Origin of the sequence: Nocardia sp. NPDC056952 (genome assembly GCF_042674185.1) — a bacterium.
Lineage (GTDB): Bacteria > Actinomycetota > Actinomycetes > Mycobacteriales > Mycobacteriaceae > Nocardia.
In genome coordinates this window covers 230,686-287,509 of record NZ_JBHURA010000003.1, presented here as the reverse complement: position 1 = coordinate 287,509, position 56,824 = coordinate 230,686, and the positions used below count along the sequence as shown (strand labels likewise).

Genomic DNA, 56,824 nt, shown 5'->3' with positions numbered 1-56,824 from the left:
AGCTCTCGAAATACCTGCCCACCATTCCCCACGCGGACCGGGTGAATCTGCGCCAACTGGCCCAGATGACCTCGGGCTATCACGATTTCGTGCTCGGTAATGCGAAATTCGCGGAGATCGCTTACGCGGATCCGTACAAGGCGTGGACCACCCAGGAACAACTCGCTCTCGCGATCGACGACCCCCTGTGGTTCGAGCCCGGAACCAACTGGGCCTACGCGCACACCAACTATGTACTCCTCGGCCTGGCGCTGGAGAAGGTCACGGGTAAATCGCTCGCGGATGCCCTGCAGGAGAAGGTTCTCGGCCCGCTCGACCTGAAGAACACCGAGCCGAACCTCACCCCCTACATCCCCGAGCCGGTCCTGCACTCCTTCACCTCGGAACGCCGCGAGTTCTTCGAATTGGCACCCGACGTTCCGTTCTACGAGGAATCGACCTACTGGAATCCCTCGTGGACGCTCAGCCACGGCGCCATCCAGACGAGCGACATCTACGACCTGGAACGAAGTGCCGTCGCCATCGGCAGCGGCGAATTGCTGTCCGGGGAGTCGTACCGGGCGATGACGACAACGGACCTGCGAGGGAAGACGACAGCGGTCCCCGGCTGCGTCAACTGCCGGGCGCTCGACGATTTCCAGACCTATGGTCTGGGCCTGTGGCTCACCGGCGACTGGTCCTACCAGAACCCACTGTTCTACGGCTCTGCCGCGGTCAACGCCTACCTGCCGTCGAAGAAGATCGCGATCGCGGTTGCTGTCACCTACCAGCCCCAAGCGTTCAGCGCGTCGGGCGGCTACTCGAACGGCGGTGACGCTCTGTTCCGCAAGATCGGCGTGTACCTCGCCCCGGACGACGCCCCGCCGGTCAAGAAGGATATTCCGTCGCAGGGCGGGTCCTAGATGGCCGACTGGGACGGCGCAGGCTACGCCCACATCAGCGGACTCCAGCGCGCGATGGCGACGGACGCCGTGGAGTCCGTCACGCTCGCGGGGGCCGAGCACGTCCTCGACGTGGGTTGTGGCGACGGCTATGTGACACGCCTGATCGCGGCGCGGGTGCCCGCTGGTTCCGTGCTCGGCATCGACCCGTCACCGCGGATGATCGAGGCCGCCCGCACGGCCGACGACCAGCTCACGAACGTCGACTTCGCAGTCGGCGATGTCACGACGATGACCTTCCCCCGCGACTTCGACCTCGTTGTCTCGTTCAACGCACTGCACTGGGTGCTCGACCAGGAGACGGCCTACCGCCACATCGCCGCGGCACTCGAACCCAGCGGGCGGGTGCTCGTGCAGTATGTCTGCGGCGGGCCTCGCCCGAGCATCGAGGACGTCGCGATGGTGGTCACCGCCGATGCGCGCTGGTCGACAGCGTTCGCCGGATTCGCACGCCCCTACGTGCATATCGACCCCGGCGCGCTGCCCGCGATCGCGGCGAGCGCCGACCTCGAGGTCACCACGTACTCCGTGACCGACCGGGAATGGGACTTCGGCTCACGCGAGGCCTTCGCCCGGTGGTGCACGGTCGGGTTCGCGGACTGGACAGCCCGCATTCCCGCCGCCGACATCCCCGTCTTCGTGGACGAGGTCGTCGACCGCTACGAAGCCGTCGTCGGCCGGCCAGGACTATTCCGATTCCAGCAGTTACGGGCCGAGCTGTCGCGGCGGACGGCCTTCCTGGAACCCAGATAGAGGACTAACCGATCCCTGCGCCAATGCCGCAGCGGCGGTCAATCCTCCGAATCGGATCAATGAGACACGGGCTCCCCAGATGGTCTGGGGCAGCACGGCAGCCGACATACCCTTCGTACCTCGGGTCGATCGCGCCGCTACTGCTAGCGATCGGGCGAGCACTCCGACCGATCGCCCGATCAATGCGGGATGCCTCACCCAAGCTCGCAAGTAGGCCTTCGAGGGTGAGTCACTAAATGCAGAGACCGCGCTCGGAGAGGTTCCTCAAAGCAACAAGTCAAGTCTCCGAACACAAGAAACCCCTCCGAACGAGGTCAGTGGGGTTTCACTGTCGGGCTGACAGGATTTGAACCTGCGACCAGTCGCACACGGTCGGCGCGGGACTTCGAATGCGCCCATTGGCATTGCGGGAATAGCGTTTGGTCTCCAGATAGTCCCCGGGGGGCACCACCCAACTCAGCCATCGAGGGGCGCACCTGGCTTTAAGTGCTCGCGCATGGCGGTCCTGATTGGCTTCCACTACGACCGGATGTCCCGGAGCAGGTCCGAGAGCGGCGCCGAATCCGGTCACGTCCTTCGAGCATCGAGACTCGCGCAAACTCTAGAACCGCATCTCCCAGCCGCCAACCCCCCGCCGTTGGCACGCAATCATGAACACCTATCCAGCTGTTAGGGATGTCGCTCGGGTTGCCGTGCTGAACCTTCCGAACCGCACTGCGTACCAACTGCGGACCCACCCCGGCCAATCTTAGCCATCGTCACCCCCGCTCTCTTCCTGCACCAAGTAGGAAGTTCCCTCCGCAATGCTGAGTAGGTCGCCGGCCAGAAAATAGGTTTGCGCGACGCATGTTCGCGCCTCGTCTATGGATGGTTCGGCATGCACCCCTTTGCTAGCCAGGCCATCGAGCGAGTTCAAGCGTGAACCAAGTTGGCTGATCACGGCTTGAAGCGCTGGCCCGTTCTTACGCTTGCCGACCTGCTCGCGGACGTACTGCGACAGTCGATTCTTGTAGGCGTCATCCGACATTTTCCGCTCGACACCATCCAGACCAACGACCGATTCATCAGTCGCCGGATAGAGGCTGTCAGCGAGAGACTTGATCATTCGTCGGCATGAAGTCAACGCGTGTGACACGTCCTCTGGCCCACCACCGACAATGCGTTCCTGAGCTCCTACGAAGTTCTGAGCCGCGTCTGGTGCGTATTTTGCCAACAGTGCGTTGATATGGCTCTGGACGTGATCGAAGAAGCCGGACTGTGTTCTTCCGGCCTCAAGTTCAGCTTCCGTTGTGGTCAGGTAGGTGTGGACTCCCTGTCGCACGCGGGAAAGGATCGCACGCTGCTGACCAATAAGTGGAATGAGTTTGGCTAGCGCGCTGTCGTTTCCCCGCGCTACGAAGTACGTGTCAATTTCGGTCATTCCAGCGGGGGGCAGCACTGTACTGCCCATACACCGCCTCGGTCTGCGCCAAGGCGTCTTCCAGCTGCTCGACGGAGTGGCCGTTGATGTTGTCAGCGTCATCCGCCCGCCTGGATGCGAAGTAGCGCCGCGTCTGGCGCACGTACTCCGCACTGCCAGCCTCCTCCCCCAAGAAAGCCTCCAACTTGCGGCGGATATCTACCAGCTCAGCGGTACTCGTCCCGACGACAATGTCGCTCAGTTGCATCAGTAGCCATGCCTGCGCAGCAAAGTCATGGCGGCGCACAGCGATTCGATGTGCCTGCCGAACTACGCTAGTCAAGCTCCTGCCTGGATGATCGAATGAATCGATTGCTCTGCGTGTCAAGTCCAGGATCTGGTCCGCCTCAGTCATCGGCGAATTATAGGTGGCCCAACTGGCACGAACCGCACAAAGCGACGATCGGCCGGCAGTAGCTCGATTGCCCCAAACTTGGTGGCCAAGCGCAGATCTGGACCGGGCGATGAGCGCGGCTATCGCCGCCGACATCACGCCAGGAGGCAAGTAAGCTCATTCGCTATGCAGCAGATGTCCGGCCTGGAGTACGTCGCCCTGTTCGTCGCCGCTGTGGCGGCGGTTGGCGGCGGTGTGGTCTTCCTCCTTCTGGTGAAGCAGGCTGACACGCTCACAAAAAGCTTACTTACGGCGGCCGCAGAGGATCGGGCTGAGCTTGTAGCCGAAGGCAAGGATCCCACTGAGGCTGCGGTTATTTCGAACGCCGCGCTCTTCGGGCAGTACCACGCGCGCAGTCTCGCGCAGTCACAGCTGAGCTTCTACTTTGCGCTCCTCTCGGCGGTTACAGGGTTCGGCGTCATCGTGGTCGCCCTCTGGACGGTCGGAAGCAAGGGCACCGACCAGGCAGGTGTGGCGGGGGTCCAACTAACCGGCGCCGTCATTATCGAAGTCGTCGCCGCGCTGTTCTTCCGACTCTCGAACCAGAGTCGGCAACTCCTCGTCGATTTTTTCGACAAACTGCGCCAGGATCGGCAGTTCGAGGAGGGGCTGGCGCTCGCTCGAGATATGCCAACGAATTCTCCAATGGCACACAGGCTGCACTCCGCGATCGCGCTGCACTTGATCGGTGCGACAACGGGACAGCTCGAATCCGTCCTGCATGGGCGCGACGACGCGGATGTGACGCTTGTCGCGCCGTCTCAAACTTCAGCCGAGCAGGGCATGAACGGCACAGGTCAGCCAGCCGCAGTACCTTCGACATGACTACCTTGGTGCCTCGGACTTGATGCTTGCGCGTCAACTCGGCCCGACCGCTTTGTTGTAGCCCCCTCTTAAGCGGTAGCCCACCGGACCACGTCCCACAGGCCGACCGGCAAACCGGGTCCCCGTCCCCAGCCGCCAACTTCATGCCACCTGGCACCCAAGCTCGTCGATACGCAACAAGGCGCTCCCCTTCGCAACCACCCACACAACCTGGCCCACCCCTTATGGTCTTCTCTTCTACTACCTACTCACACACTTACCTTCTTTTTACAAACCCAACCACCCACCACTGACTCACCCCCTCCCCGTTCCTGATTCTCTGTAATCAGCGAAGCGACAGAGAATCAGGAACGGGGAGGGGGGTAAGTCCTGCGCCAAAGGCACAGATCAGCAGGGGTTTTCACCAGGCCCGGACCGGGACCAACCTAGTTCGGCCACCTCGCACGGGATCTGAGCGGCCGGCCTCCGGCCAGTTCACATCTTCACGGGTGGCGAGGTCGGGCAGCTGGAACGCGCAGCTTCTACCGTCGCGAGCAATGCGCTCGGCCATCTGACGCACTCACGCGCGGTTGTCGCCGAATCGTCAGCCGAGATGTGGCGCGCTTCGCCCCTCGAGGTAGTGGGTCAGCCTGAGCCGCTGTGTGTGGTGCATGTCGAGGCTGTCCAGTTCGGAGGGGGCTACGAACCGCAGCTCTGTGGACTCATCGGAGATGGCGAGGTCGCCCCCTGTGATGCGAGCCAGGAAGCACACGTTGAACTGGCGCCGGACCTCACCGTCGCTGTAGGCGATCACGTGACGCGGATCGGTGTAAGTTCCGACGAGACCGGTGATTTCGATGTCGAGTCCGGTCTCTTCCTTGACCTCTCGCACCGCGCAGCCGGGCAGACTGTCGGTCATTTCCATCCCGCCGCCAGGTAATGCCCACAGACCGCTGTCGGTGCGGCGTTGCAGCAGGATGCGGCCGACGTCGTCGCACACCACTGCGGACGCCGCGACCACAAGGCTGTTCGGCTCCGGTGCGGCTGGGTCGTCATAGTATTCGGTACGCGCCATCGGCTCAGCCTTTCACCGGTCGGCCGGTTCGCCAGACCGCGGTGAAACTGTCGGTGTAGGTGTCGAACGGGCCACCGTCGACGGTACGGCGCAGCTGCCACACGAGTGCACCGTATGCGTTCACACCCCACACGTGGGCATTGACATACATTTCGTCGTCGGCGCGGAAGATGCTGTTATAGAGCGTCGTGTCGTGGGTCCGCAGGTCGATGCCCGGCGTTGATTCCAACGCCCGGTAATGCATCAAGGCCAGACGACAGCGTGATTCGATGCCTGTGCCCGAATCTTTCTTCCATGCCACGTTGTTGGACGTTAGCGCTGTCGGCGTCGCCCACCGCGATCCGCAACGCGCAACCCGCTTCGGCGCGTTCGGTCAACAGATCGTTGAGCCGCGGATACGCCTCATGGAGGAAGACCGCCGCATAGACCAGGATGTCGATGCGGTCTCGCGCCGGCGCGAGCAGGTTGACGAACATCGACGCCGACACATCTGCTCTCCGGTCGTAGAAAGCTCAGTCGCGAACCGAGGTGACCAGCATCGTCATCCCGGCCCCGGTGAACAGCACCGTGACCCCCGCCAGGACGAAGAACCCGAAATTCGGCTCCATCCCGTTGGCAAGCAGAGTCGGCACGAACACTCCGAGCGGCACGGCTCCGGCGAAAGCCCACGCACCCAGCCGGAAAGCCCCCATGAATACCCCCCCCGGCTCGAATATCCCTACCAACGCCAGCCCGACCCCCACGAACGCCAGCCACAGCCACCACCCCAGACGCCCGGTCTGACGCGGATTGTAGGAATCGGACTGCCCGTCGATGACGACGCCGACGACCTGTCCCTGCCACGTCCGCAGTGTCGCCTGCCCACCTTCCCGGGCCTTGGCGAAGAGTTCGCCGTTCACGTCGTGCGAGTGCTGCGTCCCGTCGCGCATCCACCCGATCGTGAGGTGATTCGTCGTGGTCGTGCTGGTGGTTCCATCGCTGTTGAAGTGGGTGGAAGTCGTAGTGGACGTATCTTTCTCGATGATAGTGACGGTCTCTTCGTCGAAGCAGCTGCCTGCACTCTTCTCACATGCCACCTGATGCCGATACTCCCGCGTCTGGTGAAACGGATCCACGGCATGCGCCAGCGCGAACACCACCAGTCCGGCCCCGACCAGGAACGCCAGCGCCCTACCAACCATCGCCTCTCCCACCAAGTTCCGATGACACACCTGCAGCGAGATTGGTCCGCGCTTCCCCGAAGAGCCTCCGACATTACCGCCGCAAGCCCTCCCACACACCGATTTTCCTTACGCTGGGCAATGATTTGGGTGAATGGTGACCTCTTCCCCTCCAGCGTGCCGACGGGCATCGTGCGCCCGGCTGCGGCCTGTGATCTGTGTCGGAGCTCAGGCGCTCGTCGGCGATCCATGCCGGCGATTCCCTACCATCGTCGATGGGGTATTCGAGGTGGCTCTCCGTGGTGCTGATCCCGAGCCGTCACGCCGAGGACCTGTTCGCCGGGTGGTGGACGTTGATCGAACGGTTGGGTGTGGTGCCGCGAGTGCTGGTGTGGGATGGTGAAGGCGCGATCGGGCGGTGGCGTGATGGGCGCAGCGAGCTCACCATCGAATGTCACGCATTCCGAGGCACTTTGGGAACGAAAGTTGTCATTTGCCGGCCCGCTGACCCCGAAGCGAAGCGGCATCATCGAGCGGGCCCACGACTACCCAAAACGTTCCTCCTTACCCGGCCGAACATTCACCGGCCCAACCGATTTCAACGCCCAAGTTGGTCAGTGGCTGGCGGTGGTGAACACCCGGCCTCGCCGCGCGTGGGTTGCGCGCCGTGTGATCGGATTTCGCCCGGCTGGCCATCATCACGTCCCGGAAGCCCCCCGGCTGACTCCCACAACACCGCCCAGCCAGCGGTCAACGGTCAGTCTCAAACCACCTACATAAGCTGGGATGCCACAACCGGCCGTCGCCGGTCCATTCGGTGAACGCCACCTCCCCGATCAGCGCGGGCCGGACCCACACCACTCCGTCCGGGGTGGGTCCGAGGCCCGGGATCGGCGGGTCCGACTGTTGCAGCGGTACCAGGCGTTCACGCAGATCGATGAGCATCGCGGCGGTGAACCCGGTCCCCACACTACCGGCGTACTCGAGACTGCCACGATCATCAGGCCCCGCGACCAGCAACGACCCGATCTGTCCGGCGCGCCGACCCGCCAACGTGCCATACTCCCCGCTGCACGATGGCCGCAGGTCACCTCACGATGTCACCTCCGGTTGACCTAATCACCCTTCGAAGTGGGCCGTCGCCAGGCATCACTCGACAACTAGGCGGGAACTGCCGCCAGAGCGCTTTACCCCGCGTCACCGTCGGCGCATGCACCCCGCCGATGATGTGTATATCCAACGACAGCCGACCGGGGAGAACATGGGCCGCGAGAGAGCCATCGAGGCCCTGCTGGACGAACGATCAGAATCGAAACCTGTGGGGTTTCTGTGAGAAATCGGCAAACCACGTCAAATCTCCAGGCACAGAAAAGCCCCTCCAACCCAGGTCAGAGAGGGTTTCTACTGTCGGGCTGACAGGATTTGAACCTGCGACCACCTGACCCCCAGTTCAGCCGGTGGGCGAAATTACCTGGTCAGAAGCATCTTTCGGCAGTGCACCGATCGGCGCTGACATGGGGGTTGTTCACCATCGTTCGTAGCGTGTGGTCCCGTTCTGGTCCCGCGGGTCTTCATGACTCGAACCTGAAACCTGCCGGTTGTTCCGTTGCTATGCGACTGCCTGCGGACGTACTCCCAAACTTGCTGCTACCTGCATGTTTTTCGATCGTCGGTCCGTGGCTATCTGCCGTCGTTTGCCCGAATCACCGGAGGTTTGTAGTGGGAAAGTAGTGGGTGAGTCATGTTCGGCGCTTCCGCGGGGTGGCGGCATCGATCTGCGCCAGCGTGGCCTGGAAGCTAGCGATCATCTTGTCTCTGGTCCGCATAGCTTCGGCGAAGCCTGAACTCTTATTTCCTGCTTTGAATTCTAGAGCGAGACGATTCAAGGACTTGCGGACTTCGTCCACATTATCGCTGCCGCCAAGTCCGAGCAGTTCAAGTTTTAGTTTGGCGTTGATTATTTTTGCTCGCGCAGTGTCCAATTCACTGTCCGTCGGGTCGGCGGTGCTCATCGCCTTTCCCATGATCTTGTTGTGCATGATGCCAACCAGAATCCACAAGTCCATAGTGGCGCTCAGAGCTTCAAGAAGCGCATCGATCGCCTCAGTTCTGTTCCGATCCCTGATGGCCGCAGAATCTTTGTCCCGGTGTTGGCGCTGACTGACCGCCGCGTTGATGAGTACGCCAATTAGTGCGATCGTGGCTGCACCAACAGCGATCCCGGCGGCCCAGATCGTGGCTTGCGGCTGTGTAAGTCCGCTGCTGCTCGGGGCTGATACTTGGGCGGCGAAACGTACTGTGTGATAAGCAACTTCGGCTTGCATCAGTGGATCATTGCATACGATTCAGGAACTCTCTCCCAGACTCGAATACCGGCTCTGATGGCCATGTTCTGGGTTGGGGTGCGCGCACCGGGCCTGGCTCACCGCCTGCCCGCTACGGCCTGCCGTTCACGCGCAGAGGCTCGCAGGTCACAGGTCGCTCAGTCCAGCGAAGCTGACGCCATCGGCGTTTCATTGGCGCGCCTAGCGAGACACAGGCGCCGACCTAAGTCGTCCGGGTCAAGCGCTATGCGATATCCTCGCCGCTTGCCATTCGCCCAATGAACTCAACTCCTATGTCGCTGACCCAATAGGTAAATGTCGTCTGAAATATCCGAGAAACGCCATTGCTACCCTCGATTTCCAATCCTATGCCCTCGACATGCTTATCTTCAAAAAGCCCATCTTTCACAGCGTTTGCTATCATCAAATCGCCGCCAGCGCCGAGTATGAATACTCGGTTGGCCGGGTCCGTGAGATCGACTTCCGAAAGTGTCGAAAAGATTTTCCGCTCTAGCTCGCCATATCTGTTGTTCAGAATACTGAGATTTTGTTTGTACATTCTGATCGATTTTCGATCTATTTCCTTCTTCTGGTCAAATCGAGTGTGACAGTTGGGGCATAGTGCGATCAGATTTTCAAAGGAATCGTCCTGCGTCTGTGCCCAGGGCACGATATGCGCAAACTCGGTAGTGGTCGTGCGGCACGTAGGGATTGCACACCGATGTCCAGCCTCGACAAGAACAGCGCGCGCAGCCTCCGCAGGAACAGCGTCACGCCGCTGCACCTTCGCGACTTCCTTCGGGTTCTTCATCGTTCGGACGTTACGCGCTCTGGCGGCAAAGCCCGCCGGTTTCACCGCAGCGAGGACCGCACGGCGTGTACAGACGCGAGCGGACTCTTCGCGGCGCCGGCCACCCGGCCGAGGCGATTGTCACCGTGTCAGGGGCACCGGGCCTACGTGGTTGCCCTCCTGCCTAGCCGCGGACTCGCCAATGACCGTACGGTGGAGGGCTCGGGCGATGTAGGGGTGCCCCTACGGCGTCGTGCTCAATCAGTTGATCTTCGTGTCGGTGTGCCCGGTTACTGTGGCGGCTATGTCCGACGCGGTGGCCTTCAAGGACCTGGCAACTTCTGATCTCACACTCAAAACAGTGTATTTGGGTGGCACACAAGGCAATACAGCAGACGACGCCCTGGCCAAACTGCTGCCGGTAGGCAATCAAGGCGGGTTCCGTTGGAAGCGGTCACCCACCGCGGGCCGGGCCGCCCTCGTCGATCTGTTCACCAGTGGAACAGACATCGACTGGCCCGACGAGCTCGATCCTCAGACCGGGATCTTCACCTACTTCGGTGACAATAAGAAACCCGGGAATCCGGACATGCACATCACTTCGCGGGGCGGTAATGCCTTGCTGCGTGAGGCTTTTGGCGATACGCACGCGACCACGGCCGAGCGTGAGCAGGTGCCTCCGTTCTTCTTGTTCGAGAAGGCCACTCCGGGTCGTGCCGTCCGCTTCCGCGGACTCCTGGCCCCAGGTGCGCAGACCGTGAGCACCGACGATGACCTCGTGGCCATCTGGCGAACCAAGGGTATGCGGTTCCAGAACTACCGGGCGAAGTTCAGTGTGCTCGACGTCGCCAAGGTAGAGCGCGCGTGGATCGACGATCTCCTCGCAGGCACAGCACCGGTAGCAAGTACACATTGCCCGCCGGCATGGCACGCGTGGGTGAAGAGCCGCACCTACGACACGCTGATCGCGCCTTCGACCACGATCGTCCGGAGCAAAGCCGATCAACTTCCCACAGATAAGGCCGGCCAGAAGATCCTCGCCACTATCCATGAGCACTTCGACGGGCGCCCACACGATTTCGAGAAGTGTGCGATCGCGATCTGGCGAATGATCGCCCCGGCCACCGCAACTTGCGATCTGACTCGCCCGAGCCGAGATGGAGGCCGCGATGCCATCGGCCAGTACCAACTCGGCCCCGCCGCGGACCCGGTCCTGATCGACTTCGCCCTCGAGGCCAAGTGCTATAAGGCATCGAACTCGGTCGGGGTTCGGGACATCGCCCGTCTGATTTCCCGGCTGCGCCACAGGAACTTCGGCGTGTTCGTCACGCTGTCGTACTTCAACCCCCAGGTCTACGACGAGGTCCGCAGTGATGGCCACCCCATCGCCTTGATCTGCGGCGCCGACGTCGTGAACACGCTCAAGAACAACGGGTATGGGGATCTAGCCGCGGTAAAGGGCTGGCTGCACACCCTGTTTCCTCCCGCGGCGTGAAGCACAGCAGGGCGTAACGAGTCGCTTCATGTGGGCCAGTCCTGAAGTTTTGGGCTGTTTCGGCCGCCTGACTGTCAGCTACGGCCCAAGATCGGCAACGCCGCGGGCTAACGCTCCTGTCCGCCGTGAATCATCGCATGCTGTGCGAGCGCTCTGACGAGTTGAATGTCAGCACCCAGATTTCCTGATTCGTCATCATTAGGCAACAATAGGTCGAACTCCGTTCCATCTGCGCCCTCTTTGGTATGTACGATCCGACAGCGAATGCTGTAGATCCTGGATGCCACCTGCTCGAAAATATCGTCTCCCTCGCCAAGCCTAAGCGCCGCGACCCCCTTGAGTTTCTGCTTCTTTGCACAGAGCTCATCCTTTACGGACTTCTGCTCGAGTATTTGGCGCAAGCTGCTTTCGCCGATGCAAGCATGTAGCGCGATGAGCAGCTGCGCCCTTTCGCCCCTAACGCCTCTATGAGCGTCTCTGGTCAAATCAATTAGCCTATTGATTTCAGCAGTATTATTGGCCGCAAAGCTAGGATTCTTCATATGGCGCCGTATATTCTGGATTACATTCTCTCGATTAAAAGAAGAGAAGTAGAACTCGAGTATTTGATAGTATGCGAGGAATTGAGATAGAGGGAAGCGTGTTGCTCCCATTGCATACCAGTAAAGTGCGTGCGCCTGTCGCGCATAGGAAATATTTGGGAACCTTGCCTCGGATACACTGGGCTCGACCTCGATATTTTCAGCCCTCGTCTGCTGTAGAGTCAGCAATCCTGCGCCTAGATTGTGTACTACGTCGAGGTCAAATAGAAAATCACGGGCGAGTCCGGACAGCAGTTGAACTGCATGTTCTCTCGCGAATTCCGCGTTGGGCTGGATTTTCAAAAAATACGGGTAATCTTGATAAAGGAACGTAACCCCATTTGTCAATAAGGGTGGCGCAACTTGAGTGATTTCAAGCGCCGCCTCAGTACCTTCGACGCGCAAGCGGTAGCTATCAACCTCTGCCGGATTCGGCATCAGACTATTGCTCCAGCTATTCGAAGTCGACAGTTTGATCTTTTCCACGCCTGGGATGCCAGCGAGGATCTCGGAATTCTCGAAGTTTCTACCATTAGCTACATCTGCAAGCGTAGCCCACACGGTTCCGTCGGTGGTATCCCAGAGCGCTTCGTACCCCTCAACGAATCTATACCCTTCCAATCTGGGAACTTTATCCCATTGCCCCAAGTTGAGCGGCACTGGTTTGAATTCTTTTCCCTTAGGCAAGTTGATTACCACAAACAGGGGAATTCCGGAGCCCTCTAGGTGTTGTTCGGAATGCTCGATCGAAATACCAGCCAGGCGACCTTGTTCTTCAAGAGCCTGCAATCGTTCCCTGAGGGCTGCAAACCTATTTTCCCGGTCTTCTTCAGATTCCGGACCTGTCCCGAGAGGGCCAGAGCTAAAAGGAACGGTTGGACCTGCATCAGCCACTGTCATGTACCCCTCGGTCAGAACATCTCTTCCAGATGTGCAAAGAGTAGCGACCACAGGCAGTGAACCCGTAGCATCTACGGCGGTTTGGCCGTGGGCGGTGGTGGCCTGTACATGAGGGGCCGGCGTCGTCTGCCTGCTGAGTTCGGCGTCCGAACATCCACTCGTGTCGATGAGCGAGTGCTCAAACCGCGTCGGAGGACCGAGTGCTGACGATTACACCCGGGGCTATCCACTGACCTAGCGACGGATTCGATCCGGCCTTGGCCACGCATGCGGGTCGCTACAGATGCTGGTTGAACGCGTCGAAGGGGCGATTGCAGTCCGAGAACTCAGCCACCCTGAACGTCATGACGACGGCTTACCAGTCGGTCGACGCCGAACTGTCACGCGGTGGGTGCAGCAGCTACGGCTTGACGACACGGCGGGCGACCAGCGTCCATGTGTAGATGATGAACACCGTTCCTGGCGTTTGTGCTGGTGGGCTGGTTACGGCTCGCCGAGCCTGACCGGCGGTTTCCCGGTTGCAACGTTGGCTGAAATGGACACCGATTGGCAGCACTGCGTACTCACTGCGTACCGAAGCGGCGGGATTCACACCCCGCCACCCCGGTGTGCGCGGCTTACTCGCCGGGCTCCGCGGGCTCGTCTTCCGGGTGCAGACGTGGAGCGCCTGGCGGGATGCCTTCGACGTGCTCTCGCTGCCAGGACATAAACCCGCCGCTCAGTCGCTGAAAGGTCGCGGCCAGATGGTACAGATCATCGGCTGTGAATTGGGACCTAACGTAGGTGCCATGGCGACGCTCCTTGTTCATAACCGTCTTCGTCGTGCCAGGATCGGAAAACCGAAGCCCATGCACATACTTGTTTCGCTCAGTGAAGGCTTGCCGTGCATCTACGACGAGGTCTTTCATGCGCTCCCCAGCCTGGTCGCTGAACCCGCCTGTGTCGACGATCCGCTTGACGGCATCAAGAACCGCTGATGCCTGCATCGCGGCGGTCACAGACCCCGCGTGCTTGCTGTCCAGAAGCGTACGAAGCAGCTGGTAGAGGAAGAACTCAGTCATCGCGGCGAAATGGACCATGCAGCCGAGAGCTAGGTCGAACTCACGTCCCTCCGGGTCGGATTGCAAAATCTGGCGCAGCCTCTTGACGCGGTCCTCGTTAGATACCATCGGCGTACCGTAGCTCAGCTACCCATCGAGCGATCCGGCAATTCTGCGCTGGGACGGTCGATCTGAGTGCGCTGGGCCCTGGTCTGAGTTGGCCTGCGCATGAGGGGGCTGGCTTCCGACCCGGCCGACGAATTCCGGTGTCTCCGCGCCGGCGATCGGGAACCCTGCCTGCCCCGTAGGGCCTGCCCTTCGTGCGCAGAGGCTCTCGGGTCAAGGGTTGGCGATAGCCATCACGTAGTGACGCCGACAGGCGCCCTTGACGCGTGAGTGGCGCACGAGCACAATGCAGGCCAACCCAGACCAGGGCCAAGTGGCCGCAGGCTGCTCCATCGTCCCCACCGCTATCGGATTCTTTCAGCAACTCATTCGCTCAGGTCAGCCGGTGGGGGACGTAGGAGAAGCTTTGCCTTGGAGCGGATTTCGGCAGCTTTCGCCTGTTTGTCCAAGTACCACGGGGTAGTCAGCCTGAGCACTTCGTCAGCGGTGGCGTTCAAGTCTTCCGCCAGACTTGGCAGGGCATCTGGCGTGGCTATTGTGATTATCGTGTGCGGCGGGTCCGTCGGAGTGAGTTGGTAGCGCCACTCGATCGTTCCTCGCTCGATCGGAGTCAATCGCTCGTTGCCGTCGCTGTCCAATTCGCATTGCAGGAGCGGAGCGTCCACGAGCAGGACAGGAAGGACAATGGAATTGATCGTGTCTTCCCCGCGGCGCGCTTGCTGGTGCCACCGTTGAATCCCCGCGGCGGCTTTGGCAGTCGATAGCATGGCCCCGAAGGCAGCATCCTGGTTGTCGCCTGCGAAGGCCCGCACGAGTGCGTACCCGTGGGGGCTGTACCCATCAAGGAGAGGGAGCTCAGCAGACTCAACCTGTAGTGTCCGAATCCATTTCCGATCGGGGGAAACGAACCGCTGGTTCCTCCGTGCCGTCGAGGACATCCGGGTAGGCCCGTCAGTGAAGAGGATCCACGGCTTGTCCTTCGACGATTTGCACTCGATAGCAAGGCTGATCTGGACTACCGCGTATTCGTCATCGGGGTATGAGCGCCGAGCGTACGCGTAGATGTCTGTTTCGCGTTGTTGGCCGGTCTCGATATCGGCGTAGTACCAGCCCAAGGTCGTGTCAATGTCGTTCGCCGCCAGCGCTCTGGCTGTGCGCATCTCAAGGGGATACCCCTGCTCACGGAGCCATTTGGCGATCTTGGCCGTGAACTGTCCGTTTTCGTCCATTGCGGTCAAGTACACCATCTTGGACGTGGCCATGTACTGGACCGCTCGATCGAAGGACGCATCCCCGAACAGAACTTCCAGCTCGGTCGGCTGCAACGATCACGGCTCGGTGTGCGGCAGGTGGTCTACGAGGCAAGCGAGCGAAGCTCGTGCGGCAGCACCGTATGGGAGTCGGCGCGCTGATGGCCGTCGCCTGGTGTAGATGTCGGCTGATTCGTGCTCGGAATTCCGTTCAGCAATTCGGCTCGGACCCTTGTCGCGTCCAGGTCTACTGCTGGGGTCGATGCTGTCTGAGCTGTCAGGAGCGGGGCCGCCTGCTGGTAGCGCGTGCACGCCGCCGACGTGCCGACGCGCCGGGGCGGTGAGGTACGAGCAAGACCCGCTGCGCGTCGCCGCAGGCGTCTTGACTCTATATAGCCGAATTCAGCAACAACTCCGTGAAGTGACGGGAGCTCAGCAACTCGGGAACGTTCGCCGACTGTGCTGCTCCGCGATCGAAGTGATGACGGGCTGAGACTCGTTGGCTCGGTGGCGATTGTGCTGGGTGGTGATTGTGCGGGAGCTGCGAACACCGGCCACGCGCTCGGTCGCGGTAGCTCGAAGAGTCGTTCGCCCGTCGAGAACATGCCTCGGATGCCGGAAGTGTCTGGGGTGCAAACGGTTCCGTCTCGTGACACCTTGAGTACGCTGGCATCACCTCCAGCTCAGGGGCGGTACGGGACCTGGTCTCCGTGCCGTGCCGGGAAAGGAGGTGGTGGGAGATGGCAAAACATCGCCGGGACATGAAAGAAGCCCCGGTCGACTACGGTCTGCTGCTTGCGACAGCTTCCGTGATCGCCGGGGCTCTGTTCCTGGTCAGCCGAGTTTGGCGGGCTAGCTGATCCCATCAGGGTGGGCCGTCGCTCCAACGGCGGTCCACCCGCTCGACATCACTCGCGTGATGCGTCTGATTGTACTTGACATAGAACACTTATCTACTTGACATAGAACGCCTATCTAGGTGGCTAGGAAACATCCATCTAGGTGAGCTAGCCGGTCAGCATCGATCGTCGGTGTCGCAGCGCGTGCAGCCAATCGTTCAGCAACATCACCGGTTCGCCGCGCGATGATACGAGTCTCAGCAGTGTTCCGATCGCACGCCAGCTGGACAACAGTCCATGCCAGGTCGGCTGTCGCGGATTGGACGGCATCGATCACCTGCGGCCCCTCGGCCCGCTCAAGTGGGCTGGTGCCCGTCCAGCTCAGGGGCTGTGACAGATGGGGCAGTCGTCTCAAGCGGCGACAAGGCGTGAGGTGTATCCGGCCTGGACGAGAGATTCGTACGCGGCGATCACATCAGACGGTATGTCCTGCTCGATGGCCCAATCGTTTGCCGGATACGTCCAAAGACGTTGCGTATCGCCGACGAGCCCGACCGCCCGACGCAGGTTGCTGGATGGCCGATGCCGGGGTGAGCCTGCACCTGCTCCAGAAGGTCGCGGGCCATGCCGACAGTCGAACAACTGAGCGATACCTCCACCCCGACCGGCGGGAGGTCACCGATGCCGGCGACAAGCTCTCGAACCACCTACGGTCCCGTTCTGGTCCCGCTCTCCGCATTGTTGGCTAACAGAAAAACCCTCTCCGACCAAGGTCAGAGAGGGTTTTCTACTGTCGGGCTGACAGGATTTGAACCTGCGACCACCTGGCGCGGGTTCCAGTTGTCCAGAACTTACCCATCAGTGCCCAATAGTACTCAGCACCAGGCTTGTTCACGAAACGACCGTTCTCAACGATTCCCATGGATTCGCGTTGATTCCGGTCAAAAGTGTGGAGTTTCTGTGGGGCGCCCCCATCTTGCTCCACCAGCACGCGGTAGAGCGATTCCTCGACGCAATGGGCGCCCCCACGGCCGCCGCTTCGGGTCGACGAACCGACCAGCCGCTCCCTTGAAGCTGCCGAATCGGCCGTGGCTAAACTTCCGCTGGTCGGCTTGCCTTTAAAACTTCCGCGAGGGGACCGAGCATGCAAGGATCAGTTGGGTCCCGTGCGAACGACCGCGAGCACAATGGCGGCGAGAGCTGCGAATACGATGCCGCCGAGCAGGACCATGGCGCCTGCGAGACTCAGGTCCTCCCAGGCCAACAAAAGTGCGGTCAGACCCGCGACAACGACGAACGAGTCGACACAGATCGAAATGATCGCGATGGAATCTCGAGCCGACTTCGCGAGGATCCAGCTGATTACACCGTGCACGACGAACGCGACACCCAAGACGACCAGGATCGCCGTCGCGGCTCCCGTGCCTGGCGAGAATCCGCCGATGAGAAAGATGAGGAGAACCAGACCCAGCAGAACCCTGAGACCAGCGATTCCCCGAATTATCCGCACAACGCCCGCGGAGCGTTCTGCACCGACTGGAGCGACGGATCCGGCCTCGAAGGTTTCGTCGTTCGCCATTGAAGACACTCCTCAATCCTGAATGTTGAGTTGTCGGCCTCGGGTCGGCGCCGAATCCGGACGGCGCCAAGAAGCGATATCCCGCGTGTCGTAGTGCGAAAAGCAGCATACCGCAACGGTCCGGCTACCACCTACCGTTGTGGCATATCGATAGCTGCCAGCCGTAACGTGACCCGATGGCTCCAGCCGAGTGACCGAGCGGGTCCACGCGCCTCAGTCCGCCTTGATGGCAGCCACGCCCTCTGCGTAGGTCGTGACGCGAAACTCCGGAAATGCCCGCTTGAATTTGTCCGAGACGAAAATATTGTCCACTTCGTATCGCGGCAGCAGCTCCCACAGTTCACGCACGCCTTTGTTGAACAGCCGAGCGACGAAGAATACGGGCCGTTTCATGACCGAGTAGTCGATTTTGCGACCCCAGGACGCAGAGGCAAGCTCGATCAGACCCCGGTACGTCACGCGGTTGTCATCGCACGGCAGATGCCAGGTCTGCCCGTAGGCCGACGGCGTGTTGCCGATCAAGGCCATGGCACGGCTGGCGTCCGGCGTCCAGATCAAGGTCCGCAGGGTGTCGTCGCGCAATGGAACGCGCGACTTCTTGCCAACCGGGATCGGATCGAACACCAACGCGTTGGTGAAGCTCTGCGTCTTGCCCGGCCCATAGAACTCCGGCGCGCGACAGATGACCGCCTCGACCCGACCCGCGGCCATGGCTTCGAGCAGAATCGTTGTCATTTTCGCCCGGGTGTGTGCCTTGCTCCCGGCCGGGGCGAATCGCGTCTGCTCGGTCTGCGACTCCCCGGTCATCGGATACATGTATGTGTTGTCGAAGAAGACGAGCTTGGCACCGTGCTTCTCGCACGCCGCGATCGTGTTCTCCATCATCACCGGGAGCTGATCCGCCCACAGCTTCGCGTCGGGCGGTAGACCTACGGTCAGGTAGGCGATCTCGCTGCCCGCGACAGCATCAGCGGTCTGCTCGGCGTCCATGAGGTCTGCCGCGACCAGCTCATCGGTGTCGTGCAGCCGTTCGGGGCTGCGACTCACCAGCCTGATGTCCTTGGTGAACCGCCGATGGAGCTCGTGAGCGAGCTCAGTCCCGATCTGTCCGTTTGCTCCGAGGATCGTCTGCACGGGAGGGAAACCTTTCGATTGCTGACAATTGCCAAGACGCCACAGTAACACCAATGTAAGCGCCATCAACATTACGTGGGCAGCGACACAATTCTGATCCCTGAAGCACACCGCGCCGCCGACAAAGCCGACTGCTGATCGCCGCTCGGTGACCTACTGGGCCCGGACAGCCTCTTCAACCCGTTTGCCGAGGTCGGCGTCGACGTTCTTCCAGTACTCGAACGCCCGGGTCAGCACCGGTTCACGGACCCCAGCAGCGATGTGGCCCGCGATGTTGTCCACCAGTCGGGCCCGCGCCGCGTCGTCGAGGACTTCACGCACGAGGGTGCCGGCCTGGGTGAAGTCGCCGTCCTCGGAGTGCTGGATGTAGCCGGCGCGCACCATCTCCGGATCGAAGTTCCAGTCGCCGCCGTCGCCTGCCCGAGCGGGGTCCGCGTGCGGGCCACCGTAGGAGTTCGGCGCGTAGACCGGAGTGGCTGCGTCGTTGTGGAAATAGCGCATCGCTCCCTCCTTGGAGTAGGTGCTCACCTCCGCGGCGCGCGCCTGGTTGGGTGGCAGCTGGGCGAAGTTTGTACCGATCCGGTAGCGGTGGGCATCGGCGTAGGCGAAGACACGGCCCAGCAGCATCTTGTCCGGCGAGTAGCCGATACCGGGTACCAGATTCGACGGTTCGAACGCGGCCTGTTCGATGTCGACGAAGAAGTTGGCCGGGTTGCGGTCGAGGGTGTATTTGCCGACCTCGATCAATGGATAGTCCTGCTGCGACCACACTTTCGTCAGATCGAACGGGTTGAATCGGTAGCCCTCGGCCGCCGAGAGCGGCATGATCTGCACTTTCAGCGTCCAGCTCGGGAATTCGCCGCGTTCGATGGCCTCCCACAGATCCTGCCGGTGATAGTCGGGGTCACTGCCGGCGAGCCGGTCGGCTTCTGCCTGGGTGAGGAACTCGATCCCCTGATCGGTCTTGAAGTGGTATTTCACCCAGAACCGTTGGCCTTCGGCGTTGACCCACTGGTAGGTGTGCGAGCCGAACCCGTCCATGTGCCGATAGCTACGGGGAATACCGCGATCTCCCATCAGCCAGGTGACCTGGTGCGCCGATTCCGGGCGCAGGGTCCAGAAGTCCCACTGCATGTTGTGGTCACGCAAACCGTTGCCCGGCAACCGCTTCTGCGACCGGATGAAGTCGGGGAACTTACTCGGGTCGCTGATGAAGAAGATCGGGGTGTTGTTGCCCACCAGGTCGTAGTTGCCCTCACTGGTGTAGAACTTCAGCGCGAATCCGCGCGGGTCACGCCAAGTATCGGGACTACCCTGCTCCCCGGCGACGGTGGAAAACCGGGCCAGCGATTCGGTGACCGAGCCGGGCTGAAACAGCGTGGCTTTGGTATAGGCGCTGACATCGCCGGTGATCGTCAGCTTGCCGAACGCGCCGGCGCCTTTGGCATGCACTACCCGCTCCGGCACCCGCTCGCGGTTGAACTGGGCGAGTTTCTCGATCAGGTAGTGGTCGTGCAACAGCAGCGGACCCTGGATTCCCGCCGACAACGACGCGTCGTCGCTCTCGACCGGCACCCCGGTATTCGTGGTTGTCGGCTTGTCCATCTCGAACCTCCTGCTGGTAGGTCGATCGGGTACATCTCTGCGAGACGTTGCTCCATGATGCCGCGAAATCGTGAACGGACCCGGCGCCGACGGAAAAACCTCGCGGGGTGTCTCTCGTCGGCGCCGGGCTTTCCGGTCCCTCGGCTCCCCGGCTCAATGAGGATTCGAGGGCGCGACGAGCCGCTCGGGCGAAGCGGCCCGCGGAAATCTCCCCACTTTCGTGGTGTTTTCTAGTGGTCGATTCAGTTCAGCGCGTCGCGCAGCGCATCTATCGCCAGCTTGCGAGCAACATTGGTAGCGGGTGCGTCGCGGAGACTGTCCAGCAACAAGAAGTCGTGAACGGTGCCGCTGACTCGGACCGCGGTGACATCGACACCCGCCTCACGCAGCTTGTTCGCGAAGAGCTCGCCGCCGTCTCGGAGGACGTCGGCCTCAGCGGTGATGACCAGGGTAGGAGGCAGACCGCGCAACTGATCGACACTTGCCTCCAACGGTGACGCGTACGGCTCGCGGCGAGCATCCGGGTCCGTGGTGTAGGCGTCCCAGAACCATTTCATTCCGTCGCGGGTGAGGTAGTAGTGCTCGGCGAACTGGTGGTAGGAAGGCGTGTCGAAGTCGGCGGCGGTGACAGGGTAGAGCAGCACCTGCGCTTTCAGCTCGATCCCGCCTCGGTCCTTGTTCATCTGGGAGAAGACCGCCGACATACATCCGCCCACGGATTCGCCGGTGACGGCGATGCGAGAGGTATCGAGCCCGTACTCACCACCGTGCTCGAGCAGCCATTGCCCGACGGCATAGTTCTGTTCGACCTGGGTCGGATACTGCTTTTCCGGTGCCCGGTCGTAGACCGGGAACACCCCAGCGGCCCCCGCGCCGACCGCTAACTCACGGAACAACCGATCGTGCGTGTTCTCATCACCGAAAACCCATCCGGCACCGTGAATATAGAAGACGACCGGCAGGTCTCCCTGGGCATTCTTCGGTCGGATGATGCGAGTTCGCACAGTCCCCCACTGGCCCGCGTCGACCTCCACCCACTGCTCGTCGACCTCGGGCCGGGGAACGCTCGGATTGTTCTGCAGATCGGCCAGGATCTGTCGCCCCTCCGCAGGGGGAAGTTCGTAGATCCGTGGATGCGGATCCGTCGCTTCGGTCAGTTCGCGAGCCGCGTTCTCGAGGTAAGGGGTGATCTGCGAAATGGTGTTCGACATCGCTTTCCTCTCCAGTGGGTCAAGGCGTCGTCGGTCCGATGCCGCCTGCGGGTTCGGTGCCCGTTACTTCACGCTAGGCGGCTCGCTAGCATGGCGGCTATGGGCGCACGCGACACATTGTGGGGCAATCACGACATCACCGCCGCCGACTCCGAGATCGCGCTCGTGGCGTATCCCGACTGCCAGATGGCGGCTGTCTTCGGGCTGACAGATGTCTTTCGGGTCGCCGGCGAGCAGGCGCAGACCTGCGGGAATCCGCATGGGAACATTCGGGTCAGTCATTGGAAAGCCGACGAGCACGGCGTCACATGTACCTATGACTCGAGACCGGGTGCCCACCATCGGCCTACACACGTGATCTTTCCGCCCAGTCTGATCGCGCCGGAGCACATGCAGGCTGTCGACCCGCTGCGCCGCTGGGCCCTCGCGCTCCGAGCGGACGGGGCGGTGCTCGGGGCGCTGTGCGCAGGGGTGTTCGTTCTCGCCGAGACCGGAGTGCTCGACCATCGACCCGCGACCACCCACTGGGCGTTTGCGGACGAATTCGCGCGTCGCTTTCCGGCAGTGAAACTCGACGCGACACAGATGGTTATCGACGAGGGCGACATCATCACTGCCGCGGGAATCATGGCCTGGGTGGATCTCGGATTATCGTTGGTCGAGTCGCTGTTGGGGTCGAGCGTTATGCTGCGGACTTCACGATTCATGATCGCCGATGCACCTCGTCAACAGCAGACCCCCTACATGGAACTTCTCCCTGCACCGTCCAGTAAACATGCTGATGTACAGGTGCAACTTGTCCAGGAGAACATCCACAGTGAGCTGAGCCGGCCGCTGTCGGTCGAGGCCCTCGCTCGTACCGTCAGCATGCATCCGCGAACCCTGCAGCGAAGATTCACGAAGGCCACCGGAATGCCCATCACGGAATACATTCAAGCGGCGCGACTCGAGCAAGTAACGCACGACCTGGCCGTCACCGACCATACATTCGAGCACATTGCGCAGTCCGTCGGCTACGTCGATACCTCCACGCTCAGAAAGCTCATCCGACGTACGACCGGCCTGACTCCAGCCGAGTATCGGCAGAAATTTCGTGCGCCGAGCACTCGAACTCTCTAGGACACACTCGAAAACGGCGGGTCACGGAATTCGTCGGTGGAATTCGAGAATCGCGTCCAATGTGGACTTCGGGTCCTCGACCTGCGGGTAGTGTCCGATGGCAGGCAGCTCGACGATATCCGGATTCGGCACCAGGTCCCGATACCGTTCGACCATGTGCGCACCCGAGATCGGGTCGGCCAACCCATCGATGAGCCGAATCGGTACACGCGCCGTGGCGAGCGCGCCGACCCAGCGTTCCCGGTGCTGGCGGCGTTCGCTCATATATCGAATGAGCCTGTGCCCATTGCGGTGACCGTTCTGGTTGCTGTACAGCAACCAGAACTGATGAAGGTCTTCTTCAGCGGGAATGGTGTCCGGCGCGAACACCGCGGACAAGCTGCGGGCGAAGGCGCGTTCGTTACTCACCGCGCTCACCAACGGCCCCAGCGGGCTGATCAGCAGCTTCTGCAGTAGCCGGGGACGGTGGGTCTCAGGGAACAGTCCACCGTTGAGCAGACATACCGATTCGACCACCAGCGATGCGTCACCGGCCTCGCGTCGCTCGGCGTCACGTGCCAGCAGTTCCTGAGCTACGGTGTCGCCGTAGTCGTGCGCCAGGATGTGGTATCGGTCGATTCCCTGTGCGCGAAGGAGATCCTCGTGCATATCGGCTTGGTCGAAGATCGAGTACGGATGGTCACGAGGTTTGGCCGAATATCCGAAGCCGACCATGTCGGGGGCGATCACACGGCCGAAATGGGTGCACAACCCCGGCCACACCCCGTGCCAATCCCATGACGCTGTGGGGAATCCGTGAATGCAGAGCAACGCCCTGCCTGCACCGGCACCGCCTTCGACCACGAAGATCCGTCGTCCGCGATGAACAATGTATTGGCCGCTCGTACGCCAGGATTCGAACTCGTCGGTAGTCATCAATCTCTCGATACCGACCCGGTCACCCGGGTCGAGCCATCACAGCAGGGAGGCGACTTTCTTCGCCGTTTCCTTGGCTGATCCGGGGTTCTGTCCGGTCACGAGGTTGCCATCGATCACAGCGTAGGAAGTGAACGGCAGCATACCCTTCTCGTAGAGGGCACCACGCTTCTTGATCTCTTCCTCGGCGTTGTAAGGAACCAGTTTGTCCACCCGGGCCAGGACCTCCTCGTTCCAGGCGAAGCCGGTGAGCTTGCGGCCGGCGACGAGGTACGTCCCATCGGACAGCTTGGTGTTGAGCAGTCCGCAGTAGCCATGGCACACCGAGGAAACGATGTTGCCACGCTCGAAGATTTCCCGGGTGATGCGCTGCAGTCCCTCGCTGTCGGGGAAGTCGTACATCACCGCGTGCCCACCGGTGAAGTAGATGGCGTCGAAGTCGGCCGAGTCGATCTGGTCGGGACTTGCGGTGTTCGCCAGCAACGCCATTCGTTCCGGATCGGCGTGCCATGCCTTCGCGGTCTTGTCGTAATTCGGGAACTTGAGCGACCGCGGTTCCAGCGGACAGGGGCCGCCGGCCGGGCTGACCAGAGTCTGCTCGAATCCGTGCTGTTCGAAGACATGCCACGCATGGGTGAGCTCGGACAACCACAACCCGGTCGGGTGCGACGGGTCGTCGAAATCGGCGACGTTGGTGACGACATTCAGGATGCGCTTGGTCATGCGTGATCTTCCTTCGCAGATAGTCGGTGCCGGTCTCGGCCGAGCTCGTCTCAACGGATCTCTGGTACGCACACGCCGACTAAGTGTGCACCCTGCCACCGCTCGCAGGCGACCTCCCGAAAACCGAACGCATCGATCGTGTCGCGGCCGTTGCCAAGACTGCCGACACTGCGACTATCCCCGCGGCAATCGCGAACGCAGTGGCATAGGAGTCTTTGATGACCGGTGCCACGACGAGCGGACCGAGCATCTGCCCGACAGCGAAGACCGAGGTCAGCGCTGCCGCCGAGCGAGGTATCGGAAGCTGCTTGCCGGCATCGACGGCCAGCATCACGATGGCCATGAACGTCGCGCCGAACGCAATCGCCGCGATCAGTGCTGCCGCCGTGCTCTCGCTCAACGCCGGTGCCGCGATGCCGACGCATTGAACGATCAAGGCGGCTACGAGAGCTCGGCCGGTACCGAAGCGCCGGGCCACCGCATGCCAGATCATCGTCGCAGGCACTGCGGCCACGCCGACTACGGCCCAGAGCAATGCCCCGGTCGAGGAATTCCCTCCATCGTGCGCGGCCACGGCCGCTACCAAGAACGTCCCCACGATGATGTAGCCGAGACCCTCCGCGAAGTACGCGCTCAGCAGCAACCGCCAGGCCCGCCGTACATTCGGGTCCCGGTCGGCTCGACTCGTCTCCAGAAGTGTCTGATCGCTCGACAGGTGATTGTCGGATTCGTTGCGTATATCGAGGAGCCAGGCCGGGGCCAGCAGCAACGCAGTCAGGACTGCCGAGCCCACCCACAACCCTTGCCAGGACAACCAATTCCCGGCCACCAGGGTGAACACGCCGGTGATCGCGATGCCGAAGCCCACGCCGGCAAACGCGACCCCCATCGACGCGCCTTCGCGTCGATGGTGGGCCACGGTGGCGGCACAGGCGATGAATATCGCCGCGCTGGCTATGCCTGCGGTGAAACGCAGCCCCGTTTGCCACAGCACCTGCGCCGACATCGCCATAGCTGCCTCACTGGCGATCAACACCAGCGACCAGGCAATGAAGGTGGCTCGCCGACTCAGGTGCGGCATCCGCGTCAGCAGCACCGCACCGACGAGGTAGCCCGCGTAGTTTCCGGTAGCGATGAGCGCGCCCTCTCCGGCGCTGATCCCCGCGGAGGCGGTCATTATCGGCAACAACGGCGTGAATACGAAACGTCCGACGCCCATGGCCGCTGCCAGTCCGGCCGCCGCAGCGACACCGACCCGCGATCCAGAAAGGCCCGCGGCGACGGTGGGTGGCAGAGCAGTTCGCGTCAAGGTCACCACTGCAAAGCTACGGCCATTCCGCTCGAGTGGAAAATACCCATTCATCATGGGGTATACGCTGAACGTATGGATTTGCAGATCCGCCATCTCGAAGCATTCGTCGCGCTGTGCGAGGAAGGGACGTTCACCCGTGCGGCCGCACGGGTGCATGTCTCCCAGCCTTCACTCAGCCGAACGATCCAAGAACTCGAGCGAGTGCTCGACTGTGTCCTGATCGATCGTTCCGCGCGCACGCCCGGGCCGACGGCCAGCGGTGAACTGTTCCTCCGGCGTAGCCGCGCCATCCTCGCCGACATGACCGAGCTACAGGCCGAGATGCGAGCACAAACCCAGGTGCGTGTGGGGTTCGCTTGGTTGCTGCCCAATGACTGGTTCGCAGCCACCCGCGAGCGCTACGAGCAACTCGGCGGGCAGCTCAAATTGCTCCGTAGTGACAACCCGACGGCGGACCTACGTGACGGCGCCGTCGATGTCGCTGTCGTGCGCAACGTCGGCCCGGTCTCCGGTTCGATCAGCTGGCGGCCCATCGGCGCCGAAAAGCGCGTACTCGCGGTGTCTGCCCGGTCCTCCCTCGCTCGTACCCCGGGGCTACGCTGGGCCGACCTCGCCCACCACCCGCTGGTCATCAACACCGAATCGGGTACCACCACTCCCGATTGCTGGCCCGACTCCGCCCCGGGCCGCGAGACAGTCACCTGCCGCAACCTCGATGAGTGGATCGAACTGATCGCCGCGGACCGCGGCATCGGCGCCGTCCCCGCGCTGGCCGCCCACCGCGCTCCGCACCCCGAAGTCGTCTACCGGGAACTACCGGACATACCCGACTCGACGCTCTACCTCGGCTGGCGGCGCACCCCAGAACCCTCACGATCAACTCGGCGTTTCCTCGACGCCGCCGTTGAACTGCTCGACCCCGATCCATCTACCAGCTGATCTTCGACGCAAACCGTCAGAGTGCCGTCGGGCGACGGCATCTGCAGAATTCCGGCCGTTGATCTGCTGATGCATCACCGACCGGTCCGAGCGGCCTACTCGGTACGCCCGATCAGCCCGGCTGCAACGTGGCAGCGGCGGCACGGATGAACGCCATCGCCGTCTCGATATTGCCTGGTTCCGCTTGGTGCGTCAGCTCACCGATGACGCTCGCCACCGTAGCCGCCAGCATCCGTGGGGCGAAATCATCAGGACTCCAACCCTGCTCTTCGGCCAGGAGCCGGGCTCCGTCTTGGATCACCTCGGTCAGTCGACCGCGACAGAGGCCCTTGAGCTGTGGATTTGTCTGCAACATCCGGTCGTGAAGTTCGTCGAAACCGTCTCGCGCGGCTTCCTGCTCGCGAAGCCACTGCTCCACCGTGTCCAGAATCCCCTGCCCACTCGGACGGGCGTGAAGCGCTCCAGCCAGTTGGTCGACGTAGGCAGTGAAGTGTGCCATCGCCAGTTCGAGCTTGGTCGGGAAGTACAGAGTGACCGTTCGCGGCGACACCTCCGCCAGCTCGGCGATGTCGGCGATGCTCGTGGCATCGAAACCCTGGTCTGCGAACAACTGATAGGCCGCAGTGAGGATCGCTTCTCTGCGCCGCGCCTTACTGCGTTCCCGGAGACTGCCAACTGCCATCTCGCGAGATTACCACCAACAGCCAAATTGCAGTCCAATGTAATTTTGCGTTACGCTGCAATGGGCGAGGGTGTACGCCCCTGCCATCCTCGCCCCACCAACTCCTCCGAATCAGTGTCTCGACCAGTAAGGACTGCAACGATGGCCTCACGCCTATACGCCTTTGCGCGCTGGATGGTTCGCCACCGCCGCTGGGTGATATCCGCCTGGATACTTCTCCTCGCCGTCGTGGGTGGCCTGGGAGCAGCGCTGCACGGAAAGACGTCGACAGAGTTCAGCGTCCCCGGCGTCGAATCACAGCAGGCACAGGACCTGCTGAAGGAAAAGTTCCCCGAAGCCGCCGGTGGTGTAGTACGCATCGTGGTCGCCGCCCCGAGCGGAGCGTCGATCGCCGACCCGGCTCAGCGGCAACTGCTCGACCACACGCTGCACGAGGCCGCGACGGTGCCGGGTGTCGTCGCCGTGTCCGAACCGACATCGGTCGGCGCGGTATCGCCCGATGGAACCATCGCCTACGCCGATGTCCGATTCACAGACGAGGCTTCCGAGGTACCCGAATCCGCCAAGGAAGCTCTCGCCGAAGCGGTGCAACCGCTGCGAGATGCCGGAATGCAGGCCGAACTCGGCGGCTCGGCCATGCTTCCGCAAGCCGAGGCCGGTGGCCCAGCCGAATTGGTCGGCGTCGCCATCGCCTTCATTGTCCTCGCTGTCGCGCTCGGGTCACTCGTCGCCGCGGGGCTGCCACTGCTGACCGCGCTTCTCGGCGTCGCCGTCGGCGTACTCGGCACGATGTTCGTATCCCGGTTCGTCGAGATGACGGGCACCGCGACCGTGCTCGCGCTGATGATCGGATTGGCAGTTGGCATCGACTACGCACTGTTCGTCATCTCCAGACATCGCGAGCAGTTGGCTGACCCACACATGCCGTGGGAGGAGTCGATCGCGCGAGCCACAGCCACCGCGGGCAGCGCCGTCGTGTTCGCCGGAGCCACTGTTGTGATCGCACTTGCCGCGCTGGCCATCACCGGCATCCCGTTCCTGACGATCATGGGCCTAGCCGGGGCATCGACAGTGCTCATCGCAGTCCTCGTTGCCATCAGTCTGCTGCCTGCCGTGCTCGGCGTGTTCGGCGAGCGCATGCGCCCGCCCCCTCGCACACCGCACAAGAACCGCGCACCCGGAGCTTGGGGCATGGCATGGGCGCGGATGATCACGCGCAGGCCCGTCGTTGTGCTGATCATCGGCGTCGTGGGACTGCTGGCGATCGCCCTGCCCGCCCGCGACCTGCGTCTGGGCCTGCCCAGCTACGCCTCTCAGCCCGAGTCCAGCACACAGCACCAGAGCTACGCCCTGCTCACCGAGGGATTCGGGCCCGGATTCAACGCCACCCTCGCCGCGGTGGTCGATACGGAAGGCATTCCTCAGGATCAGCGGCAGAGCACCATGCAGCAGTTGCGTGCCGCGCTGATCTCTGACGAGAACGTCGCCGCTGTCTCACCTCCGGTACCGAATGCCGCGGGCAGCATCGCGGTGATGTCGGTCGTTCCGAAGTCGAGCCCCGACGCAGAGGAGACAACCGAGCTGGTCCACCGACTCCGCGATAAGGCCCCGCAGGTCGCCGACGCAGGCGGTGAGCTGTACGTCACCGGCCAAACAGCGATGGCTATCGACGTCGCGGGCAAGCTGGGCGGCGCACTTCCGCTGTTCATCGCCATCATCGTCATCCTGGCTCTGCTTCTGCTGACTGTCGCCTTCCGATCAGTGCTCGTGCCGGTCAAGGCTGCACTGGGGTTCTTGCTCTCGGTCGGCGCAAGCCTGGGTGCCGCCGTCTGGGTTTTCCAACAGGGCCACCTCAACGGCCTGCTGGATGTGGCGGCCGCCGGACCGGTTACCAGCTTCCTTCCGATCCTTCTCACCGGCGTGCTCTTCGGGCTCGCCATGGACTACGAGGTATTCCTCGTGAGCCGGATGCGTGAGCACTACGAGAAGTCCGAGGATCCGGCCGAAGCGATCGCTTACGGCGTGTCCCACAGTGCCCGGGTGATCGTGGCCGCTGCGCTGATCATGGTCGCGGTGTTCGGCGGCTTCATCTTCAACGTAGATCCGATCATCAAGTCCATCGGATTCGCTCTCGCCTTCGGCGTCTTCGTCGACGCCTTCGTGGTTCGCATGACTCTCGTGCCCGCTGCCATGGCGTTGCTCGGTCGACATGCGTGGACCATGCCCCGCTGGCTCGGCCGACTGATTCCTGACGTCGACATCGAAGGGACGCGTCTTCCCGCGCTGGCAGCCACCGATCCCGCTGCCGGTGCGAGCGGCGAGTCCACTCACACCGGCAGCAAGGAATCCGTCCGGGTCTGACACGGACTTCGCGGACGCGGATCCTGCCGGTCGCGATCGCCGGATCGGCATGAGCGCACCTCGCCCGTACCTCCCGCCAGAAGCAGGAGGTACGGGCGTTCGGCACACTGCCGACCCGCGGCCTCAGTGCTGCGCCGATTGCTACTACGCGTCCGGTTCCTGATACGGGTAGAAGTGATCTGTGGGCGGTACGAATGTCTCCTTGATGGAACGCGAAGCAGTCCAGCGCAGCAGATTTTGTGGAGTGCCGGCCTTGTCGTCGGTTCCCGACGCGCGAGCACCGCCGAACGGTTGCTGCCCGACCACCGCTCCGCTCGGCTTGTCGTTGATGTAGAAGTTTCCCGCAGTGAACCGCAGCCGCTGCATCGCCGCGCTCACCGCCGCGCGATCGTCAGCGATGATCGCACCGGTCAACGCGTACGGACTTCCCTGGTCGACCACCGCCATGACGTCGTCGAACGCGGACGGCGCGGAATCGTCGAAGACATGCACCGACAACAACGGCCCGAAGTACTCGGTATGAAAGGCTTCGTCGGTGGGATCATCGCCGAGCACCACAGTCGGATCGATGAACCCCCTGGCTGCTGTCATAGGTACCGCCGGCGGCGACGGTCAGTCCAGTTGTCGCCTTGGCGCGGTCGATCGCGGCCGACAGCTTCGCAAAGGCACGGTCGTCGATCACCGCGCCACCGAAGTGGGTGAAGTCGGTGATGTCGCCGTAGGTCAACGCCGATACCTTGCCGAGAAAATCATCTGACATCTGTTGCCAGACCGAACGCGGGATGAACGCGCGTGAGGCCGCCGAACACTTCTGCCCTTGATAGTCGAAGGCACCGCGCAGCAACGCGGTGGTCAGGACTGCCGGGTCTGCCGAACTGTGTGCCAACACAAAATCCTTGCCGCCCGTCTCCCCCACCAGGCGCGGGTAGCTGCGGTAGGTGTCCAAGTTCTCGGCGACTGTGCGCCACAAGTGTTTGAACACCGCGGTGGACCCGGTGAAATGGATGCCCGCGAAACCAGGGTCGGCGAGCAGGACGTCGGAGATCTCCGGGCCGGGTCCGTAGACGAGATTGATCACCCCGGCCGGCAACCCGGCTTGCTCGAGCAGAGTCATCGTCCATTGCGCAGCCACGGCCTGCGTTGCCGACGGCTTCCACACCACCGTGTTCCCCATCAACGCCGGCGCCGCCGGCAGGTTGCCCGAGATCGAGGAGAAGTTGAACGGCGTGATCGCGTAGACGAATCCCTCGAGGGGACGAAAGTCCATCCGGTTCCACACGCCGGGTGACGACTGCGGCTGATCGGCCAGCAGTTGTCGTGCGAAGGCAACGTTGAACCGCCAGAAGTCGGCCAGTTCGCACGTATCGATCTCGGCCTGATACGGCGTCTTGGACTGCCCGAGCATCGTTGCGGCGTTGAATATTTCGCGATACGGCCCGGTCAGCAGATCCGCTGCCCGCAGGAACACCGCCGCACGCTCATCGAACGACATGTCGCGCCACATCGGCGCCGCGGTAGCAGCCGCTGCGACAGCGGCGGAGGCCTCTTCGCCGGTCGCCTCCCGACCCGAGCCGAGAACCGCGGAATGCCGGTGCGGCTGCACGACATCGAACGGGGTGCCGACGCCACGAATATGCCGACCGCCGATTACGTGAACAAGTTCGAGAGCGTCGGCAGCGACCTCGTCCAGAGCAACCCGCAGCCGGGCTCGTTCCGCGGTGCCCGGTGCGAACGATCCGACCGGTTCGTTGAGCGGTGTCGGAGGGGTGGTGACAGCATCCATCGCGTTACTCCCATCGTGGGCACACAGGCCTCGGAAGGATCAGCTGGCAGACAAATACCGAATGAGCATAACCCGAGCTACTGCAGGTGACGGTTCGCGACAACCACCGCACCCTGGCCACACCCATCGGCCGGCAAGCCGATTCGGACAGCGCCCAGCACGGAACTCGGCCATCGACGAACTCCCGGCAACTAGCCATTAGCCATCAGGCGAATACCATCTCGAATCACTGGAATGTATTGCGTCAATTCAGCTACTAACCATTAGCCGTTCGGCTACCCTCACGACCATCATCATGCCGCTGCCGAGCGGCTCGCAAGGAGGCCGAGGGATGTCGTTGGATCTCGATCGTTTGTCCTTTGAACCGCTGACACCAGTCGCATTTCTCGAACGCGCGGCAGCGGCACACGGGGACAGAGTGGCGGTCATCGACGGGGCTCGACGGTGGACCTACACCCAGTTGCACGATCGGTGCACCAAGCTCGCGGGTGCGCTGGCGCCGCTCGCGAACGGACGACCCGTGGCATTCCTGGCCCCCAACACCCATGCCCTCCTCGAGGCGCACTTCGGTGTCCCCTGGTCCGGTGTCCCCCTCGTCGCGATGAACACCCGTTTGGCCGCCGCAGAGGTCGCGTACGTCCTCGAGCACGCGAAAGTCTCTGTCGTAGTGGTCGATCCGATCTACCGTGAGCTCGTCAACGATGCGCTCGCACACGTGGGTAGCCCCATCACCACGGTGGTGATCGGCGAGCAGTACGAGCGCATGATCGCCGAGGCCGAGCCACTGAAGATCACGCCGACAGACGAGCGATCACTGCTGTCGATCAACTACACATCCGGAACCACGGGGCGGCCGAAAGGTGTGATGTACCACCATCGCGGCGCCTACCTGCAGGCCCTGGCCATGGTGGGGCACACCGGGTTGTCACCATCGGCGGTACATCTGTGGACACTCCCGATGTTCCATTGCAACGGATGGAGCTTTCCGTGGGCGGTCACCGCCGCGAGCGGCACCCACGTGTGTTTGCCCAAGGTCGATCCGGACGAGGTCTGGCGCTTGATCGGCGACGAGGGCGTCACACACCTCAACGGCGCACCGACCGTCCTGTCGATGCTGGCGTACGCGCCCGCGGCGCATCCGGTCATGACACCGGTGCGGGTAGCCACCGGCGGCGCTCCGCCCAGTCCCGCCATTCTGCGCAGGATGGGCGAGCTCGGATTCGACGTCACACACCTCTACGGGCTCACCGAAACGTTCGGACCGGCGATGATCTGTGACTGGCGACCCGAATGGAACGGGCTCGACGAGGGTGCGCAGGCGCGCCTCAAAGCCCGCCAGGGCGTGGGGAACATGATCTCGTGTCGAGCCAGAGTGATCGACAGCGACGGTTCGGATGTGGCCGCCGACGGTAAGTCCATCGGCGAAATCGCGCTGCGTGGAAACAATCTCATGCTCGGATATCTTGATGACGAGGACGCGACGCGCGCGGCGGCGCCCGATGGCTGGTTCCGCACTGGAGACCTGGGCGTCGTTCACGGCGATGGATATATCGAACTTCAGGATCGCAGCAAGGACGTCATCATCTCGGGCGGCGAGAACATCGCGTCGGTAGAGGTCGAGCAAGCACTGGCCGATCACTCGGCGGTGCTGGAGGTCGCGGTGATCGCTGTTCCCGACGAACGATGGGGCGAGGTTCCCGCAGCCTTCGTCGTGCTCCAGGACGGTGCGGCGGCAACAGAATCCGAACTCATCGAGTTCGTTCGGCAGCGGCTGGCGCGGTTCAAGGCGCCGAAGACAGTCACGTTCGGTGCGCTGCCGAAGACTTCGACCGGCAAGGTGCAAAAGCACATCCTCCGCGACGCCGCGTGGGCCGGCGTGCAGCGACGAATCCAGTAGGAATATTCAGGCGACGCCCACCAGTCGGAGAGCGAAATCGACATACTGCCAGACGATTTCGTTCTCGCTGAATTCTCCATCTTCACGGAACCAGACGGCCACCCCCATACCGAGGTCGAGGATTGCGTAGGAAGCGATCCGCTCCGAGACCACGCGAAATCGGCCGGCGGCGACCCCGTCGGCAACCAGCAACCGGAACATCCGTTCGTACTCCGCACGCCGTAACAGCACCTCGGACAAGTTCGGCTCGGTCAAACTCCGGATCTCGCGGGTGCCGACGAATGCTTCCATGCGATGACGGGCATGGTACCGAATGTGTGCCTCGACGGCGCGGCGAAGCCGTTCGGTGGGATCGTCGGTGCCGGCGATGGCGCTGCGATGTTCTGCCAGCAGTGCATCCATCGTGTCGATCATGATGCCGGCCAGCACTTCCTGCTTGGATGCGACGTGCTTGTACAAACTCGGGCCGCGAATACCGACCCGGGCACCGATTTCGCTCATCGAGGTGGCCTCGTACCCCTGCGCAACGAACAGCTCGAGGGCCGCGCCACGGATCGCGCTCGCCCGCACACTTGCTGTTCCGATCATCGGAAACTCCCTTCGGCTATCGGATAGTAGCCTCGAGACCAACCTGTTCGATGCCATACCGCCCGACCAAGTCGGATGGGCAATCGCCGATAGAATCCGTGCGCCGTCGCACGGGCCGGTATCCGCCGAGCGGCTAGCGCACGATAGCCCTCACACAGAGGGCTCCCCCAGCTCACCCCGCGGGGCGAACCGCCGTCGTCTCCCTCGAGGCCGACTGGTCAAGGCCCGTCGTGCCGAGCAATCCGAGTGCGAACTGCCCGTAATCGGCAGCGATGCGCTCCGGGCTGGACATACCTCCGTCCCTGAACCATTGCGACAGCGACGTACACATCGTCGAGATCGCCCGCCCGGCATGCCGGGGACTATCGGTCGAGAAGTAACCCCGCTCGACACCATCGGCGATTTCGGCATCCAGCAGTCGCTGCAAGTCGTTGCGGAGCGTGGTGATCCGCCGCCGGTTCGCCGGCTCGAAGCTGCGCATTTCACTGGCGCCGATCAACGCGAGCTTGCGCCGATGCATGTGGAACAACGCCAGCGCCTCGACCATCAGCTTCAGCCGCTCGACAGGTGTTGCGCCCTCGTCCCGGGCCGCAGGCACTCGAACGAAGAGTTCGGACATCGTTATGTCCAGGCACGCCAGGAGCAGGTGCTGCTTGCTCCGATAGTGGTGATACACGCCAGGAACGCTCAACCGCGCTCGGGTTGCGATCGAACGCACCGTCGATCCGTGATAGCCCTTCTCGACGAAATCGTCTATCGCAGCACGTAATACAGGATCGATCCGCAGCGGCTCGAAGGAGCGCCAGCTGGAACCGCTCCGATCGGCAGGCACACGCGAGACCGCCGCGATCTCCGGCGCCTGCGAGTCCGAACCCGGATCGCGCGCGACATCGAGGAGCTCCCATACTCCGGTGTCCAACGCCGCCGCGATGGCATGCAATCTGCCGATGTCGACCCGGGTCTTTCCGTTCTCGATCGCGCTGACCGTAGCCGGACTCACCTCGATCCGGGAGGCGAGCTCGCGCAGCGAAACTCCGCGTCCGGATCGCGCTCGCCTGATAGCACTGCCAACATCGCCAGGAGAAGAGGGAACAAAGGGCTCCGACATCGGTTCAGAATAACTGAACACCTGAACAAACTCCACAATACGACGATGCCTGTTCAGCATTGACCCAGAGAATCTTTGGATGCCACTGTGTCCCGAGTCACGATTTGTCCCGATCGCTCGGTCGGGCCATTACCAGGCTGAACAGTCGTGACGCAGCCGTTCGACGCTGAACAGGAGCTCCCATGTCCACACCCCAACCCCCATCGAAAACCCAGATGCGGCGATTGGCTTGGGCCAGCTTGATCGGTACAACGATCGAGTTCTACGACTTCCTCATCTACGGAACCGCAGCAGCACTGGTCTTCAACAAGACGTTTTTCCCAGCGCTCGGTACTGCCTCGGCAACTCTGTTGTCGTTCGCGACCCTGGGCGTGGCCTTCGTCGCGCGACCACTCGGGGCAATCCTGTTCGGCCACTACGGTGATCGAATCGGACGCAAGAAGACCCTGGTTTCAACCTTGCTGCTGATGGGCCTGTCCACGGTCGCGGTCGGCTTGCTGCCCACCACCGGTCAGATCGGGATCTTGGCGCCGATCCTGCTCGTAATACTGCGGGTATGCCAGGGACTGGCGGTCGGCGGGGAATGGGCAGGAGCCACGCTGCTCACCGCCGAGAACGCACCCGAGGGCAAACGCGGTGCCTACGCACTGTTCCCCCAACTCGGACCGTCGCTCGGATTCGTCTTGGCCAGCACCACATTCCTGTCCACTCGCCTGATGATGTCGAGCGAGTCTTTCGCCGCGTGGGGATGGCGGATCCCGTTCCTGCTGAGCATCGTGCTCATCGCGGTCGGCATGTACATGCGCATGAACATCAGCGAAACCGCCACATTCCGCCACAACATCGACAACCACAAGCCCAGCGGGAACCCGTTTCTCGAGGCCGTCACCCGTCAACCGCGCGAAATCCTCCTCGGCGCCGGCGCGGTGAGCATGTGCTTCGCGTTCTACTACATCGGCGTGACCTACCTGACCAGCTATGGCACCAAGAACCTCGGACTGTCGCAGACGTTCGTGCTCGCAGTCGGTATTGCGATCGGTGCAACGCTTGCCGTCGCCACCATTGTCGGCGCACGTCTCAGCGACCGGGTCGGCAGGCGCCGGATGATGGCGCTGGGCAACCTGTACTCGATCGTCTTCGCGCTGCTGATGTTCCCGATTCTGAGCATCGGTACAACCTGGGCGTACATCGTGGGCGCATGCCTTTCTCAGGTCGGCGTCGGGCTCGCCTACGGGCCGGTCGGCGCGATGTTGCCCGAACTGTTCGCGACCCGGTACCGATACACCGGCGCTGGACTGTCCTACAACCTCGCGGGCGTCCTCGGCGGCGCGGTTACCCCCCTGCTCGCTGTGCAGTTGCAGGATTCCTTCGGTGGCCTCGCCATCGGCGTGTATCTCGCAGGTGTCGCAGCCGTCAGCTTGCTCTGCACACTCGCAGGTGCTGAAACCAAACAACGCCGGTTCGACACCAGCACCGAGCAGGCCACCACGGCAGCGGCGGCACCCAGCACAACAGATTCCACGATCCCGACTCACTGAGCGGCGACTGAGGACAAACCCGCATCGCAGCACCACTGTCGACCGTTCACGGCAGGCAGTGGTGCTGCCCCTACTTCGAAATTGCGCGCGATCCGACAGAAACTGGGGGGTTGCTGACGTGTCTACACTGATTATCGCGCGCTGTACACATGCCCTTCAGTCGAGAGGAAAACCATGTATGCGGTGTCATTGGACGGTTTCGGCGGTCCCGAAGTAATGAAGTGGACGCGGGTGGCCGATCTGCCCGCACCCGGGCCAGGCGAGGTCGCCATCGATGTCGTCGCGGCCGGGGTGAATCGCGCGGATGTCATGCAACGCGAGGGACGCTATCCGCCGCCTCCGGGCGCCAGCGACATCATGGGCCTAGAGGTATCGGGATTTATAGCCGAAGTCGGTATCGGCGTTGAGAATTGGCAGCCTGGCGATGCGGTATGTGCACTGCTCCCCGGCGGCGGGTACGCCGAGCGGGTGAATACACCCGCCACTCGCGTTCTTCCCGTTCCCGACGGGGTGAGCGTCACATCTGCGGCAGCGCTGCCGGAGGTTGCGGCGACCGTCTGGTCGAACATCGTGATGACCGCGGGCCTAGACCGCGGACAGGTCCTGCTCGTCCACGGAGGCGGCAGCGGCATCGGCACACACGCAGTCCAGGTCGGCCGCGCGCTCGGCGCCCACGTGGCCGTCACCGCAGGGTCGGACTCGAAGCTGGAGCACTGCCGGGAACTGGGCGCACAGACCTTGATCAATTACCGCAACCAGGATTTCACCGAAGTAGTCAACAGCGAATTCTCGGGCGCCAATGTCATCCTCGACATCATGGGCGCAAGCTACCTGCAGCGCAACACAAATGCACTCGCCGAGGGCGGTCAGCTGACCATCATCGGACTGCAGGGTGGAGAAGTCGCAGAACTGGACCTCGGCGCGTTGCTGCGCAAGCGAGGTTCCATCCACGTGACGAACCTGCGCCGCCGACCGGAGCACGGCCCAGGGTCCAAGGCGGAAATCATCGATGCGGTACGCAGCCACGTGTGGCCGCTGATCTCCAACGGCACAATCCGTCCCGTCGTCTCCGCCGAGGTGCCCGTCACCGAAGTCGCCGAAGCGCAGGCGCTGCTGGACTCCACAGAGAGCGTGGGCAAGGTGCTGCTCACGATCCGGAACTGATCCTCCTACTTTCGGTCCACGTCCGCCCGATTTCACATCTCTTCCGGTTGCAAATATTTGACCTCCGGCAATTAGTTAGCGAATTTCAACTTCTACAACCACAGGGACACGTAGGGACCACATCAATTTTCGAAGTATCGGCTAGTGCTGTCCCGCAGCATAATTCGCCCATGTGTTGCCAGTGTTTACATTCCGGGACTAGCCTGGCTCCAGCACCGCACAAATTCGAGTGATGGGAGCTATGCCGTGGCAACGATCCAACAAGACACAGTGGAGGTAGACCTCGGCGGCCACACGGTCCACGTTCCGAAAGGCGGCTTGTACGACCGCTATCGGATGGACACCGATCTCGATGAAGTTGCCCGCGACCCACGGGTGAGCGGAGTCGACTTCTTCCGCAAGCTGCCCAAGACGAAGGTCGATTCCCCGATCGGACCGACCTACACCCCCAACTTCTACTACCGCATGTCCAATGCCCGCCTCACCATGCTCGCTCGATCGCGCGGAATCCGCTCGCGGCTACCCAAGGAGCTGGCGCCGCTGGAGGTAGCGCCTGGAATCGGGCTGATATCGGTGATCTTCTACCGATACGACGTCTGCGACATCGATTTCTACACCGAAGCCGCTGTCGGCGCCGCTGTCCGGCCTGCCCGCCACGGCCGCCTCGGCTTCGTCGACCTACTCGCGGCCCTCGATGACGACCACCTCGACTCCTATGTGCTGTCTCTGCCGGTCAACACCGACATCGCGCAGGTGCGCGGCCACGACGGCTACGGCTTCCCGAAATGGGTCACCGGGCTGGACGTCGAGATCGACGCCAACCGCACCACCGCCCGAGTGGAGAACGACACCGGCGGCACCGATATCGCTTTGTCGGTTCCCACCCCCCGTCAGAGCAGGCACCGCAGTGGGGAACGCGTCTCGAGTTTGACCTCCTACACCTGGACCAAGGGAGCATGGCATTCGACGCTGAACCAGACGAATGTCCTGTCCGCCGGCAGCGCGATGTTGCCCCGCAACCCCGGACTAGAGCTCGGCAGCGGCCGCTGTTCCGACGACCTTCGCTCTCTGCAACCGATCAAAACGCTGCGACTCGATGTCATGACCGAAGGCCAGATCGCACTGCACATGCCGGTCCCCACCTCTGTTCCGACCGCCGACTGACCGCCACTGCATCCAGGAAACCGTGAGTGGGGCGATCCGCCTGGAAATCCGCCGGTGTTCGACTCGACCCGATTGCCGACAGCAGAAGGGAACACAGCATGACCACGACCGAAAGTCGCGTCCCGGACACCGTCGGCAGCGCGCGCTTGAGGGCGCTGTCCTCCCGGGTTCAGGCCGCCGACCCCGAGTCCCGCATCGAAGTCATCAATTCGATGACAGGCCGCCCTCTCGGGGAAGTCCCCCGCTGTACGGGCGACGATGTGGCCGCCGCCGCCGCCCGCGCCCGAGCCGTGCAGCCTTCTTGGGCGGCACGGCCGGTGAAGGAACGCACAGCGATGCTGATGCGCTTCCACGACCTCGTACTCCAGCACCAGGACGAGGTTCTCGATCTGATCCAGGTCGAGAACGGCAAGGCTCGCAGGCATGCGTTCGAAGAGATCATCGACGTGTGTCAGGTCTCGCGCTACTACGCGCATACCGCGGCCCACTACCTGAGCCCGAAACGCCGGCAGGGTGCCCAGCTGATCCTCACCCGGACCTGGGAGCTGTACCACCCGAAGGGCCTCGTCGGAGTCATCTCGCCGTGGAACTATCCGCTGACGCTCGGAATCAGCGATGCGTTGCCCGCGATCGTCGCCGGCAACGCTGTTCTGACCAAACCCGATCAGCAGACGCCCTACGCCACGCTGTGGGCGGTTCGGTTACTCGAAGAAGCTGGTATGCCGCCTGGGTTGGTACAAGTCGTCACCGGGTCGGGCGCCGAGTTGGGGACACCGATCATCGAGAACTCGGATTTCCTGATGTTCACCGGGTCTACCGCCGTCGGCCGTACCGTCGCCTCCCAAGCCGGTCAGCAGCTCATCGACTGTTCGATGGAGCTGGGCGGCAAGAACGCACTGCTCGTCCTCGACGACGCCGACGTGGAGAAGGCCGTGGGCGGCGCTGTGCGCGCGTGCTTCTCGAACACCGGCCAGCTCTGTATCTCGATGGAGCGAATGTTCGTCCCGGCGAACCTGTGGGACGACTTCACGACTCGTTTCGCCGCCGCGACCAAGGCCATGAAACTCTCACCAGCCTTGGACTATTCGGCCGACATGGGCTCACTTATCTCACAGAAGCAGCTCGACACGGTCATCCGGCATGTCGACGACGCGGTCGCGAAGGGAGCAACCGTTCTCGCCGGTGGCAAGCCACGTCCGGATCTGGGGCCCTTCTTCTACGAACCCACCATCCTGTCCGGCGTCACCGAGGACATGGCCGTGTACTCCGACGAAACATTTGGGCCACTCGTCTCTGTCTACCGCGTCAACAGTGAAGAGGAAGCCATCGAACGTGCTAACAACAGCCCATACGGGCTGAATTTCAGCGTGTGGACCTCCGATCCCAAACGTGGGCATCGTGTCGCTGCGCGCCTTCAAGCCGGGACCATCAACGTCAACGACGCCTACGCCGCCGCATGGGCCTCGGTCGACGCGCCGATGGGCGGCATGAAGGCATCCGGGATCGGCCGTCGGCACGGCGAGCACGGCATCCTCAAGTACATGGAGGCACAGACGATCGCGATCGAACGTCTCCTGCCGGTCGGCTCACCCACTGGCTTCGACGCCGCCCGGTACGCGCGAATCGCCACCGCGGGGATGCGCGTTCTGCGACGTCTTCCCGGGGTGAAATAGGAGGTTCGCGCGTGCTCGGGAACACCCTGCCTCGTGTCTTGTTCGTCGTCACCGCAGCCGACACCTGGACATTGTCCGACGGCACACCACACCACACCGGATACTGGGCAGAGGAAGTCGCCGAGCCACATCGAATATTCTCTGCCGCGGGCTGGGACCTCACCATCGCCACCCCCGGTGGCAAAGCCCCTACGCTCGACCGACTCAGTCTCGGCCTCGCCGGCGGCACTCCATGGAAGCGCAGGCGAATCGAACGCTACCTCGACAGCATCTCCGAAGAGTTGTCCGCACCGATCGAACTGGCCGCGGTACACGAGGGCGACTACGACCTCGTGTTCTACCCGGGCGGACACGGGCCGATGCAGGACCTCGCCTTCGACAGCACCTCCGGTGCGCTACTGACGCAGAGACTGGCTTCGGGCAGACCGTTGGCGTTGCTGTGCCACGGTCCGGCCGCCATCCTCGCGACGGCAAACGACATCACCTCACCCTTCGCCGGATACCGCGTGACGGCTTTGTCGAACCGCGAAGAGTTGCTCAACCGATTCGCGCGCAAAGCCCCGTGGCTGCTCGAAGATGCCTTGAAGGGGATCGGAGTCGACTATGCCAAAGGGCGGATGCCGCTCTTCCCGTTCGTGGTGCTGGATCGGAACCTGTTCACCGGACAGAATCCGGAATCGGCTGCGCGACTGGCCAACCGGCTGGTCGCAGAGCTCGGCGAACCTGTCATCGATATCTCGGTCTCGCGGGTGATCGCGGCACCGCGCGACGAACTCCACACCTTCATCAGCACGATGACCGGAATGGGTGAGATCAGCCCGGAGAATTCCGTCACCCGGTGGCTGGTGCCCGGCCGTCGATTCGTCGGCAAGAACCGGATCGGCCCCTTCTACCGTTGGTCGATGACCGGCACGGTCACCGAGAACCACATCGGCGAGTCGTTCGGATTCCTCACCGACTCACCTTCGGAATCGCACTGGCGCTATACCTTCGACGATGCGCCTGGCGGAGGAACCCTGGTGACGGAAACACTGCGCAAATACACCCACCAGATCGGCCCGGTGGTCTTCATGCAGGACATTTCCGGAGCTCGCGACAGGCGCGCACATCTCGAGTCCGGCATGACCACCACGCTGTCCAACCTCGCCGACAGGTTCGAACGACGACGCTGACAACGCCCGCTGGACGGTCTGCCAGCCGATCGAGATCGGCACCGCCATATGCAAGGCCGCCTGCCCCTCGGTGATGGCACCGAGACGGATGTTCAGGTGGCGGTAGGGGCGAACCAACCGCTGGTGGCACGCAGAAGGTCGAGCTTTTCCGCATCGACCGTCGATGCCGGAGCCGAGTAGGTGACCACACGGAGATCCGCACCCGGAACAAGCAGAACGTCACAGTCGAGCGTGAGTTCACCCACCCCTGGGTGATTGATCGTCTTGCGATCGCTGACGTGCTGCGCCGCGGTTGTGGCCGCCCAGCACCGGGCGAATTCTGCCGAGCTCGCCAGCAACCCGCGCACCAGGTGGTGGAGCTTGGCGCCGGCAGGGTACCGCGCCACGGCGTCCTCGAGGTCGGCGGCAATCGCCACCGCGAGGGCGTGCTCGCCTCGCTCGGAGCGAGTGGGAATCATGGAATCGTGCGCGACTCCACTACCGAATACCGCGAGTGCCAGATTTCGCTCGGTGGCAGGCAACGTCGCGGGGTCACCGTAGAGTGCAGCCCACATGCCGTTCCACCACACGAGAGTCCAGTCGGCGGTGAAAACCCCGATCGGCACGTCACCGAGTCGCGCGGTGAGTCGCTGGATCCCGGCGGGAACATGCGCATCGATGGTCCCGTCCTGCGGCGGCAGTAACCCAGCACTGCGGTACAGCTGGTCGCGCTCCGTCCGGGACAGCTGAAGCGCCCGCGCGAGCGCGGCGACGACCTGCTGCGAGGGATTGGCCGCGCGCCCCTGCTCCAGCCTCAGCACATAGTCGACAGAGATCCCCGCCAACTGCGCGAGCTCCTCACGACGCAGACCTGGAACCCGGCGCACACTGACCACCGCGAAGCCCGCGTCGGCCGGGGAGAGCCGGTCGCGCCACGTGCGCAGGGCGACACCGAAAGTGGACATCATGCCTAACATCTTCGCCCCTTCGAGCTGCGCCAGCCTGGGTACTGCTGGTCCTACCGACGAATGTGGCACTGGTTGATCGCCGCGCCGACGGCGACGGTTGATGGCGATTCCCTTCGCCGAGATCCAAGGAATACTGATGCACACCATCGTGATGACGGGCTCCACTCGCGGAATCGGGCGGATCGCCGCAGCGCACATCATGCGACGATCGCCGGATCTACACCTGGTCATGGTCGCTCGGGGAGCCGTCGACCCACAACTGGAAGCCGAACTCGGCACGGATCGACGCCGCGTGTCTGTCGTCGCAGCCGACCTCGAATCGCTCGCGAGCGTGCACGCCGCCGCATCCGGAATACGGGACAGACTGGCCCGCGGCGACCTTCCCCCCTGTACGGGTTCGTGGGGAACGCAGGAATTCAACGTTCCGATGCGCTCACTGCCGGGCCCGACGGATTCGAGTCGACCTTCACCGTCAACGTCCTCGCCAACCATCTACTCGTCCGCATGCTCGAGGACGTATTCGCGCCGCAAGCGCGCATCGTGATCACCGTGAGCGACACCCACTTCGGCGACTTTCGGCACAACCTGGGCATGGTGCCGGGACCAGCGTGGCACCACCCGACGGATCTGGCACGCACCGGCGCATTCCCAGCGGCCGACACGGCCGCAGCCGGGCGCACCGCGTACTCGACCAGCAAGCTGGCCGCGATCTACCTCGTGCACGAGTACGCCCGACGACTGCGCACCGGAATCGACATCGTCTCGTACAACCCGGGATTCGTGCCCGGCACCGACCTCGCCCGCGACGCCGATGTGGTCTCCCGGCTCGCGGTACGACACGTCCTGCCGATCATGACGCTGACGCCGTTGGCAACCAGCCGCAAGACTGTGGGCCGACACCTTGCTGATGTCGTGCTCGGCACGACTCGAGCTCCGACCGGTGCTTATGTCGATCGCACGATCGTCAGGCCCTCATCGGCAGAGTCCTACGACCCTCAGCGGGAAGCCGAGATCTGGAGTACTGCCGAACGCATCATCGAGCCCTACATCAATCAGTGATGCCGCCGTCGATTGCATTCCGGGGCCCGCCATTCAGCGGGGTCGGTGGCCTTTGAGCAGCGGACGCAGATCATCGAGCTTGTCGTAGGTGTTCCAGATGTAGTTACTGGTGCCGTGCTCCCGCAACGGGTGCAGCTCCGCGAGTTCTGGATCGTCACGATAGCTGTCGAAGGCCGCCTTCGACTCCCACTCCACCAGAATCAGCACTTGCCGCGGCTCGACATCGCCGGTCTCCGCTTCACGGAAGGCTCCGAGTGCGACTACGCGGCCGCCATGGCGTTCCACTTCGGCGGCAGACCGTCGCGAATAGCTCAGGTAGTCAAATCCGCATCGATGGCAGCCACACCCCTGCGCATGGTTTGACCCGAAACTCGGGAAATGCCCTCTTGCATTTGTTCGAGACGAAGAAGTGTTCACTTCGTATACCCCCGGACTCCGAATGCGGTCGAAGGTACCGGCATTCGGCGCTGCCGCAACCGCAGCGAGCGCGGTCGGCTACAAGCGGGGTGATATCTCGATCCCGATAGATGCGTTCTGTCGGCGGGTCAGCCAGGTAGCGAACTCGCTCAGCGGGCCCAAGAGCCAGTACTTGCGGTTCATGATCTTGCGGACCCGTGCCGTTTCCGCAGCGTCGAGCACACGCGCGGCGCCCTCGACAATGACCGACCCGGAGATGACTTTTCCCCGCACGTTGCAGGGCTGCAACGTAACCGACGGATTTCGACTGATCCGCCCGATCTTGTATGCATCGACCGCCGACAAGAAGTAAAACTTGCCGTCGGTGGGAGCAATCCAGACCGGACTGGACACCGGGGTGCCATTCTTGCGATAGCTCGTGAAGGACACGTACGTTGACTTCCCGACCCCGCCCCAAGCCGACTCTTCCACTTTCACAGTGTTGCCTCCTAAATCGCACCGACCGTCGCGCCGTCAGCCATCCACAGCACCACCTCCGCTTCCGAAGGTGCAGTGCGTGCCTGGACTTTTCGTCTCCGAATCCCTACAGGTGCGCAACCTGCGCCTAAGTTAGCAGGGCACACATTACACTCAGGAGTGAGCGGCGTCCACATTGCCAGGTCGACTCGACAGCGCGGGCTCGCAACCCCGCCACTGACGAGTGGCGGCTTCGATGCCGAGAAGCCCAAGGTGCACCGTGCTGCAGAGGACTCCCGTTTCGTAGTCGCACGCGGTGCCACGTCGACCGACAGGCAGTCACAAGAGTGCGGAAACCTTCTTGGCCGTCTCTTTGGCCGATCCAGGATTCTGCCCGGTCACGAGGTTACCGTCGACCACCGCGTAGGAGACAAAAGGCAGTTTGGCCTTCTCATAGAGGGCGCCACGCTTCTTCATCTCTTCCTCGGCATTGTAGGGAATGAGTTTGTCGACCCGCGCCAAGACTTCTTCCCGCCAGGCAAAGCCGGTTAGTTTGCGACCGGCGACGAGGTAGGTACCGTCGGAGAGTCGGGTATTGAGCAGTCCGCAGTAGCCATGACACACCGAGGAGACGATGTCACCCCGTTCGTAGATCTCGCGGGTGATGCGCTGCATACCCTCGCTATCGGGAAAGTCGTACATCACCGCGTGCCCGCCGGTGAAATAGATGGCATCGTAGTCGGCTGAGTCGATCTCGTCGGGTGAAGCGGTGTTCTCCAACAGCGCCATCCGGGCAGGATCGGCACGCCAAGCCTTCGCGGTCTTGTCGTAATTCGGGAACTTGAGCGCTCTGGGTTCCAGAGGTACCGGTCCGCCGGCCGGGCTGACAAGGGTCTGCTCGAATCCGTGCTCTTCGAAGACATGCCATGCATGGGTGAGTTCGGACAACCACAGTCCGGTTGGGTGCGATGGGTCGTCGAAATCGCCGACATTGGTCACGACGTTCAAGATCCGCTTGCTCATTGTCGATCTTCTCTCATGGGTAGTCGGTGCCAGCCCGGTCCTGCTACTTCTCGAACTTGCCTTCCTCTCCAGTGGATCAAGGCGTCGTCGGTCCGATGCCGCCGGCGGGTCCGGTGCTCATGAACTCACGCTAGGCCGATAACAAGCCTTGCGGCTATGGGCGCACGCGACACGCTGTGAGGCAATCGCGACATCACACGCCGAACGGGTGAACGTACCCGCCACTCGCGTCCTCCCCCAGTCCCCGATGGCGTCAGCGTCACATCCGCGGCAGCGCTTCCGGAAGTACCGGTGACCGTCTGGTCCAACATTGTGCGCGCTCCGCTATCCGCCTCTGCTCCAGACGAATCGGTCTTAACAGTCAGTTACATAGTTTTGCGCGCTCGGAGCATGTGGGCTCATTCTGAGGACCGGAATGCCCGGCTCCCACCGACCCGGATTTGCCGTCACGGAGAGCCCGACCGCCCACCCGTGTACGAACCCCGCGAGAGAAGTCGACGAGGCGCCAGCACCGATGACCACTGTTCCAACAATCTCCGCAGCACACCGACCAGCCTCTCCGCGCCGCATAGCCCGTAGGAACCAGCTGCTCGACACGGCCCAACTGGCCTTCGCGACCTACGGGTACCACGGGGTGAGCATGCAGATGCTCAGCCGCCGCGCAGGAATCAGCAAACCCGTCTTATACCAGCACTTTTCAGGAAAATTGGATCTCTATCTCACCGTCGTCGAGCGCTATCTCGACAGACTCGACGACGCAATCCGGGAGGTCTTCGTGGATGCCGTCACAGAACGTGACAGGATCCGCGGCACTGTGGCCGTGCTGTTCGAGATGGTCGACCGATACGGCGAACTAGCGACTCACGACGCCGCGTTCAACTCCGCGGTACCCAGCGAGCCCGCCGTCGGCTGGCGGATCAGAGTCCGCTTGGCACAGATCACCGGTGAAATCGCCGACCAGATCTGTCGCGGACAGATCGACCACCACAGGTCCCGGATGTTCGCCTTCGGCCTTGTGGGCGCCGGTCTCGCGGCCGCCCGGTTGTGGTGGAACTCCGATCAACCCATTCCCAGACACGAAGCGGTGCAGGCCGTCGCCGATCTCTTCTGGACGGGCCCGATCAGCTCAGGCACCGTGACAACCTAGCTCGCCATCGATGTGAGTCCGTTCACGATCACACCCAGAACGGTTACAAACCCGCCCGCCTACGGTATTTTTACATCAGACGGTAATTATTCTCCGCTATGTAAACTTCGAGGAGCTGGGCCCATGTCGACCACCCTTCCGGATCCGAACGTCTCGTCGATCCCCCGCGTGAACAGCGCTGGCCCTGCCGGCCGCCTCACCAGTGGAGGCCGCTCGCCCGCGTACGCACAGTTCACCGAAACGCCATTCCGCGCGGCGACCAACACCTCGACGGGTACCAGTCCCGACCTCGTCGGCGAGTCCAGCAGTTCGTCGGTCAGGGAGTGGACACTGCGTGGAGTCGGCGCCATCCAGGCCGCGCTCGGTGCAGCACTGGCGATTTCCGCCATCGCGGGATCCTCGGTCGGTCCGGCACGGGTTGCGATGGCGATTCTCGGACTCGCCTTCCTCGTACTCGGCGCGGCGACGGCTGCCAGACCCCGGATGATTATCGACCGGGCCTCGATCACCACCGTCGCGGTCTTGTTCGACGCCGCCCTGACGGTAGCCGGAATGTCGGTGATGCTGGTCGGGTGGGCCGACCTAACCATAAGTGGGGCTTCCGCGATCCTTCTAGCCATCGTCGCTGCTGCCGTGACTGCGATTGCCACAGCATTCGTCGGCGCACGAGACTGATGCCGACACTGCGTCGGCGACACCCCGAACCGAGAGGCACACATCGATGACCGGACGTATTGTCCTGCTCGGCGCCACCGGCTACACCGGCGGCTTGGTCCTGAATGCCCTGCTGGCCAGGGGGCTCAGTCCGGTACTGGCCGGACGAAATCGCGACGTACTGGCTGCCATCGCCGCACGCCACGGCGGATTGGATTACGCCCTCGCGGACGTCAGCGATGCCGACAGTCTGTCGGCGTTGCTGACCTCCGGGGACACGCTGATCACCACAGTCGGTCCGTTCGACCGATTAGGGCACGCTGTCGCCCGGGCAGCTGCGGCGTCCGGCGCACACTATATCGACACGACCGGCGAGGTCTCGTTCGTCCACGATCTACACGAACAACTGCACGACCTCGCCCGCGAAACCGGTTCGACGCTGCTTCCCGCATTCGGCTACGACTACGTCCCGGGAATCCTGGCAGCCATGTTGGCTGCGCAGTACGCAGGCCCGACGGTGCGTTCTGTCGACATCGGATACTTCGCCACGGGGCCGTTGTGGCGCGGACTCAGCCATGGAACACGCGAGACGATGCGCGACGGTATGACCTTGCCCGCGCTGCAGTGGCGCAACAGTCGGCTCGTGCCGACGCGCACAGCGTCCGCAGTCCGCCGTTTCGCCGTTCAGGGTCGCCGTCGCAGCGCGTTCCTCGTCTCAGGGACCGAGGTGCTCTTCCTCCCACACGAATTCCCCGGACTCGATTCGGTGCGGGTGTTCAACGGTTGGTTCCCATCGCTGAGTCGATCGATCTCGATGGTTTCCGCGGTGTCGAACCTGATGGCGAAGACCGCTCCCGGCCGCGCACTCAACGATGTCCTCACCCGCCCGATGGTCGGGCCCGCGGGCGGGCCCGATGCCACCGAGCGCGCGCGTACTCGAACATACGTGGTGGCGCAGGCCCGCTCCGAAACCGCGGCACCTGAGGTTCATGTCGAGGGGCCGAATTGTTACAGCCTCACCGGCGAGCTCGTTGCCTGGGCCGCACAGCAATTCGCCACCACAGCTCCTGGAACCGCCGGCGTTGTGAGCCCCGTCGAAGCGTTCGGTTTCGACGCCTTCCGCGATGGCTGCGCCGAGGTCGGCCTCCAGGAGGTGTGACGCGCTGCGCCCGCATCGGCACGAAATAGATTGCAGGCCTTTGCCGTTCAGCAGTCCGTCGCGGCCGTGTCGCTGCGCGCGGCGACAGTTCTCATGATCAGATCGGCTACTACATCCGGGTCTTCCCATGGCGGGGTGTGCCCGACGCCGGGAAGTTCGGTCACCTGCGCGCGGCGCAGACCGCTGAACTGCTGCGTGGGTCGGGCCACCCGGGCATCCAATTCACCGAAGACGAGTTCGATCGGTACCGAGAGGTTTCGGAGCCGAGCCGCGAGGTCGCGGGATTCGAGGTAGGTGTCGATGGCCCGTGAGCTTCGGACGAAATTCCGCCGGCCGCGCCCCCTCGCGTCGGCCACGAACTGCTCCGGCACGGTGACATGGGGTGCGAACGCACTCTGTTGCGCGGCGCGCTGGCGGTCACCTGAGGCCATGGCCCACAGCACATCGCCGAGACCGGGCACGGCCAGTGCCCGCTCGACGGGTGAGCGGGCACTCAGCCGGCTTGCACGCGACCAGGGCGGGCACAACAGCGCCAGCGCGGCGACGAGTTCTGGTCGCCGTTCAGCGAGCGCGGTGGCCACCAGCGCGCCCCGGGAATGACCTACCACCACAGCCCTCGAGGTGAGCAGAGCTGCCACGTCGTCGGCGTCGCTACCGATCGAATGTTCCGATTCCAGCTGCACAGCGACGACGCTCGTCGATTCCTCGATGCGCGGAATGATCTTGTCCCAGACTCGGAACGAACTCGCGAGACCGTGAATGAGGACCACCGTGGGCTCACCAGGGCGACCGGCGATCAGGGCGCCGGCGCTCACAGGAGTGCCCCTACCGGGGTACGGGCGTGTAGCAGGTGCCGTGTCGGGTCGAAACGCAGTGTGCGGCGACGGAAGTCAAAAGTCGAACCGGGCCAGATGTTGGTATTGCGTCCGTCTTCGTTGAGATACCAACTGGTGCAGCCCCCACTGGTCCAGACCGTGCCCGCGCCGAGTCGCTCGACATCGGCGGTGAACTCGTCTTGGGCTGTCTCGGTTGGTTCGACGGCGGCCAAGTCGTGATCTGCGAGATAGCTGATGGCCCCGGCGATGTAGTTGGCCTGGGATTCGAACATGTGGATGACCGACGTGTGCCCCAATCCGATGTTGGGGCCGTGGATCAGATAGATGTTCGGGAATCCGGTGACAGTGGTACCGAGGTATGCGGTTGGACTCGTGCCCCACGCCTGCGCCATTGTGCGCCCGGCGGCGTCGAATATGCGGTCGGTGAGCGGAAGCCGCGACGTTCGGAAACCTGTCCCGAAGATGATCGCATCGACGGCGTGCTCGCGGCCGGTGTTGTCGATCACGCCGGTGGCGGTGATCTCGCGGATCCCGTCGGTGTTCAGGTCCACATTCGACTGATCCAGCGAGCGAAGATACTCATCGGAGACCATCACACGCTTGCAACCGAATCGGAACTCGGGCAACAGCTTGTCGCGCAGTTCCGGATCCTTCACCTGAGCGGCGAGGTGGCGGCGGGCTCCGCGTTCGGGCAATGCCATGAGCGCGGGGTTGCGGAACGCGACAACGTGCCACTCCCTCTGCAGGTAGATGCGCAGTCGTTCGAGGTTCTGCACGATCGGGAACCGGCGATACAACGCGCGGCTGATCGTCCCGATCTCCTGGTCGTGCCGGGGTGCTACCCACGCCGGCGTGCGCTGAAATACTGTCATGTGTGCGACGTCGGGCTGGATCGCGGGCACGAATTGCACTGCCGACGGCCCTGTTCCGACGACTGCGACACGTTTGCCGCGAACGTCGAAGTCGTGCTTCCAGCGTGCGGAGTGGAAACTGGCGCCGCCGAAGGTCTCCGATCCCGCAAGCTCCGGAACGACAGGGTCTGCCAGCACCCCGGTCGCCACCACTACATGGCGGGCGGTACGCGGACCCTGGGATGTCTCCATCCACCACAGTTTCTCGGCCTCGTCCCACTCGAGCCGCCGAACTTCGCAGTTCAGGAGCAGGTGATCGCGCAGACCTTCGGTGTCGGTGACGGTTTTGAGGTAGGCGAACAGTTCCGGCTGTTTGGCGAAGGTGTTGCGCCAGCGTGGGTTCGGTGCGAACGAGAACGAGTACAGGTTGCTCTGAACATCGACAGCGGCGCCCGGATAGTCGTTGTCCCTCCATACGCCTCCGACTTCGTCGGCGCGCTCGAGCAGCGCGATGTCGGTTATCCCACCGCGGCGCAACCGCACTGCGGTAGCGATGCCGCCGAATCCTGTGCCGACGATCGCGACGTGGGTATGCGGGATGGTTGTACCCTCGGAATTCCGGGGTTCACGGGTTTGGGTGATCGTCCTACTCATTTCTCTGCGATGCAACGGCAGACGAGGAACGCCGTTCCGGTGCGCTGCGTGATGTGCTGGGGGATGCTCAGACTCCGGGCATCGAAGCCGGCGACTGATCTTGTCGGGTGGACGCGAGCCAGCGGGAGTAGCGCCGTAACGCTTTGGCCTGCGCGCGTTGGTCGGCGAGAATGGCCATGGTCGGGCTGACACTGAGAGCAGGTTTGGCGCCGGTGGCCATGCGGCGCATCTGGTAGCGGACCATCGCCATTTCGGTGGCTGAGGCCAATGCCTTGTCCGTCCAGGTCACCGGTTTCAGGCTTCGGGGGGCTTCCGCGCCGTTCCACCACCGACGAGGCAGGTCAGGAGTGACCGCCAGTGCCGTCGCCATACCGATCAGCGCGACGTTGCTGCCCAGCACGCGCTCGGCAGTTTCCCTGCGCGAGATGCCGCCGGTCAACATCAGCGGCAGCACACTGTTTTTGGCCAACCCCGTGGCGAGGTCGAGGAAGTAGGCCTCCCGTGCGGCGGTGCGGCCATCGGCTGGACGCCCCGACATCGCCGGGCTCTCGTAGCTGCCACCGGACACTTCGACCAGGTCGACGCCTACTGTCGCGAGCAAGCCGATGACCGTCTGCGCGTCGTCGGCATCGAAGCCGCCCCGCTGGAAGTCGGCGGAGTTCAGTTTCACCGCGACCGCGAACGTCGGTGAGACCACCGAGCGGATGCCCCGAACGATCTCGAGCAGCAATCGCGCCCGGTTCTCCAGTGAACCGCCCCACTCGTCGGTGCGGTTGTTCACCAGGGGCGACAAGAACTGCGACAGCAGGTAGCCGTGCGCGGCATGAACCTCGACCCCGTCGAAACCCGCGAGTTCCGCGCCCCGGGCAGTGGTGACGAAACGGTCGATAGTGGCCCAGATCTGCCATGCGGTCATTGCGACCGGCCGGCCGAACCGCTTGGAGTGACGTCCGAGATCCATCGGAATGTCGGAGGCTCCCCACACCACTCCCGGCATATTCGCGCGGACCTGGCGGCCGGGGTGACTGATCTGCATCCACATCGCGGCCCCCGCTTCCTTGCCGGCCTGTGCCCATGCCGCGAAAGGTTCCAGCGGCGCCGCTGCGTCGAGGACGATCCCGCCTGGGCCGGTCAGCGCCTCGGCGTGCACCATCACATTTCCCGTGATCAGCAAGCCGGCGCCGCCGACTCCCCAATGGCGGTAGAGCGAAACCAGTCGTTCATCGGGCAGTTGGCCGAGGCCGGCCATGCCCTCTTCCATGGCCGCTTTCGCGATGCGATTGTGGAGGACCTGACCTGATCGCAAGCGCAGCGGCGAGAATAATTCGCCCGAATGTAGACCGCCCGACATCGGACTCCTTTCAACCCGTGACACTGCTAACATTGTGTGGGAGGGCTAACACTAAACCGCTATGTAAGCGATGTCAACAATTGTTAGATTGATCTTATGGCAACGTCGAACACGTACCACCACGGTGACCTACCCACCGCTCTGGTCCGCGCAGCGATCGAACTCCTCGAGGAGAACGGCGCCGCCGAGCTGTCGCTGCGTGCCGCCGCTCGACGCGCCGGTGTGTCCACGGCCGCGCCCTACCGGCATTTCACAGACCGCGACGCATTGCTCTCAGCGGTGGCGGCGGTCGGCTACCGTGACCTCGCCGCGGATTTGGTCGCAGCGAGTGCGGCGCCGACCACCGCGGAAGACTTCACGGCCATCGCCATCGCTTATATTCAGTTCGCGTTGAACCGACCCGGCCTCTTCCGCGCGATGTTCGCCGAACCCTGCGGCCCCAGCAGCCCCGAACGACTGGCAGCCACCACCGCCATTCACGAGTACGTTCGATCAATCGTGCAGCGAGCCTTTCCCGAAGCCGACGAGGAAGGCCTGTCCACCGCGCTGTGGTCGATGGTGCACGGCCTCGCATTCCTGTATCTGCACGGGAAGTTCGACGCGAACATCCCCGGCGATCTTCCCGACCGAGTTCGGGCAACGGTCCACGCAGTGCTCGCGGTGTCCGGCCGGGCGTACAACGCTGATCAGAATGGGTAACTCACACCTGTGAGCCGTTCCGACGTTCGCCACAGACGGTGCTGGACCTGCGTGTCCTGAGACCGCCGGTTGGAGGACACGATGCGCGGATATCCGCGGACCTGCCCCACTCCCCCTGGCCCGTAGAACTGTCCGCCGAGGACAGCCGGGTCGGTCGCGGCACGCAACGTGGGCAGCGCCCCCATGGCGGCACTTTGGGCGACAACAGGAGCCACGAACGGCGCGAGGCGCCGCACCATGGCCGGCGAATTCCGAATCAGAGCAGTATCGGATGCGCCCGGGTGCGCGGCAACGGCGAGCATGGTCGAACCATGCGAGGACAGTCGCCGCTGCAGTTCATAGGTGAACATCAGATTGGCGAGTTTGGACTGACCGTACGCACGAATCCGATCGTAGGACTGCTCCCAATGCAAATCGTGGAAGCGAATCTCGGATCCGAACCGGTGGGCGTTGCTGCTGACCGTCACCACCCGGGGATTCGGGGCCCGGAGCAGCAGCTCCAGCACTAGCCCGGTCAGCGCGAAGTGACCCAGATGGTTTGTACCGAACTGCATTTCGAATCCATCACGCGTCGTGCTCCGCGGCGGGTACATCAGGCCCGCATTGTTGACCAGCAGGTCGATGCGGTCGTATTTCGCGTGCAGTTCGGCCGCCGCTTCGTGGACCGAATACAGCGAAGCCAGATCCAGCCACACCACGCCTACCTCGGCGGCGGGTGCAATAGCCGCGATGCGCTCGGCGGCGTGCTCGCCCTTGCCGACATCGCGCACAGCCAGGACCACCGAGGCTCCCCGCACCGCCAGAGCTCGCGCGGTTTCGAACCCCAAGCCGCTGTTCGCGCCAGTGATGACAACTCGTCGGCCGCACTGAGACGGAATATCGCTCTCAGTCCACGTGCGCGCCATTTTTCCTCCATCCGTGACGCCTGGGAACGACTCCGGCCGAACCGATTTCGGTCTGCCACGAGCATCGGTCACAGCCGACCGTTTCGGCTGGAACGGCACCACTCTAACGTCACCTGGCAGGAATAATTTGACATTCTGCGCCAACTAATTGACTTTTTACGCCATCGCTGCCGATGATGGCGGTATGGCATGGGTGAGGTCGGCCGGCCTCCGTGGAGTACGCACCGTCTTGGAACGACTGGGCGCCGACGCAGACCACTACGCGCATCGGTTCGCCGTTCCCGACGGTGGGCTCGACGACGACGAACTGCTGGTTCGCGATTCGACGATCGCGGCCCTGCTCGAGACCGCCGCCGGGGAGCTCGGATGCCCCGATTTCGGGCTCCAGGTGGCCGCCGAGCAAGATCTCGACTTGCTCGGCCCACTGACCGTGGCCTTGCAGAATGCTCCGACCGTCGCAGAGGCGATCGGATACATATCGAAATACCTGTTTCTGCACGCGCCGAACCTCGGCGTACACCTGGTACCGGATCCGCGCGGGGCACGAGGCGTCATCGGCGTCCGCTACGGGTATCCCGATGGCGTCCTCGCGCCACCGCAGAGCATCGACATGGGGCTACTGTTCGTTCATCGCTTTCTCAACTCGACCTTCGGCGGAAACTATGGCTTGCGCACCGTCGAGCTGCCGCACCAACCCGCCGCAGCGGTAGAACGCTACGAAGCCGCTTTCGGCACCCGGGTCGACTTCGGTCGACCTGCGGCGCTGCTCCGTGTGCCACACAGCTTCACCGAGCTCCCCATCGAGGGGAACGACAGGTTCACCCGGCAAGTCGCTCTCGCCTATCTGGACGCCCAGGCCTCATCCGCCGACAGCCGAATCACCGGCCGCGCCAAAGCTGTTCTCCGCCAAGGACTCGGCACGAGGCCGACCAGCGTCGACGCCGTCGCCGCGATGCTGGCCATGTCGTCGCGAACGCTGCAGCGCCACCTCCGGGACGAAGGAACCTCGTTCACCACCATCCTCGACGATGCGCGCCGCGAACGTGCCGAAGCACTACTGAGACGATCGGATCTGCCTCTCGGACAGATCGCTACCGCCGTCGGCCTGACGAACCCCGCGACGCTGAGTCGCCATGCCCGGCGATGGTGGGGCACGACCGCGCGGGCCGTCCGAAACGCACCCCGCCAGGCCGGGCCGCAGCTTGGATAGTCAGTGCGTCAGGGTTCACGAATGGTGAGCAACACCTTGCCGACCGACTCCGCGGAATCGAGAAGCGGATGAGCTTGTGCGACATCGACGATCGGAATCTCGGCCGAAACGACCGGGACGACAGCGCCTTCGGCGATCAGCGGCCAGAGCTTGTCGCGCAGTTCCCCGATGATCTCGGCCTTGGAACCCGGACCTTTCTCGGGACGACGACGAAGGTTCGTCACATGGACCGACGCTCGCTTGAAGAGCATCAGACCGAGATTCAGTTCGGCGAGGGCGCCGTCCTGCAGTCCGATGATCGTCAGGTCACCGTCCTCGGCCAATGCCTCGACATTGCGCTGAAGGTAGCCGGCACCCATGATGTCGAGAATGACGTCGACACCGCCGTATTCGGCGGTGACAATCTTGACGAAGTCCTCGTCGCGGTAGTTGATCAGGGTGTTCGCACCGAGTTCCCAGCTACGGTCCAGCTTGTACTGCGATCCCGCTGTCACGGCCACGCGCGCACCGAGCGCGCGACCGACCTGGATCGCATGGGTGCCGATCCCGCTGCCACCGCCGTGGACCAACAGAGTTTGCCCCTCGCGCAGGCCACCGGCCATCACGATGTTCGACCAGACCGTTGCCGCGGCTTCGGGCAACGCTGCGGCAGCGGTCAGACCCACTCCGGCCGGGACCGGCAGCAACTGGGTTGCCGGGACATTGACGCGCTCGGCGTATCCCCCGCCCGCCAGCAGCGCGCACACCTCGTCGCCGGGATGCCACCCCTCGACTCCGGGGCCGACAGCGGCGATCACACCGGACACCTCCAAGCCGAGAATGTCGCTGGCGCCCGGCGGCGGCGGGTAGAAACCTTGCCGCTGCATGATGTCGGCGCGGTTCACACCCGCAGCCACCACATCCACAGCCACCTCGCCGGGGCCGGGCGCGGGCAGGTCATCGACCTCCGCCCATTTCATGACCTCCGGGCCCCCAAAGCCGTCGAGCGTCACTGCGAACATGTCTTCCCCTTTCGAATGCCGGATATGTACACAGCGCTAACATTACTCCTGGGAGCGGCGGCGTCAACATTCGAGTTGACGGTCACACCTCGCGACCATCGTCCGCCGACACCGCACGCCGCAGCAAGGAGTCCCCCCGCCAGTGCAGCACCTCCAGCGCGGCCGCGACCGCAACCAGGTTGTCCGCCAACGGTTTCGGCAGCAGTTCGTCGGCACGCGCCAGCCGCCGGATGATCGTGTTGCGGTGAATGAACATGCGCTGAGCAGTTCGCGATGTGTTGCACAGCTGCTGGATGTAGACACGCAGAACCGACAGAGTCTCCGGGTCCGCGGTGAGCAGCTCACCCAGCGTGTCGATGACGAACTCGTCGGCAGGGGTCGGATCGCGAGTCATCAGTGCCACCAGGGCAATGTCGTCGTAGCGCGCCACCTGCTGCGCCGAGGTCAGCCGAGCCAGCATCTGCTGCGTACTCGCGGCCTCGAGATGGCTACGGCGGAACCCGTCGACGCCGCGACCGGGGCGACCGATCGCGATACGGATCGCGTCGTACTCCACCACCTGCGACGTCAATGCCGCAGCATCGATGTCAGCGGCGGTCGGCAGCCAAATCCACAGCGCGTTCGCACTCGCGATCACGGTCAGCCGCCGGGGAGCGCCGCTACCGCGCGTCAGCGCTTCGGCCGCCGCGTCCAGTTGATCCGCGGCCCTGGCCGACGCGTCCCAGACGATCGCGGCCGTATGCGGACCGGTGAGGCCGTAGCCGAGTTGCGATTCCGCGCGAGCGACCGTGATCGCGGTCCCTTCCAAAATCAACGACACCGCCGCCAACCGCTCGGCATGGGTCTCTCGTGTCAGC

The 56,824-nt window shown here is 63.1% G+C and carries 49 protein-coding genes and 5 pseudogenes (2 of these 54 running past the window's edge); 23 read left to right on the top strand and 31 right to left on the bottom strand.

Annotated elements, in window-relative coordinates:
- Positions 1-902 carry the 3' portion of a serine hydrolase domain-containing protein gene (locus tag ACFTS5_RS12960; RefSeq protein ID WP_378630511.1) on the top strand. 376 nt of this gene lie to the left of the window's left edge, so the window shows 902 of its 1,278 coding nt (coding positions 377-1,278); its start codon lies beyond the left edge, outside the window; its stop codon occupies positions 900-902.
- Positions 903-1,694, top strand: a complete 792-nt coding sequence (locus tag ACFTS5_RS12955; protein WP_378630508.1) for a class I SAM-dependent methyltransferase — start codon at positions 903-905, stop codon at positions 1,692-1,694.
- A 748-nt stretch (positions 1,695-2,442) separates the two neighbouring features.
- Here ACFTS5_RS12955 and ACFTS5_RS12950 read toward each other — a convergent pair.
- Both ACFTS5_RS12950 and ACFTS5_RS12945 read right to left on the bottom strand, forming a co-directional pair.
- Positions 2,443-3,144: a hypothetical protein gene (locus tag ACFTS5_RS12950; RefSeq protein ID WP_378630505.1), complete on the bottom strand. Its 702-nt coding sequence runs from the start codon at positions 3,142-3,144 to the stop codon at positions 2,443-2,445.
- Positions 3,101-3,508, bottom strand: coding sequence for a hypothetical protein (locus tag ACFTS5_RS12945; protein WP_378630503.1), 408 nt, complete (start codon positions 3,506-3,508; stop codon positions 3,101-3,103). Before ACFTS5_RS12945 ends, ACFTS5_RS12950 begins: the two co-directional genes overlap by 44 nt.
- Before the next feature lie 165 nt (positions 3,509-3,673).
- Between ACFTS5_RS12945 and ACFTS5_RS12940 the strand changes: the two genes are divergently transcribed.
- Complete coding sequence (locus ACFTS5_RS12940) at positions 3,674-4,372, top strand: hypothetical protein (protein WP_378630500.1); 699 nt, start codon at positions 3,674-3,676, stop codon at positions 4,370-4,372.
- Between the two features lie 583 nt (positions 4,373-4,955).
- Here ACFTS5_RS12940 and ACFTS5_RS12935 read toward each other — a convergent pair.
- From ACFTS5_RS12935 to ACFTS5_RS12925, 3 genes are all read right to left on the bottom strand, one after another.
- Positions 4,956-5,426 (bottom strand): NUDIX hydrolase, encoded by a 471-nt coding sequence (locus ACFTS5_RS12935; RefSeq protein WP_378630498.1) that lies wholly within the window; start codon positions 5,424-5,426, stop codon positions 4,956-4,958.
- A 176-nt stretch (positions 5,427-5,602) separates the two neighbouring features.
- Positions 5,603-5,902, bottom strand: a complete 300-nt coding sequence (locus tag ACFTS5_RS12930) for a hypothetical protein (protein ID WP_378630495.1) — start codon at positions 5,900-5,902, stop codon at positions 5,603-5,605.
- Positions 5,903-5,938: 36 nt separating this feature from the next.
- On the bottom strand, positions 5,939-6,607 hold the full coding sequence (locus tag ACFTS5_RS12925) for a hypothetical protein (protein WP_378630493.1): 669 nt from the start codon (positions 6,605-6,607) through the stop codon (positions 5,939-5,941).
- A 260-nt stretch (positions 6,608-6,867) separates the two neighbouring features.
- Here ACFTS5_RS12925 and ACFTS5_RS12920 point away from each other — a divergent pair.
- A pseudogene (locus tag ACFTS5_RS12920) lies at positions 6,868-7,266 on the top strand (IS21 family transposase); the annotation flags it as partial.
- A 70-nt stretch (positions 7,267-7,336) separates the two neighbouring features.
- On the opposite strand, the gene ACFTS5_RS12915 reads toward ACFTS5_RS12920, so the two are convergent.
- From ACFTS5_RS12915 to ACFTS5_RS12905, 3 genes are all read right to left on the bottom strand, one after another.
- Positions 7,337-7,606, bottom strand: a complete 270-nt coding sequence (locus tag ACFTS5_RS12915) for a hypothetical protein (RefSeq protein WP_378631439.1) — start codon at positions 7,604-7,606, stop codon at positions 7,337-7,339.
- Positions 7,607-8,325: 719 nt separating this feature from the next.
- Complete coding sequence (locus tag ACFTS5_RS12910; RefSeq protein WP_378630490.1) at positions 8,326-8,910, bottom strand: hypothetical protein; 585 nt, start codon at positions 8,908-8,910, stop codon at positions 8,326-8,328.
- A gap of 244 nt (positions 8,911-9,154) precedes the next feature.
- Positions 9,155-9,721 (bottom strand): HNH endonuclease, encoded by a 567-nt coding sequence (locus ACFTS5_RS12905; protein WP_378630488.1) that lies wholly within the window; start codon positions 9,719-9,721, stop codon positions 9,155-9,157.
- A gap of 283 nt (positions 9,722-10,004) precedes the next feature.
- Between ACFTS5_RS12905 and ACFTS5_RS12900 the strand changes: the two genes are divergently transcribed.
- Complete coding sequence (locus tag ACFTS5_RS12900; RefSeq protein WP_378630485.1) at positions 10,005-11,195, top strand: restriction endonuclease; 1,191 nt, start codon at positions 10,005-10,007, stop codon at positions 11,193-11,195.
- Between the two features lie 107 nt (positions 11,196-11,302).
- Here ACFTS5_RS12900 and ACFTS5_RS12895 read toward each other — a convergent pair whose 3' ends face one another.
- From ACFTS5_RS12895 to ACFTS5_RS12885, 3 genes are all read right to left on the bottom strand, one after another.
- Entirely contained in the window at positions 11,303-12,676 is a 1,374-nt protein-coding gene (locus ACFTS5_RS12895; protein ID WP_378630483.1) for a hypothetical protein, read from the bottom strand.
- A 617-nt stretch (positions 12,677-13,293) separates the two neighbouring features.
- On the bottom strand, positions 13,294-13,845 hold the full coding sequence (locus ACFTS5_RS12890) for a hypothetical protein (RefSeq protein WP_378630480.1): 552 nt from the start codon (positions 13,843-13,845) through the stop codon (positions 13,294-13,296).
- Positions 13,846-14,207: 362 nt separating this feature from the next.
- Positions 14,208-15,104 (bottom strand): hypothetical protein, encoded by an 897-nt coding sequence (locus ACFTS5_RS12885; protein WP_378630478.1) that lies wholly within the window; start codon positions 15,102-15,104, stop codon positions 14,208-14,210.
- A gap of 1,971 nt (positions 15,105-17,075) precedes the next feature.
- Here ACFTS5_RS12885 and ACFTS5_RS12880 point away from each other — a divergent pair.
- Positions 17,076-17,513, top strand: a complete 438-nt coding sequence (locus ACFTS5_RS12880; RefSeq protein WP_378630475.1) for a hypothetical protein — start codon at positions 17,076-17,078, stop codon at positions 17,511-17,513.
- Positions 17,514-17,723: 210 nt separating this feature from the next.
- Here ACFTS5_RS12880 and ACFTS5_RS12875 read toward each other — a convergent pair whose 3' ends face one another.
- The 3 genes from ACFTS5_RS12875 to ACFTS5_RS12865 form a co-directional block, all read right to left on the bottom strand.
- Positions 17,724-18,644 (bottom strand): NAD-dependent epimerase/dehydratase family protein, encoded by a 921-nt coding sequence (locus ACFTS5_RS12875; protein ID WP_378630473.1) that lies wholly within the window; start codon positions 18,642-18,644, stop codon positions 17,724-17,726.
- Positions 18,645-18,797: 153 nt separating this feature from the next.
- On the bottom strand, positions 18,798-20,249 hold the full coding sequence (locus ACFTS5_RS12870; RefSeq protein ID WP_378630470.1) for a catalase: 1,452 nt from the start codon (positions 20,247-20,249) through the stop codon (positions 18,798-18,800).
- Between the two features lie 242 nt (positions 20,250-20,491).
- Positions 20,492-21,460 (bottom strand): alpha/beta hydrolase, encoded by a 969-nt coding sequence (locus ACFTS5_RS12865; protein WP_378630468.1) that lies wholly within the window; start codon positions 21,458-21,460, stop codon positions 20,492-20,494.
- Between the two features lie 99 nt (positions 21,461-21,559).
- Between ACFTS5_RS12865 and ACFTS5_RS12860 the strand changes: the two genes are divergently transcribed.
- Entirely contained in the window at positions 21,560-22,579 is a 1,020-nt protein-coding gene (locus tag ACFTS5_RS12860; RefSeq protein ID WP_378630466.1) for a GlxA family transcriptional regulator, read from the top strand.
- Between the two features lie 21 nt (positions 22,580-22,600).
- On the opposite strand, the gene ACFTS5_RS12855 is transcribed toward ACFTS5_RS12860, so the two are convergent.
- The 3 genes from ACFTS5_RS12855 to ACFTS5_RS12845 form a co-directional block, all read right to left on the bottom strand.
- Positions 22,601-23,494, bottom strand: coding sequence for an alpha/beta fold hydrolase (locus tag ACFTS5_RS12855; protein ID WP_378630464.1), 894 nt, complete (start codon positions 23,492-23,494; stop codon positions 22,601-22,603).
- Positions 23,495-23,533: 39 nt separating this feature from the next.
- Positions 23,534-24,217, bottom strand: coding sequence for a type 1 glutamine amidotransferase domain-containing protein (locus tag ACFTS5_RS12850; protein ID WP_378630462.1), 684 nt, complete (start codon positions 24,215-24,217; stop codon positions 23,534-23,536).
- Between the two features lie 79 nt (positions 24,218-24,296).
- Positions 24,297-25,622: a YbfB/YjiJ family MFS transporter gene (locus tag ACFTS5_RS12845; RefSeq protein ID WP_378630460.1), complete on the bottom strand. Its 1,326-nt coding sequence runs from the start codon at positions 25,620-25,622 to the stop codon at positions 24,297-24,299.
- Between ACFTS5_RS12845 and ACFTS5_RS12840 the strand changes: the two genes are divergently transcribed.
- Positions 25,602-26,468, top strand: coding sequence for a LysR family transcriptional regulator (locus ACFTS5_RS12840; protein ID WP_378630458.1), 867 nt, complete (start codon positions 25,602-25,604; stop codon positions 26,466-26,468). The genes ACFTS5_RS12845 and ACFTS5_RS12840 overlap by 21 nt on opposite strands.
- Before the next feature lie 112 nt (positions 26,469-26,580).
- Here the strand turns inward: ACFTS5_RS12840 and ACFTS5_RS12835 are convergent, their stop codons facing one another.
- On the bottom strand, positions 26,581-27,150 hold the full coding sequence (locus tag ACFTS5_RS12835; protein WP_378630456.1) for a TetR/AcrR family transcriptional regulator: 570 nt from the start codon (positions 27,148-27,150) through the stop codon (positions 26,581-26,583).
- 141 nt (positions 27,151-27,291) lie between these two features.
- On the opposite strand from ACFTS5_RS12835, the gene ACFTS5_RS12830 reads away from it, so the two are divergent.
- On the top strand, positions 27,292-29,511 hold the full coding sequence (locus tag ACFTS5_RS12830; protein WP_378630454.1) for an MMPL family transporter: 2,220 nt from the start codon (positions 27,292-27,294) through the stop codon (positions 29,509-29,511).
- Positions 29,512-29,655: 144 nt separating this feature from the next.
- Here the strand turns inward: ACFTS5_RS12830 and pruA are convergent.
- Positions 29,656-31,294 (bottom strand): annotated as a pseudogene (gene pruA, locus ACFTS5_RS12825) (L-glutamate gamma-semialdehyde dehydrogenase).
- Between the two features lie 295 nt (positions 31,295-31,589).
- Here pruA and ACFTS5_RS12820 point away from each other — a divergent pair.
- Both ACFTS5_RS12820 and ACFTS5_RS12815 read left to right on the top strand, forming a co-directional pair.
- A pseudogene (locus ACFTS5_RS12820) lies at positions 31,590-32,747 on the top strand (AMP-binding protein); the annotation flags it as partial.
- Positions 32,745-33,191, top strand: a complete 447-nt coding sequence (locus ACFTS5_RS12815; protein WP_378631438.1) for a hypothetical protein — start codon at positions 32,745-32,747, stop codon at positions 33,189-33,191. The pseudogene ACFTS5_RS12820 and the gene ACFTS5_RS12815, both read left to right, overlap by 3 nt.
- A 6-nt stretch (positions 33,192-33,197) precedes the next feature.
- On the opposite strand, the gene ACFTS5_RS12810 is transcribed toward ACFTS5_RS12815, so the two are convergent.
- Both ACFTS5_RS12810 and ACFTS5_RS12805 read right to left on the bottom strand, forming a co-directional pair.
- Positions 33,198-33,779 carry a TetR/AcrR family transcriptional regulator gene (locus ACFTS5_RS12810; RefSeq protein WP_378630452.1) on the bottom strand — a complete coding sequence of 194 codons (582 nt, stop codon included), beginning with the start codon at positions 33,777-33,779 and terminating at the stop codon, positions 33,198-33,200.
- 172 nt (positions 33,780-33,951) lie between these two features.
- On the bottom strand, positions 33,952-34,947 hold the full coding sequence (locus tag ACFTS5_RS12805) for a TetR family transcriptional regulator (RefSeq protein WP_378630450.1): 996 nt from the start codon (positions 34,945-34,947) through the stop codon (positions 33,952-33,954).
- Between the two features lie 122 nt (positions 34,948-35,069).
- Between ACFTS5_RS12805 and ACFTS5_RS12800 the strand changes: the two genes are divergently transcribed.
- From ACFTS5_RS12800 to ACFTS5_RS12780, 5 genes and pseudogenes are all read left to right on the top strand, one after another.
- Positions 35,070-36,425 carry an MFS transporter gene (locus ACFTS5_RS12800; RefSeq protein ID WP_378630449.1) on the top strand — a complete coding sequence of 452 codons (1,356 nt, stop codon included), beginning with the start codon at positions 35,070-35,072 and terminating at the stop codon, positions 36,423-36,425.
- 174 nt (positions 36,426-36,599) lie between these two features.
- Complete coding sequence (locus ACFTS5_RS12795; RefSeq protein WP_378630448.1) at positions 36,600-37,589, top strand: NAD(P)H-quinone oxidoreductase; 990 nt, start codon at positions 36,600-36,602, stop codon at positions 37,587-37,589.
- A gap of 246 nt (positions 37,590-37,835) precedes the next feature.
- Positions 37,836-38,753: an acetoacetate decarboxylase family protein gene (locus tag ACFTS5_RS12790; RefSeq protein WP_378630447.1), complete on the top strand. Its 918-nt coding sequence runs from the start codon at positions 37,836-37,838 to the stop codon at positions 38,751-38,753.
- A 98-nt stretch (positions 38,754-38,851) separates the two neighbouring features.
- Positions 38,852-40,426, top strand: coding sequence for a succinic semialdehyde dehydrogenase (locus ACFTS5_RS12785; protein WP_378630445.1), 1,575 nt, complete (start codon positions 38,852-38,854; stop codon positions 40,424-40,426).
- A 26-nt stretch (positions 40,427-40,452) separates the two neighbouring features.
- Positions 40,453-41,142, top strand: a pseudogene (locus tag ACFTS5_RS12780) (type 1 glutamine amidotransferase domain-containing protein); the annotation flags it as partial.
- A 548-nt stretch (positions 41,143-41,690) separates the two neighbouring features.
- Here the strand turns inward: ACFTS5_RS12780 and ACFTS5_RS12775 are convergent.
- Positions 41,691-42,545 carry a helix-turn-helix transcriptional regulator gene (locus ACFTS5_RS12775; protein WP_378630444.1) on the bottom strand — a complete coding sequence of 285 codons (855 nt, stop codon included), beginning with the start codon at positions 42,543-42,545 and terminating at the stop codon, positions 41,691-41,693.
- Positions 42,546-42,944: 399 nt separating this feature from the next.
- On the opposite strand from ACFTS5_RS12775, the gene ACFTS5_RS12770 reads away from it, so the two are divergent.
- Positions 42,945-43,604 (top strand): short-chain dehydrogenase, encoded by a 660-nt coding sequence (locus ACFTS5_RS12770; protein WP_378630442.1) that lies wholly within the window; start codon positions 42,945-42,947, stop codon positions 43,602-43,604.
- Positions 43,605-43,637: 33 nt separating this feature from the next.
- Here ACFTS5_RS12770 and ACFTS5_RS12765 read toward each other — a convergent pair whose 3' ends face one another.
- The 3 genes from ACFTS5_RS12765 to ACFTS5_RS12755 form a co-directional block, all read right to left on the bottom strand.
- Positions 43,638-43,919 (bottom strand): DUF1330 domain-containing protein, encoded by a 282-nt coding sequence (locus tag ACFTS5_RS12765; protein ID WP_378631437.1) that lies wholly within the window; start codon positions 43,917-43,919, stop codon positions 43,638-43,640.
- Between the two features lie 180 nt (positions 43,920-44,099).
- Positions 44,100-44,492, bottom strand: coding sequence for a PPOX class F420-dependent oxidoreductase (locus tag ACFTS5_RS12760; protein ID WP_378631435.1), 393 nt, complete (start codon positions 44,490-44,492; stop codon positions 44,100-44,102).
- Between the two features lie 324 nt (positions 44,493-44,816).
- Entirely contained in the window at positions 44,817-45,500 is a 684-nt protein-coding gene (locus ACFTS5_RS12755) for a type 1 glutamine amidotransferase domain-containing protein (protein ID WP_378630441.1), read from the bottom strand.
- Between the two features lie 196 nt (positions 45,501-45,696).
- Here ACFTS5_RS12755 and ACFTS5_RS12750 point away from each other — a divergent pair.
- From ACFTS5_RS12750 to ACFTS5_RS12735, 4 genes and pseudogenes are all read left to right on the top strand, one after another.
- Positions 45,697-45,815 (top strand): annotated as a pseudogene (locus tag ACFTS5_RS12750) (NAD(P)H-quinone oxidoreductase); the annotation flags it as partial.
- Between the two features lie 100 nt (positions 45,816-45,915).
- Complete coding sequence (locus ACFTS5_RS12745) at positions 45,916-46,647, top strand: TetR/AcrR family transcriptional regulator (RefSeq protein WP_378630438.1); 732 nt, start codon at positions 45,916-45,918, stop codon at positions 46,645-46,647.
- A 123-nt stretch (positions 46,648-46,770) separates the two neighbouring features.
- On the top strand, positions 46,771-47,322 hold the full coding sequence (locus ACFTS5_RS12740; RefSeq protein WP_378630436.1) for a hypothetical protein: 552 nt from the start codon (positions 46,771-46,773) through the stop codon (positions 47,320-47,322).
- A gap of 46 nt (positions 47,323-47,368) precedes the next feature.
- A complete protein-coding gene (locus ACFTS5_RS12735; RefSeq protein WP_378630433.1) occupies positions 47,369-48,460 on the top strand; it encodes a saccharopine dehydrogenase family protein in 1,092 nt (363 codons plus the stop codon).
- 47 nt (positions 48,461-48,507) lie between these two features.
- On the opposite strand, the gene ACFTS5_RS12730 is transcribed toward ACFTS5_RS12735, so the two are convergent.
- The 3 genes from ACFTS5_RS12730 to ACFTS5_RS12720 form a co-directional block, all read right to left on the bottom strand.
- On the bottom strand, positions 48,508-49,275 hold the full coding sequence (locus ACFTS5_RS12730) for an alpha/beta fold hydrolase (RefSeq protein WP_378630431.1): 768 nt from the start codon (positions 49,273-49,275) through the stop codon (positions 48,508-48,510).
- Entirely contained in the window at positions 49,272-50,801 is a 1,530-nt protein-coding gene (locus ACFTS5_RS12725; protein WP_378630428.1) for a flavin-containing monooxygenase, read from the bottom strand. Before ACFTS5_RS12725 ends, ACFTS5_RS12730 begins: the two co-directional genes overlap by 4 nt.
- A gap of 67 nt (positions 50,802-50,868) precedes the next feature.
- On the bottom strand, positions 50,869-52,152 hold the full coding sequence (locus tag ACFTS5_RS12720) for an NADH:flavin oxidoreductase/NADH oxidase family protein (protein WP_378630426.1): 1,284 nt from the start codon (positions 52,150-52,152) through the stop codon (positions 50,869-50,871).
- A gap of 96 nt (positions 52,153-52,248) precedes the next feature.
- Here ACFTS5_RS12720 and ACFTS5_RS12715 point away from each other — a divergent pair, with 96 nt between their 5' ends.
- A complete protein-coding gene (locus ACFTS5_RS12715) occupies positions 52,249-52,851 on the top strand; it encodes a TetR/AcrR family transcriptional regulator (RefSeq protein ID WP_378630425.1) in 603 nt (200 codons plus the stop codon).
- Here the strand turns inward: ACFTS5_RS12715 and ACFTS5_RS12710 are convergent.
- Entirely contained in the window at positions 52,839-53,756 is a 918-nt protein-coding gene (locus ACFTS5_RS12710; RefSeq protein WP_378630422.1) for an SDR family NAD(P)-dependent oxidoreductase, read from the bottom strand. The genes ACFTS5_RS12715 and ACFTS5_RS12710 overlap by 13 nt on opposite strands.
- A gap of 184 nt (positions 53,757-53,940) precedes the next feature.
- Between ACFTS5_RS12710 and ACFTS5_RS12705 the strand changes: the two genes are divergently transcribed.
- On the top strand, positions 53,941-54,966 hold the full coding sequence (locus ACFTS5_RS12705) for an AraC family transcriptional regulator ligand-binding domain-containing protein (protein WP_378630421.1): 1,026 nt from the start codon (positions 53,941-53,943) through the stop codon (positions 54,964-54,966).
- Between the two features lie 8 nt (positions 54,967-54,974).
- On the opposite strand, the gene ACFTS5_RS12700 is transcribed toward ACFTS5_RS12705, so the two are convergent.
- Both ACFTS5_RS12700 and ACFTS5_RS12695 read right to left on the bottom strand, forming a co-directional pair.
- Complete coding sequence (locus tag ACFTS5_RS12700; protein WP_378630418.1) at positions 54,975-55,967, bottom strand: NAD(P)H-quinone oxidoreductase; 993 nt, start codon at positions 55,965-55,967, stop codon at positions 54,975-54,977.
- 82 nt (positions 55,968-56,049) lie between these two features.
- A protein-coding gene (locus ACFTS5_RS12695; RefSeq protein ID WP_378630417.1) for a PucR family transcriptional regulator crosses the window boundary here: on the bottom strand, positions 56,050-56,824 show its 3' portion. 365 nt of this gene lie beyond the right edge of the window; the window shows 775 of its 1,140 coding nt (coding positions 366-1,140); its start codon lies beyond the right edge, outside the window; it ends in the stop codon at positions 56,050-56,052.

What these genes read in the sequence shown, in the direction of transcription:
- ACFTS5_RS12835 (WP_378630456.1), bottom strand. Translation starts at nt 27,150, where the DNA reads ATGGCAGTTGGCAGTCTCCGGGAACGCAGTAAGGCGCGGCGCAGAGAA.
- ACFTS5_RS12705 (WP_378630421.1), top strand. Translation starts at nt 53,941, where the DNA reads ATGGCATGGGTGAGGTCGGCCGGCCTCCGTGGAGTACGCACCGTCTTG.
- ACFTS5_RS12950 (WP_378630505.1), bottom strand. Translation starts at nt 3,144, where the DNA reads ATGGGCAGTACAGTGCTGCCCCCCGCTGGAATGACCGAAATTGACACG.
- ACFTS5_RS12805 (WP_378630450.1), bottom strand. Translation starts at nt 34,947, where the DNA reads ATGCTGAACAGGCATCGTCGTATTGTGGAGTTTGTTCAGGTGTTCAGT.
- ACFTS5_RS12735 (WP_378630433.1), top strand. Translation starts at nt 47,369, where the DNA reads ATGACCGGACGTATTGTCCTGCTCGGCGCCACCGGCTACACCGGCGGC.
- ACFTS5_RS12905 (WP_378630488.1), bottom strand. Translation starts at nt 9,721, where the DNA reads ATGAAGAACCCGAAGGAAGTCGCGAAGGTGCAGCGGCGTGACGCTGTT.
- ACFTS5_RS12900 (WP_378630485.1), top strand. Translation starts at nt 10,005, where the DNA reads ATGTCCGACGCGGTGGCCTTCAAGGACCTGGCAACTTCTGATCTCACA.
- ACFTS5_RS12870 (WP_378630470.1), bottom strand. Translation starts at nt 20,249, where the DNA reads ATGGACAAGCCGACAACCACGAATACCGGGGTGCCGGTCGAGAGCGAC.
- ACFTS5_RS12700 (WP_378630418.1), bottom strand. Translation starts at nt 55,967, where the DNA reads ATGTTCGCAGTGACGCTCGACGGCTTTGGGGGCCCGGAGGTCATGAAA.
- ACFTS5_RS12725 (WP_378630428.1), bottom strand. Translation starts at nt 50,801, where the DNA reads ATGAGTAGGACGATCACCCAAACCCGTGAACCCCGGAATTCCGAGGGT.
- ACFTS5_RS12785 (WP_378630445.1), top strand. Translation starts at nt 38,852, where the DNA reads ATGACCACGACCGAAAGTCGCGTCCCGGACACCGTCGGCAGCGCGCGC.
- ACFTS5_RS12815 (WP_378631438.1), top strand. Translation starts at nt 32,745, where the DNA reads ATGCTCGGATATCTTGATGACGAGGACGCGACGCGCGCGGCGGCGCCC.
- ACFTS5_RS12850 (WP_378630462.1), bottom strand. Translation starts at nt 24,217, where the DNA reads ATGACCAAGCGCATCCTGAATGTCGTCACCAACGTCGCCGATTTCGAC.
- ACFTS5_RS12855 (WP_378630464.1), bottom strand. Translation starts at nt 23,494, where the DNA reads ATGACTACCGACGAGTTCGAATCCTGGCGTACGAGCGGCCAATACATT.
- ACFTS5_RS12930 (WP_378630495.1), bottom strand. Translation starts at nt 5,902, where the DNA reads ATGTTCGTCAACCTGCTCGCGCCGGCGCGAGACCGCATCGACATCCTG.
- ACFTS5_RS12800 (WP_378630449.1), top strand. Translation starts at nt 35,070, where the DNA reads ATGTCCACACCCCAACCCCCATCGAAAACCCAGATGCGGCGATTGGCT.
- ACFTS5_RS12740 (WP_378630436.1), top strand. Translation starts at nt 46,771, where the DNA reads ATGTCGACCACCCTTCCGGATCCGAACGTCTCGTCGATCCCCCGCGTG.
- ACFTS5_RS12955 (WP_378630508.1), top strand. Translation starts at nt 903, where the DNA reads ATGGCCGACTGGGACGGCGCAGGCTACGCCCACATCAGCGGACTCCAG.
- ACFTS5_RS12810 (WP_378630452.1), bottom strand. Translation starts at nt 33,779, where the DNA reads ATGATCGGAACAGCAAGTGTGCGGGCGAGCGCGATCCGTGGCGCGGCC.
- ACFTS5_RS12710 (WP_378630422.1), bottom strand. Translation starts at nt 53,756, where the DNA reads ATGGCGCGCACGTGGACTGAGAGCGATATTCCGTCTCAGTGCGGCCGA.
- ACFTS5_RS12895 (WP_378630483.1), bottom strand. Translation starts at nt 12,676, where the DNA reads ATGACAGTGGCTGATGCAGGTCCAACCGTTCCTTTTAGCTCTGGCCCT.
- ACFTS5_RS12775 (WP_378630444.1), bottom strand. Translation starts at nt 42,545, where the DNA reads ATGATGTCCACTTTCGGTGTCGCCCTGCGCACGTGGCGCGACCGGCTC.
- ACFTS5_RS12845 (WP_378630460.1), bottom strand. Translation starts at nt 25,622, where the DNA reads ATGGCGGATCTGCAAATCCATACGTTCAGCGTATACCCCATGATGAAT.
- ACFTS5_RS12925 (WP_378630493.1), bottom strand. Translation starts at nt 6,607, where the DNA reads ATGGTTGGTAGGGCGCTGGCGTTCCTGGTCGGGGCCGGACTGGTGGTG.
- ACFTS5_RS12830 (WP_378630454.1), top strand. Translation starts at nt 27,292, where the DNA reads ATGGCCTCACGCCTATACGCCTTTGCGCGCTGGATGGTTCGCCACCGC.
- ACFTS5_RS12755 (WP_378630441.1), bottom strand. Translation starts at nt 45,500, where the DNA reads ATGAGCAAGCGGATCTTGAACGTCGTGACCAATGTCGGCGATTTCGAC.
- ACFTS5_RS12890 (WP_378630480.1), bottom strand. Translation starts at nt 13,845, where the DNA reads ATGGTATCTAACGAGGACCGCGTCAAGAGGCTGCGCCAGATTTTGCAA.
- ACFTS5_RS12745 (WP_378630438.1), top strand. Translation starts at nt 45,916, where the DNA reads ATGCCCGGCTCCCACCGACCCGGATTTGCCGTCACGGAGAGCCCGACC.
- ACFTS5_RS12945 (WP_378630503.1), bottom strand. Translation starts at nt 3,508, where the DNA reads ATGACTGAGGCGGACCAGATCCTGGACTTGACACGCAGAGCAATCGAT.
- ACFTS5_RS12885 (WP_378630478.1), bottom strand. Translation starts at nt 15,104, where the DNA reads ATGGCCACGTCCAAGATGGTGTACTTGACCGCAATGGACGAAAACGGA.
- ACFTS5_RS12865 (WP_378630468.1), bottom strand. Translation starts at nt 21,460, where the DNA reads ATGTCGAACACCATTTCGCAGATCACCCCTTACCTCGAGAACGCGGCT.
- ACFTS5_RS12880 (WP_378630475.1), top strand. Translation starts at nt 17,076, where the DNA reads ATGCAAGGATCAGTTGGGTCCCGTGCGAACGACCGCGAGCACAATGGC.
- ACFTS5_RS12860 (WP_378630466.1), top strand. Translation starts at nt 21,560, where the DNA reads ATGGGCGCACGCGACACATTGTGGGGCAATCACGACATCACCGCCGCC.
- ACFTS5_RS12935 (WP_378630498.1), bottom strand. Translation starts at nt 5,426, where the DNA reads ATGGCGCGTACCGAATACTATGACGACCCAGCCGCACCGGAGCCGAAC.
- ACFTS5_RS12715 (WP_378630425.1), top strand. Translation starts at nt 52,249, where the DNA reads ATGGCAACGTCGAACACGTACCACCACGGTGACCTACCCACCGCTCTG.
- ACFTS5_RS12840 (WP_378630458.1), top strand. Translation starts at nt 25,602, where the DNA reads ATGGATTTGCAGATCCGCCATCTCGAAGCATTCGTCGCGCTGTGCGAG.
- ACFTS5_RS12910 (WP_378630490.1), bottom strand. Translation starts at nt 8,910, where the DNA reads ATGCAAGCCGAAGTTGCTTATCACACAGTACGTTTCGCCGCCCAAGTA.
- ACFTS5_RS12795 (WP_378630448.1), top strand. Translation starts at nt 36,600, where the DNA reads ATGTATGCGGTGTCATTGGACGGTTTCGGCGGTCCCGAAGTAATGAAG.
- ACFTS5_RS12940 (WP_378630500.1), top strand. Translation starts at nt 3,674, where the DNA reads ATGCAGCAGATGTCCGGCCTGGAGTACGTCGCCCTGTTCGTCGCCGCT.
- ACFTS5_RS12720 (WP_378630426.1), bottom strand. Translation starts at nt 52,152, where the DNA reads ATGTCGGGCGGTCTACATTCGGGCGAATTATTCTCGCCGCTGCGCTTG.